We start from the raw sequence: 56,845 nt of genomic DNA on the forward strand, positions 1-56,845 counted from the left end.
CGATAGCTGTTGAAACGCCAATCCCAAATCGGGCCGCTGCTGAGCGCGCCGACATGCCATCCCGTGACGCAGCCAGAACGCTACGAAGATCATCACTGAAAGCTCGCGTCATATTGCCTCCGACCAAATCACCAGTCGGGGCAATGGAACCAGAGTTCGGCCAACAAGGGAATCCTTAACGCGATTCCGCGTTCAGCGGACGTGCTCTAAATCGCTCATGAGAGGGTGTCATTTCGCCCCCAACCGGAAGCGCCCCTAACATGGCCTCGGCGAGCAGTTTCTTCAGCTTTGCGTTCTCATCCTCGAGCGCCTTCAGCTTGCGGGCATCGGATACGTCCATGCCGCCATACTTCGCCTTGTATTTGTAGGAGGTTGCATCCGAGATGCCGTGCTTGCGGCAGACATCCACTGTCTTCGCGTCAGCCTCCTGCTCCTTCAATATCCCGATGATCTGTTCTTCCGTGAACCGTGACCGCTTCATGCCGTCCGTCTCCTCAGTGTGACGGACTCTACCAAAATTGGGAGGAAGTTCAGAGTCTCAGGTCATTATTGGCGATCTTAACGCCCCGATCACACCTCGATATCGGCGGTTCTCTGTGATCCTCAAAATCGCAGTATGGCGGATATTCTTCCTGAGAAGTCATGTCCGGAGCGCGAAAGCGTGCCGCCGAGGCTGGCTCCCAAGGTGGTTCTGGTGCTGATGTCATAGTTCAAGCCGGCCTGAACCTTGAAGGCGTCGCGCTGGCCGATCCGGTTGCGAGTCTCGAAAACTGCATCGGGATAGCCGGCAAAGCTGGCGTCCTGTAGCAGTTCACCATTCAACAACGCATGATCCCAGCTTAGTTGCGCGGTGGCTTTTACTGCCGAACCCAACGGCAACGGTACAGTGAAAGTGCCGGTAATGCCGAGGCTGGAGCGAAGTGCATTGAAGTCGGCGCTGCCTAGACTCAGGCGGCCGGCGTTGCCCTGTTCGGTCAGGTCTGGACGGGTCAATCGCATGAAGTTCAGCGAGACGACCGGCCCGACGCTCGCCGTATCGCTGAGCGCAAAGCGGTAGCCGCCGCCAGCCGCCACCGTGGCGATCCATCCAGTCCAGTTGGCCTCGCCCCGGCCGCTGTAATCATTAAAATGCAAGCGGCGCGTCATGCTGGCATCCTCTATTCCCAGCCGGGCTTGGCCGAACAGCCAAACACCCGCCAGCGGATCCTCCGCATAGCGCGCATGCAAGCCGAGACCGAAGGCGTTGATCTCACCGTCGCCAGCGTTAGGTGCTTTGACATTCACGCTCTGATTGGTGAATGCGGCGTGCAAGCCCACCACGAGATCCGGATAGCCGGTCCTCCCCCGTTCCACGCCGAACACTAGCCCATAGCTCGATCCGTCATAGGCGCTGATGCCATTCTCGCGCTTTTGATTGGATCCGCTGCCAAACGGCATGGCAAAGGCGCGCCATCCGTCGTTGCCTTTCTGCAGGTCTGTGGCGGTGGGGATGCCCGTGGTGACAATTTCGGAAATCTGCTGTTCGCGATTGAGGGAACCGGCAATCATTGCGCTGTACCCGGCCGGCGACAACGGGCTCAAAGCTCGCGCAACCGTGCCGCCGTCGGCAGCCGAGAAATCGAGTGCGCTATATAAGGGCTGAATATCCGGTCTCGCTTGCGCCACGATCTTATCCAGAGCCCAGCCAACGGCTCGTGTATTGCCGTCACTACCATACTGGTTGTAGGCATCCGCCTTGCGCGCGACTGTCAGTTCATAACTATCATCCCCCTCTCGGGTCGCCAGCACTGTCAATGTCGGTGATGCGAGCTCGCCTGCCACCGTGCTGAAAGCGCCGCTGATCGAACCAGCTTGCAATGGGCGGATATTGCCGGTCTTCCAGCCATGGGCATACCAGCCTCGTACCGGCGTCAGCCCCAGCCGTCCGTCAAGCGCCGCATTGCCGCTGACGGTGAGGATGCCGGATACACCCTTGCTGTCTACGCCGATTAGCAACTGGCCGGTGCTGCCCTGAACATAATCACCCATAATATCGATGCGTCCGATGGAACCAGTGGAATTGCCCGGCGCGACGGTGCCGTTGTTGGCAAAGCCACCGCCGGCTTCGTGCAGCTTATAACTGCTATCACCGGCCAGTGTCGCCGCCTGCTCGACATTCGCGCCGTAGAGCTGGTGGCTGCCATTGAGGGTCGTCCAGCCGCCGCTGATAACGAGCGCCAGATTGGTGATGCCCTGGATGTCGTTATTGTAGACAAAGTTGAACCGGGGATCTGGCCCTCCGATCGCGACGCCGTTTTCGTCGGCCAGAAGCCCGAAGCTGAGCTTTGTCAGGCGCTTATTGCCATTGGCGTCCTTCTCATCATAGAGCGAGATGATTTCGCCCTCCAATTGCGCGCCGCGCAGGATATTGATGCGATTGACTAGCGCATTCGACGAGATGTAGATCGCCGCATGGCTGCCGGCCAACCGGCCGCTGATATCGACCTGATCCACCAGTGCGCCATTTAGCTCGTCTAAAATTTCGGCCGGCTGCCCCTCCAAAGTATGGATATAGGAGCCGCGATAATCAACGTCGTTTCCGACAATATTGTTACCAAAGTCAAAGCTGGCCGCGATGCCGCCTTCGCCCAGCGCCTGGGTGTTGCCGCGCTGGATGAAATCATGATCCTTGCCATAGGTGAACATCACGCCGCGGCCATTGAGCCCGTCGGCATGGATGCGCGTGTCCGGCAAGACGGTGAAGCTGTTGCCTTCACCATCAACGCGAACCCCGGCACCGCCGCCCCCTCTGGTCAAGAGATCGGCCCGCTGTACCACCATGTTGCGGCTGCCATACACATGCAGCCCGAGGCCAAGCATGGCGATGTTGTACTGGCCGGGGATATAAGTGGTCCCTTCCGCATTGCGCTGGAAGAAGCCATTGTCGTTGACCAGCGTCTTGCCGTCGCCGTAGATCGAATAACCATAGAAATTGCGCCGGTCAATCGTGTAGCCCATGTCCTGCATCGCGGCGAGCTCCGCTTCCATGAAAGTCGTATAGTTGCGATAGTCCTGATGGCTCATCAGGCTGTTTTTCAGCTCGCTATGGCTCATATAATTGTTATCAAGCCTTCCATCTTTGTACAGAGTTTTGACCGGAATGCCGGGCATTTCATCGGCGAGCACTTCGTTGACCTGATTGCCGGTGAAATAGCCCCGATCGTTACGAACATCGAAAGCGTTAGGATCATACGGATTACTACATTTTGAACACAAAACGGCTTGGCCGGGATTTCCAGGATTGCCATTGTCATCACGCAGATGCTCGGCCCAACTGCCGATTCTTCCGAAAAAATAAGGTGTGGCAACACCATAGCGATTGCCGATCGCACTCTGAATCCCGAGACCATGGGCCAACTCATGAAAGGCGACGGCGGCGAGATCTATCCCTCCGGAACGTGGGAGCTGTGACGGAACATAGGGTACTGTACCGTAGGGGAACTTTCCCAATATGAATTGAGCGTGAGCCCCCAAGACGAGCGGCCCGGGGTTTTTCCCTTCCAGCACTGCCTGAAGTTTAGTCGGACTGAATGCGGCGGAATAAGCAAATTCACTGATGCCTATTGCATTATCCGGTGCATCGAAAGTGGTGACATTGACGATTGCCGGCAGGTACCCCGGATGGGCTTTTATGATTTCAGCCCAATTCCCCATAGCAGCATGGATTTCCCGCTTTTGCAGTGCATCCAGGTTCCAGGTGGAATTCAGGATCCCCTCTGGATCGTCGGGAAGGCGGTCTTCCTTATCAAAAATGCGCACTTCAAAACCGGCGATACCATACGTATTGTAGACAATCTGGCTATCCAGTGCATATGCTGGAAATGCAGAAAAAGTAAACAATAAGCCAAGAATCCGTTTCATTCCATTTCTTTATTAAAGTTACCTATTTTCGCACAATAGGTTGCATCTCGAATCCAGCAGGGATTAATGATGTTCTGCAGCCAGACAACTAATACCAATTGTAGTAACGCCGATAACCATCATCCCTATGATAGTAATCCTCATGCCAAGGCCGGCGATAGCCTCTGTAGTTGCCGCCATAAGATTCCCGATGCCGTTCGGCTTTCCAGCGATCATACCGATCATGGGCCTTTCGCCTCTTTTTCTTCTCATGATCCGCAGCCACTGCGGCACCACCGATTGCCGCTGCTGCCACGCCAAGAGTGAGAAGTGCAGCAGTATTGTCGGATTTGCGGCGGCTGTTCTCGAAAACTTCACGGCGACAGCGATCATATTTGTACGTGCCGGGATACAAGCCTGAACGGAAGCAGGTGTTGTCTGCTTCATACACGGATTGTTCCGTAGTCTGGCAGCCGGAAAGGACGACAGCAAAAACGGTCGCGATAATGATCGTGCGCACAGGGTTTGTCAGGATCAGTCGCTTCGAGTCCTGATTTTCGACAATGAATGCCCGATCCATGAAAAATCCTCCTTGTTATCTCCGGCCTAAAATACCTAGGTTAAAAAGAATAAAAAGTGGCGCCAGCCCCCCTCGTATGTATCTGAAAAAAAGGCCGCATATGGGCGTCATACTTCAGGAAACGATGCTGTTTAACCGGACGATCCATGACAATATCGCCCTTGCCACGCCGGCGATGTCGAGGGAAGCGGTCATCGCCGTGGCGCGGCTTGCAGGAGCGGACGAGTTCATCGACAAACTGCCCCGCGGGTATGACACCTTGATCGAGGAGCGTGGTGCAAATCTCTCCCGCGGCCAGCGGCAACGGCTGGCAATCGCCCGAGCCCTGGCGGCCAATCCGCCGATCCTCATTCTCGACGAGGCGACCAGTGCCCTCGACTACGAGAGCGAACGGATCATCCTTGCCAGCATGCGTGAAATCGTTCGCGGACGCACGATGATCATCATCGCCCACAGGCTTGCCACAGACCGCCACTGCAATCGCATGCGTATCGCACATGGAAGAGCAACTGGCGCAAGGAGAATCCAGGCGCGTCGTTGTGGTGACTGCCCCCCGCGACGGAACGATTGCGGCGGTTTTCGCCCGAGCAGGGCAAATGGTGCCTGCGGGTAGTGAACTCGCTTCCATCCTGCCTACAGCCTGAGGGGCTCGCCCCGGTCGGCACGATGGATCAAAAGATCGACCGCGGCCGAGAGATAATCGGCAACATACTGGCCGATGGCGTGTGCCAAGTTGCGACACTCTGTGAGACCAAGAAATCCACGTTGGAACTCATAGCAAGCGTTTCGACAGAATGCAGCAAACGCCCCGCAATACCGGCATGGCGATGATCACGTTTAATGCAAAGGTCTATAATTCCAAAAATCCGCAGGGCTTTGCCTCCAACTTTCACGACACGGTGGTCAATGCCCATATGACCAATCAGAGTTTCATGTTGGAATACGAGATATCGGAAATGCGGCAACTGCTTGAAGTATGGTCTCCCGTTGAAGGTATCAGGAAAGCACTCATCCAAAAGCTGAACAATCTGGCCGAACTTTAGCTGATCGATCTGATGTTCGTTGATCGAAAGTATATTGTAGCCATTTGGCATTTTGTATTACTCACTCATAATGGACTGGATTTTTCCAGGGATTGAATCAGGGCGCGCTGTCGGTCCGACGTCAACAAATGAGACGCTGTCTATGGTTTCGTTGTGTAGAATTTGACTTATGGTTATTATCAACTGCTCCACTGACTATCCCCCTTTGATGGCTGCTGACCTCGTGTATGCGGGGTAACTTAAACACGCCCGAAAACCTAAATCGCTCATGAGAGCGCAGGATTTTGCTCTTGTCCTGACCCCACTATGGGACGTTCATGCACCGTGAAAGAGGACATGAACTCTATAAGTAGTTGAGCGGAGTTTCGTTTCCAGCCCTTGGTCCTCTGGCAAGACGCCGGCAGACTCAGACGCCTCGCCTGTTGCCCCAGAGCAGGACGTGTAGCTGCGGCAGCACGCGTGCCTCGAACCATTGATTGTCCGTCACTTTGCCGACCAGCCAGAGCATCTGGTCCATGATGCCGTCGATATCCACCTTTGCTGATTCGTCATCGGGCGGCGGCGGCGTGTGGTTACCGGGCTGGAGATAAACCGGAAAAGTTGGGTAGCGGGCGGCGGCGGCGCGGGCATAGGCGTAATCGCCGTCGTCAAAAACAACGATTTTCAGCGCGATCTGCGGCGCTTCCGCGGCCATGCGCAGACAAGCGTCAAACGCGTCCCAATCCGTTTCCATGCCGCTTGACGGGGGCTTTGGGCTCAGCACCAGAACGTCGAGATTGGCGAACCAGTCCCTTGCAACGCTGCCTTGGGTCTCCAGAGCGAAACGATAGCCCTCACGATGACCGCGCTCGATGAGCGCGCCTAGCGGCTGGATCGCTGGATTGCCGCCGGAGAGCGAAACCATCAGCGGCCTGGAACCGGAGAGCCGGGTCACCTCCCGCCAGATCTCGTCCACCGACATCGGGAGCCATTGATCTCGATATTCGCTCGCAACCGCATGGAGCGTATCGCACCATGAACAGCGATAGTCGCAGCCGCCGGTCCGGACGAAGACGGTGGGAAGGCCGATCAGTATGCCCTCCCCCTGGATCGTCGGTCCGAAGATCTCGCTGATGCGGATCTGTGTCTCGCCGGCGCTCATGGCCGGTATTCCGCCCAGGTCTTCGGCGTTTCGCTGACGCGCACGGCTGACGTTTCCGGCAGTCTCTCCTTGCACCAGTCGTAAAAATGTTTTGCCAGATATTCCGCCGTGACCCCATCATGCCCAAGAACATCGTTCAGGTGACGATGATCGAAGGCCTCATCGATATAGTGCTTGAGCGGCGCAAGCTCGTGGTAGTCGCGGACGAAGCCGTCGCTGTTAAGCGTGGCGGCCGAAAGCTCGACCTCGACGACGTAGTTGTGCCCGTGCAGGCGAGCGCATTGGTGTTCGGCCGGCAGATGCGCCAGCTGATGCGAAGCTGAGAAGTGAAATTCCTTGGTGATGCGGAACATTACTTCACCTCCTCAGCGGAAAAGCCGGCGGTGGCTACCACCCAGAAGTCCGGATCCTCGTAATCGGTCGGATCGTCGATCCCGGCAAGGTGAAACGCCTCGCGTCGCTCCACGCACGTTCCGCAACGACCGCAATGGCGCACGCCGCCCTTGTAGCACGACCAGGTCTCCCGCAAAGGGAGTACCGTTTTGCGCACCGTCGGCCACGATACCAGCCTTCAATATTTGAACGTAGGGCGCATAAAGCGAAACGCTGGCAAAGCCGTCGAGCGCCTGGTCCTGCATTGCCTGAAATGCATCGATGAAGCCGGGGCGACAATCGGGATAGATGAAATGATCGCCGCCATGCACGGCAACTCCAACGGCCTCGGCTTGCTGCGCGGCAAGCCCGAAGGCGATGGCCAGCATGATCGCGTTGCGGTTGGGGACGATGGTGGTTTTCATCGTCTCCTCGGCATAGTGCCCGTCCGGAACGGCGATATCGTCGGTCAGGGGCGAGCCGGTGAGATGGGCGCCGATATTCCTGATGTCGATGATCTGGTGGACAACGCCGAGCCGCCTGGCGCAGGCTGCGGCGAAATCCAGCTCCTTGCGATGCCACCGTCCGTAATTGAAGGAAAGAAGGCCGACGAGTTGATGTTCCACTGCCACCTTATGGGCGAGCGAAACGGAGTCCAATCCGCCGGAGCAGATGACGATGGCTTTCATACTGTGAGATCCCTTGTTTTGACCGGGTGGGCTGCGACCGGATTGCGGGATACCTTCTAAGACAAAGGTATCCCTTTGTGAAGAGAAGGCATGACGTGGCGGTTAGCTTGCAATAATTTGCGCGTCGTGTTTTCCAAAAGCCCTTCCTCCTCGATGATCCGCATGTTCTCGATTGCCGCAACGGGCCCGCTGGTACAGCCCCAAAGGTCGAAATATCGCGGAAATAGCTCATCGGATCATTCGCATCATCCTTGAACATCTCGAAGACCCGCTCGGTGGTAACGGTGCAGGAGATAGCCGCGTAGCCGGATGCCAGGCCTTTGCCATTGTCAGCGCCGTAATTTACACAACGCGTTACTACAAATAGAGCTTCTTGATGAAGACCGCGCACGGCTCGACAAGCGAAATGCCTATCTGGAAGGCGAACTGAAGCAGCTGGAGCAACTGCACACCATCTCCCTAAAAGAAATTGTCTTGCTCAAGCAATCGCTCGCCGCCAAAAGATAGTCGGGATTGCAGGCTCGGCCCTGGCGCCGATCGCAGGCGTAGTCGGCACCGGATCAAACCTCCTGTCCAAACTCTGTTTGCCCCTCACAAAGGCAAGCGGCTGTAAGCGGGCGAAAAGTCCCCTCCCCTGTCCCTTTTGAACCGAGAATCGCGCTTTTCTGGCTGGCCCTCAGCTCAAGCGTCCGGCGTAATCAGCTTCAGCGAAGGAAAATATGTGCGATACCGGCCGACGTCACGGGTGAGCAGTGGCAGTTCATTGACGGCCGCATGGGCGCCGATGAAGAAGTCGGGCAGCACGCCTGTCCGCGATCCACCTAACCTGCGATACTGCTTGAACACTTTTCCAGCCAGGAACAATGCCGCTCGTGGCATCGGAGCTATTGCGAGGCCAGCCTCATCGACAAACGCCTCGAGACTCTCGACGCGATCGTACCGAACCGCAAGCTCGGCGTAGACAACATCGTTGATCAACAACGGTCCTTTGAGGCTTGCCGCCTCAAGTTGCGCAATCGACCAATCCGCCCAGTTCGGATCGTCAGTGACAAGGTCGAGCAGAACGTTGGTGTCGACGAGGGTCACGCTTCGCCACGCGTCAGCGCCATGATCGCGTCGGTGTTGAGGCCCTTGCCGGCATGGCCGCGCAACTTCGCGAAGCGGCTCGCTGGCTGATTCTTATCAGTACGTGTAAGCACCACGCTGCCATCGGCGGCGCGGCGGAAATCAACCTTGCTCCCCGGAACAATCCCCAGCAGATCGCGGACCGGTTTTGGGATGGTCACTTGTCCCTTTGCTGTGACGGTGGTGGTCATGTTCGCTCCTTGGTAATACCCATTTTCCAGAAGGTATTACCTAACCGGACGGATTTCAATCCCTCGACTGTCAAGCTCGCCAAACCAACAGTGAGATGCCGAGGAACGATCGCCCGTATCTCTGTGTTTTCAAACTAGCCTCGCAATTTGCACTCTCTAAGTGCGCTCGAAATGGGCCGCTGACACAACAATCGAACCTCCCTTTGTCCACAGGGCCCGCTGTCCCTTGGCACTTCTGTGGTTGCCGCCCGTTTGGCAAGAAGTTTCTGACTTTTTTGACGTGTGATCGAGTGCGGTCTCCTGTCAGGCCTTTCGTTGCGGCGCTTGTAAAGGCCGCCGGCCGGTATCGTGATCTGCGGAGCGGGTCCAAATCTTAATCCCGAGCTTCCAGGCTCAAAGTACCAACTGGTTTTCCGTTCCCGATCGGTTCAATCATGCGCCCATTCAGGTCGTCGACTTCTCACACCTCTTTGCCAGTCCTGGTTATCCGCGGCAGTTTCCTTTCACGCCGCCATTGCCAGAGCTGGGTCTCGATAGTCTTCCTGCTTCGTCAGCATGGCCCATATTGTCCGAGCCATCTTGTTCGCCAGTGCGATCGCCACCAGCATGCGCGGCTTCTTCGCGAGCATCCGCGAAAGCCACGGTCCTTGTATTGGCGGTTTGCGACCCGCCCAGCTCAAGGCCTGCGCCCGATCCATGAAACTCTACGTTTCGTGAGCCTAAGCCTATCGGGGCTGTGGAGAATAAAAAGGGACACCATCACCCCTATTTCTTGCTACCAGCGCTTCTTTTTTGGAGGTGCATCGGGCCGTGAGGGTGACCGGCCATACACCTGGATCGATGCCACCTATCTGAAGGTCTACCGCGGCGGGCGTATCGTTTCCGTCATCGCTGTCGGCGTCAACAGCGACGGCCGGCGTGAGGTTCTGGGCATGGAAGTAGATCTCACCAACCGCTATAAAGAACTGTGCGCTCATACCGGATGACGCCGACCCGCGACAACAAGGGTGTCGCGCACGAGAACGGCTCGATCGAAAGTTTCCACGGCCATCTCAAGAACGCGGTCCGCGACGCACTCCTGATGCGCGGCACCAGAGACTTCAACGATCTCTGCTCCTACCTGTCTGGTTGCCTACGGCATAGCAGAAAGCAGGAGAAATACGGCAAATATCGCAAGGTGAACTGCGCCTTGCAGCACTGTGGTTCTGCCGGTTCCCAGGGTTATCGTGCTGACGAAAAGCGTCAAGATGAGCATTACGAGGTGTTCTGGGGTCAGACCCAGGATGATGTCCCGCCCGGAAATGATAGATATTGCCGCGACGACGGGAATGGTCATGCCAATGCTGGCAAGGGCTGACCCGAGAACGAGATTGACGCTGTTCTGAAGTCGATTCATCATCGCAGCTTTAACAGAGGCTATGCCTTCCGGGAGCAGGACGACCGCTGCAATGACTACGCCGACAACACCTTGGGGTAGACCGATCAATTCGACGGCACTGTCGAGTGGATACGCAAGCAGTTTGGCGAGCAAGACAACCGTCGCTAGCGCTAAAAGAAGCAGCCCCCCTGAAACTGACATACCGCCGAGCGGATGATTATGCTGGATCTCATGTGCATTATCATCCTCACCGACGGCACAATCCAGGAAATAGTCGCGATGGCGAATGGTTTGCACAAACAGAAACACGCCGTAGAGGGTCAGTGAGATAAAACCTACAATAGCGAGCTGTATTGGTGCAAACTGCTGTGCATTCCCTGCAATAACGAAATTGGGTAGCACGAGGGACAATGTCGTGAGCGTGCCGAGCACCGCCAAAGCCGCTGAGGCAGCATTCAGCTGAAACAACTGCTCGTAATGCCGTCGGCCACCGAACACGAGGCAAAGACCAATGATACCATTGAGCGTGATCATCAGCGCAGCAAAGACAGTATCTTTGGCGACCTCCTCATTTCCCTTCGCCCCCGAGAGCATGATGGATAAAATGACCGCAACTTCTATAATTGTTACGCAAATGGCGAGCAGGATCGCTCCGAAAGGCTCGCCGACGCACTCGGCAAGAACTTCCGCATGATGCACGGACGCGAAAACGGCACCGCCGAGGAGGACAACCGCTATCAGCGAGGTGATTGGCGAACTGTCAGGCAAGACATGCGCCAGTGTCAGTGCCGCCATTGCACAACCAAAGACTGGAATGATCCACGACCACAAAGGTACCTGAACGGTGCCGCGCAACGTTGATTTCACTTCTCTAATCCTTAACAAGACAAAATTCACTGATCCGCCTGCTCGCATCCTCAACGCCAATGGGCAGCGCCTTGTGATACGGGAGAGCTGTGGGCCGATTTCACGTGCCGCGCCTGTCTTTACCGGCTCGCATCTATCGGCAGCGTCTCTACCGCGTTGGTGGCGCCATTTTTTTGTTTCGTCACGATGGAACATAGTCACACCTTGGGTAGGATCATAAGTATTAATTGTATAATAATCATTCTGATCTTAATCACAAGTTTCTTTTAAAGTAAATATACCAGCAATCTTAATATTAACTTACTATAATAAAATATTATTCAATATAATTCTCTATATTTCAGAGCGCTTTACATTTATACCAAATATAATTGAGAACAGTTTTACATTTCTATTTGGATATAGCAGATTTATCGGGAGATAGTCTCTGTTCTAGTTTACATCTCATCAATTTTGACATTGCGATCACTCCATGCTGGGCCCTTGTTGGTGAAGCCTCCGGTGCCCGTCAAAGGAAGTTTCCTCATGCTGTCAATTTTGAGATGACATGGAAAAGAGCACACGCTGGCGATGATGTGACAGCATATCGGCGCGCTGGCTGGCCGCCGTTTTATGGCCCAGCCATCGCGCAACCACTGACGGCTGCTTTGCCGCAAAGCATTGCACTCAGCCGGGCCGGTGTTCCTCTCTCTGCCGTTGAATGACAGGGCAAACAAACCCTACGGCGGTCCGGCAATCGCACGAACCATAGGGTTCTTGCCTCTTGGGACGCGGTAAACACGGTCTTACCAAAGGCGGCTTCATTGAATCGGCGTTCTATAATCTCCCGAAAACGGCAAGCACAATTGTCCATGTAAAATAGGGGCTATGGCGCCCCTTTTTTGTTCCCTCTGCCAACTGATATGCTGGGTGCCATTATTTGTTGATCTGGTTCGCAAAGCCTATGCTCCGGAAACCGGGCACAGGGAAAGAAATCTTGAAGCGCGGAGGCGGATGAAACGATGACGAGCCGTTCAAAAAATCCAACCAATCGGAAGTCGATGAGCACGGTGTCGAATGCCCAAACCCGCAACTGGACGGATGAAGAAGTCGCGGAAGCGGTGGAATATCTGAAAAGGCGGCGGCCTGAAGTGTGGGCCGAATTGGAACTGCTTGAAATGACCGCAGGTGATCTGTGCGGCTCTGAAGCAGGGGGATTGGAGTTCGCTACGCTCACCGTTCTTCATTCCGAGTGTAAATCTTATGAAATTGCCCAGCTTGAAAGCAAGGTTCGTGATGTCCGGCGCGCGCAGCTGGGCCTGAAGTAATTTTCCAGGAGGAGGTTGTGATGCCAAAACCTTTAATTTTTTGCCATAGTTCGCTGGTCTATGCCTGGACGGCCGGCGGGCAGGCTCTTCTGAACAAGTTCGCTGCTTATGCCAAGGCTGCTGGCTATGAGCTGGTTATTACTGATGGTATTCGCCGTGAACTAGACAGCGACCCTCAAGGGGTAGAGCTCGGCAAATGGCTCGATGCTCGTGGTATCAAATCAAGGACGACATTCGAATTTCCAAAAAGACTAAAGAAGGCTGGCCTCTCCACAAACCATTACAATACGGCCGGCGCCGGGCACCGCTCGATATCGGAATGTGCAAAGACGACGAAGGAGGCTGACGCTTATCGGGAAGAACGCGAGCTTATCCAACGCACCCCTTCAGTACGCCGCTTGCAGTAGTAACAGCCTCGGCAGATCAACATCGATGGAAGGCCGGAATGCTCTATGATCTGGCCCGCTACAACGCCTTCCTGGGTCGTATCCCCACAGGTGGTGCCGAGCGGCTGATGGAGGTGTGTGCCGCCACCGGTGCCGGCTATGGCGAGAAGAACCCGCTGCGGACGGCCCACGCAACGGCTACTGCGAGCGGGATTGGGAGACGCGCGCCGGAACCGTCGGGCTGCGCATTCCGAAGCTCAGGAAGAGCTCTTACTTTCCGGGCTTCCTGGACCGCGGCGCATGGCCGAGAACAGATCCCGAAGCGAACCGCACACGTATAGTTCCAGCTGATCGTGTTCTTTACGGCCGAGCATCGTGGAAGCTCCAGAGATCAACGACTACTCAATTGAATCAGATATCTAGAACTTCTTCAACGGCCCCCGGGTCCACTTCATGCGCAACGTTCTCGCCCACGCCGGCAAGAGCGATCGCCGTGTCGTCTCCGCCCTCATCGCCACCGCCTTCGCCAAGAGACGACGGAAGCCGCAAGCGCCCAATGGCGCGCCGTCGCCGACCAGATCCGGCCGAAGGTGCCCAAGCTCGCCGTCATCATGGGTGATGCCGAAGAAGACGTTCTCGCCTACATGACCTTCCCGAAGGAGCACCGTGCCAAGCTGCACTCGACCAACCCGATCGAGCGCCTCAACGGCGAAATCAAGCGCAGGACCGAGGTTGTCGGCATCTTCCCCAATGATGACGCCATCGTCCGCGTCGTCGGCGCGATCCTGCTCGAGCAGAACGACGAATGGGCTGTGCAGCCAGCCTATACCACTCCCTGGGACATGATCCCTTCCTGCGGTGTCAATACACGGCTTTAGCCTCGCGACTACTGCAATCCTGGCCGTTCTGCAGGTCCAACTGAATTGGAAACGGATGACGGGTTGCCCGTCATTGAACTGACCAGTGATGGAACGGCAGGACCAACTGCAAGTGGGGAAATTTGACGTAGCCGGTACCCTTTTGGTATCCGCATTCCTTTTCCGAGGCGGTGCGGCAGCTCGAACCATCCGAGGTCGCTGATCGGGCCTATCACGTGGAAGGAAGCGTTCAGCCACTTCTACGCGGATTGCCCAGTGCTGAAGGCAGCTTATCCATCGGGACGGCTTGCCACCTGCAAGTTGGTCACCAAGGCCATCGGAGTGCCTTGAGCTTCTTGGCGTCGCGACAGCGTAGCGAATGTAAGGTTCGTTGGTTTGGCAGCGTTCGACCTCAGCCCTTGTCATCCCCGCTGGCGTTTAACGTCGCCATTGGGTGACATTACATAAAAGTTCAAACCCATCGCAACACCAAGGTTGCCAGGCACTTGCTGGTGCAGCTTCTGAAAGTGCACGCAGCACCGGTTCCAGGCTCAGCCCGAGTTCCGTGGCTGAGTAATGCACGCGGCGGAACCTGACGGAACACCTCCCGATGAACAAGGCCATGTTCCTCCATCTCACGAAGCTGCTGGACCAGAACTTTCTGACTGATCTCCGGCATCATGCGGCGCGGTTCCGAGAGACGCTTGGGGCGATCGAACAGGCATTTATGATTCCCTTGATCTGAACAACGGATTGAGGTGAACGACGTCTCGGCGGCAGATTGGTCAGGAGACTTTCGGTTTTGAAGTTGGCGGTAGCGACCGCCGCTCGTCGCTGGACGATCTTTGCGGCCTCATAGACTGGGCACCGATCGAACATTGTCTGTCGGTGATCTCCTGCGCGGCCAAGCGGGCTCGCCCTTGGCCGCCGCTGGCGCTGTTTAAGGCCATGCTGATTTCGGTCTGGTACGATCTGTCGGACGTAAACCTTGCCGAGGCGCTGGATGACCGGGCCACCTTCCGACGGTTCTGCGGGTTTTCCGCGTCGGAGCCAACACCGGAACGCAGGCCTTTGTCCGTTTTCGCAAAGCCCTTGTGACGCATGGGCTGGACCAATCCCTTTTCCAGGCGATCACCGACCAGCTCAAGACGAGAGCGATCAAGGTCAAAACCGGCACTTTTGTGGACGCGACGATCATCAGGTCGGCCAGCCAGGAAGACGGCGATGCGCATTGGCTTCAAGGCCCAATGTCGGCGCCGACGCCGACACGGCACTGGTGGAGCAGATCGCCGTGACCCCCGCCAATTTCAACGACGGCAGGGCCGGCCCCGAGGCGCTGCCGGACAATCCCGGCAAGGTCTTTGCCGACAGCGCCTATCGGGAAAGCCATTTCGGCGATGCCGTTCGCGCCAAGGGCGGCCGCCCGCGCATTGTCGCCACTGGCATGTGGGAGCGCATCAAGCCGAGACGCAGGCCCGTCTGAAGGCCTGGACCAGCCCATTCACCGATAAGAGGTCGGATCGAGAAGATCTTCGGAACCTGGAAGCGAAGCTATGGCCTTCGTCGCATGCGGTGGCGAGGATTGGCCAAGGCCGCCCTCCAGGTTCATCTCACCGCTATCGCCTACAACCTCAAACGCGGTCTGACGATCATTGCGGCAGCGTGACGATTGCCACGACCACCGGTGAAGGCCGCTACCTTTCTGGCCGTGCGCGGACCCCCAGCGTCCACTGCCTCAAACGCCGCAGCCCTGCCGAAACCTCTCAATATAAATCAGAAGCGCTACCCGCGCAGAGGTCTCATAAAGAATGATCGCCTTCCATCGACCCGATATCACTCCGCTCTGAACCCATCGGAAGCCCGCGGAAGTGGGTAGTTTAATGCATCTCGAAAACCTAAAATTGCTCATGGGAGACTTACATATCGCCCCCTACCGGACCTCTTGTTTCACGCCGGTTGGAAGTCCCAGTCCACCGGCATATCCGAAGATTCTATATGATGCGATCGTGCTTCACGCGAATTGGGTCATCATTAGGTCGAGGAATGCGAGCATCACCTGCCAACTCGCGACCCATACCCACGCCTTTCTTTAGTGAACCAAGTTCATTTGGCGTGCCTTTTAAGCTGCTACAAGGCAGTTTAGTCGCGTGCCAGCGCCACGACAGGATCGAGTTTCGATGCATTGCGGGCGGGGATGAAGCCGAAGCCGATGCCAATTAGGCTCGAACACATCAGTGCCACGACAATGGAAAACGGCGAGTAGATGAGCTGGAACCTAGTGCTGAATTCGGCAAACAACACGCCGAACCCGGCGGCAATCAGCACGCCGAGCACACCACCGATTAGGCAGACCAGCGCCGCCTCGATGAGGAATTGTTGCAGGATATCGCTCTGACGCGCGCCGATGGCCATGCGCACGCCGATCTCGTTAATCCGCTCGGAGACTGCAACAAGCATGATATTCATCACGCCGATACCGCCAACGAACAACGATATGCCGGCAATGGAAGCGACAAGCAGGGCAAGGGTTGCCGTTGTCGCCTGAACGGTTTTCTGAAAAGTACCGGAATTGAAGATGAAGAAATCCTGCTCACCATGACGCTTCGTCAGAAATGCCGTTACCATCGTCTCGGCCTCAGCGGAATCCACCGTATCCTTGACACGCACCATGATGGATTCCAGCAAGCGCGATCCGGTCATCCGTGTCTGTACGGTCGTATATGGCAGAAACACTTTGAGCTCCGGCGCCCCTCCCATGCCCTGTTCCTCGGCCTTGACGACACCGACGATACGCATGGGAACGTCTTTCAAAAGGACAATCTTGCCGATGACGGACCCATGCTCGTGCGGGAAGAGGCTCTTTTTCGCGTTCTCGTCAATGACTGCATCCTGCGCCATATCATTAACGCCCTGCTTGTCGAAAAAGCGACCTTCCAGAAGCTTGCTGTTGCGAGTGGCAAAATACTGATAGCCAACGCCGCTTACCGTCACGCTGACTTCCTTGTCGTCCACCCGCACCGTCGATGTGGTTGAATTTGCAGGCGTGGCGGTCATCACATAAGGCAGCTTCGCAAGCTCGTTTGCGTCGCCGACCGTCAGCGTGGTGATCTGTGCCGCGTTGAGATCACCGTATCCTCGGCCTGGCCGGACATAGAGGGTGTTGGTGCCGAGGTTGCTTATCTGGTCGAGAATTCGTTTCTGGGAGCCCTGCCCCAGCGCCACCACGCAAACCACCGACGCCGTACCGATGATGATGCCCAACATCGTCAGAAATGTCCGCATGCGATGGGCATTCATGGAACGCAGGGCCATAGCAAACGCTTCATTAAAACGATCGCGGATCCCGCTGAACAGTTTCGGCCTTTGCGGCCTGCTACCCACAACACCATCATTTACCGAAGGATCATCGCCGCCAGCGTGATTTCGCGCGTCGGCAATGATCTCGCCGTCTCTGATCTCGATGATGCGCTGGGCACGCGCCGCAACATTGCGATCATGGGTGACGATGATGATCGTATGGCCTTCGCGGTTCAACTCCTGAAGAATGTCGAGGACTTCTTCGCCGCTATGGCTGTCGAGCGCTCCGGTGGGCTCATCGGCGAGAATGACATCGGCATCGTTGATCAGTGCACGCGCAATTGAAACACGCTGCTGCTGACCGCCCGAAAGCTGGCCCGGCCGGTGGTGCATCCGCTCGCCCATGCCGAGACGCTGCAAAATGGCTTCGGCCTTTTCGCGTCGCTCGTCGCGGTGCTGCCCGGCATAAATGGCAGGAATTTCGACATTACCCACCGCGTCCAGTTCGTTCAGCAGATGGTAGCGCTGGAAAATAAAGCCAAAATGCTCGCGCCGCAGTTCCGCCAGTTCGTCGGCCTCGAGCTCGGAGGTCGAGCGTCCCGAGATCCGATATTCCCCTTGGGAAGGCCGGTCGAGACATCCGAGAATGTTCATCAGCGTGGATTTGCCGGAGCCGGAAGCACCGATGATGGCCACCATCTCCCCGCGATGAATGGTGAGATCGATATCGTGAAGAACCGTCGTAAAATCATCACCCGACTGGTACCGCCGGATGATGCCTTTGAGAACAATCAGGGGAGCTTCGCTCATGTCACACATCAGTGGCGGCCGGAGCGGGCGTTTGATTGTCGGTTACAATCTTGTCGCCCTCCTTCAAGCCCGAACGGATTTCGATATTGATCTTATCGGTGATGCCGGTCTCGACCGTCCTTTCCTCTATGGTGCCGTTACCTGTGACGATGCGAACGGTGGCCTTGTCGGGCGCATCCGATGCTTTCAGCGCGGATACCGGAGCCAGAAGCAGGTTCGTGGCCTTGGCGAGAATGATATGAACTTCGGTCGTCATATAGGTTCTGAGCAACCCGTCGGGGTTCGGAACACTGAATATCCCCTTGTAGTAGACAGCCGAGGCCGAAGGCGTCCTCCCGTTCGCTTGAGAAGCACCACTGCCGGAACTGAAGCTCTTGTCATTGACGATGGAATCCGGCGCAGGCTGGATTTTTTCAAGCCTCGCTTCGTAGGGCTTGGAGGTCTGGCCCGAGATAATGAAGTAGAGCGGTAAACCTTCATGCACCTGCGTGATATCCGCCTCGGAAATGTCCGCCTCCACGGTCATTTCATCCAGTTGCCCCAGGATTGCGATCGTGGGCGCGCTTTGTTGTGCGTTGACCGTCTGACCTTCCTGAACCACCGTGGCAAGGACGGTTCCATCAATGGGAGCCGTAATGCGCGTATAGGTGAGGTTGGTTTCGGCAATCTGCACATCGACCTTTGAGGCGGCGATCAGTGCCTCGCTGTTGGCAAGCTGTGCCCGCCTTACCTTCAGCGTGGCGGCCGTTTTTTCATATTCGGATCTGGCGACGGCGTTGTTGCCGATCATCATCTGATTGCGGGCAAGGTCCTGCTTTGCAAGTTCCAGATTCGCTATGTTCTCATCGCGACTGGCCTCGTTTTGCCGCAAGGTCGCTTGCATCTTGTTAAGCTCGTTTTGCTGATTGACCGAGTCGATGAGGGCCACGACGTCACCCGCCTTGATCTTCTGTCCGGGCTTCACCTTGAGGGATAGGATTCGGCCCGTCGCCTGCGCGCCGATGGCGACAAGCCTTTTCGGCCTCAGGGTCCCTGTCGCGAGCACCGAGCTTTCTATGTCGCCACGCCGTATGGTCGTCGTGCTCGGAAGCGGCGCCTCCTGTGCCCAGTGGCGAACAATCAAAAGGGCTCCGATCAGCAGCACCGTCAGAACGATGAGCCAAAGACGCCAGCGGTAACGCTTCAACCTGGATTTCATGACGGCCTCGTATCTGCCACCGGCGGGGCCGGTATAGCTCGTTTTACGAAATGCGGCCCGGTGTAGCCGTCGGCAACTTCCGGTTTGCCGACTTCGATGCGACCATTCCAACCGCCGCCGAGAGCTTTCTGCAAATCAATGTAACTGAGGACGAGGTCCGTCCTGGTCTGGGCAAGGCTAGTTTCCGCGCTGAGGAGGTCTCTTTGCGCGGTCAGCACATCGATAAAACTCTTCGTGCCAGCCCTGTACTGATCGAGAGTCAGTTCATTGATATTGCGGCTGTTGCTCACGATCCGCTGCTGTTGCGTGACGCGCAAGCGGTTCTGATTGAGCGATACGCTGGCACTTTCGACCTCGCTCAGCGCCGTCAGAACGGCCTTGCGATAGGCGATGAATGACTGATCGCGGGCCGCCCTGGCTGCTTCAACCTCGGCATTCAGCTTGCCGTTGTTGAAAACTGGCACGCTGAGGCTTGGACCGAAACTCCATCCGATCGTCGACAGCCTTGCCAGATCCCCGATCTTCGCGCCGCCCGTATTGATGTCGCCGCTCAGCGAAATCCTGGGATAAAGGTCTGCCTGTTTCTGTCCAATGCTGGCCGTCGAGCTCGCAGATTCACGTTCGGCTGCGCGAATATCCGGCCTGCACAAGAGCAGATCGGCAGGCACGCCCGACGAGACCTTGCGCGGGACGGAGGGGATGGGGCGGGTTTTGTCGAGCGTCGCCGCAAGCGTAGACGAAGAGCGGCCCGTCAGAACGGAAAGCTTATTGAGGTAAGTCGCATAGTTGATCCGCAGACCGGGTATCTGAGCTTCCGTGGATGCCGCCTGCGTTTCAGCACCGAGAAGATTCACCTCCGATATATGACCGGCCTGAAGCTGGCTGCGCGTCAGCGCGACTGTCTGGCGCTGCGATGCCGCGTTACGCTGCGCAATGGCGATATTTGCTTGCACACCACGCAACTGCACATAATTCGTCGCGATGTCGCCGATCAGTATGACGAGCGCCCCGCGAAGATGTTCATTCGCCGCCTCCATATTGTAATAGGCGGTTTCAACACCCCGATAATTGGCGCCGAACAGATCGAACTCCCACTGGGTCTTAAAGCCCAAGCTCGACTGGCTGGATGCATTCGTGGAACCACTATCGGAACGCGTATAGCTTCCACTGCCGTCCAGCGACGGATAGAGGGCGCCCCCTGCGGAAGCATAATTGGCCCTCGCTTGCCGTACCTTTGCCTTCGCCGTTGCGACATCGGGACTCGCACCAATGCCATCGGCGATCAATTGATCCAGTACAGGATCGTGGAGATTCTTCCACCAGCCGCCAAGACGCGGAGCCTCGGTACTAGTTTTACTATTCCATTTGGGCGGCGTCAGCACCACAGGTTTCTGATAATCGGGACCAACGACCATGCATGCCGTCGTCAAGAACAGAACGGCCGTGAGGACTGCCAGGCGGGACAGAAATTTTGTCAAAGATAGGTTCTGAAATACCGGTGAAGCATCACGCGTTAAGAGACAGGCGAGCGAAGGCAACGATGAACCGGCGCGGGGGGGCGCTTCGCTCCTCATCGGCTCGTGAAGGTGACATGACGAGTTGGGCGCAACCCAGGGCCAGGCCGCGTGCTACCTGATATTAGTACTATTCGCGGGCGGTTCAGGGGGGTTACAGACATTCTAGAACTAGCAAGGCTCATCATAAAAGCAACCGATGTTGCGCCGCCCCGCCCAAATAGAGTTCTTCCATTACTTACTCCGGTATTACAAATTGGGAGCTGACGCCGTTAACGGATGCGATTGCTGCATCATCTGATATTGGCCAGAGATCTAAGATCTCTTAATATACCTATTACAATGGCAACGCTTTTATAAGCGAAGCCGCTCGCATAGACCGTCACCAGATGCTGATGATACAGCCGCCAACAGCTCCTGTTGGCTTCATATGATAATTAAGGAAATGTGAGCTGAAAAACAGGGATGATGTCCCCCCTATTTTTCACTGCAAACAATCGCCAGCCTGCGAAAGACATTTTCACGCTCTGCGCTGCGCCGGCTGTGACAAGCCAGACTCAAAAAAGGCGAAGCGGCCCTCAAATTCAATCGCGCCGTATAGCACGACGATCAGGATGAGACGGCGTATTGCCTCGCCCAAGAGTGTTCCCAAAGAACAATGCCGTTGCCTCACTCGGATGTTCTCGATTGCCTCACTGATTGTTCCCGAGATTTAGCCTCTGCCGATCCTGGTTCGGGGATGATCTCACTGCACGACCTCTACAATTTCCGTCCGCGCGGCATCGGCGAATGGCCCGAACCCCAACGCATTAGCTTGCGTACTGTGCCAGATCTTCATTCGACGCTGCACGGTTCGAATGAGGCCGTCAGGATACACGCCGGGATATTTGACCTGCAAGCGTTCAAGCAACTCTCGTGACTTCGCCAAGGCTCTGCCTCGAACCATTCCTCAAGCTCGGCAGTGACAGCAAGGAGAGGATCGGGTCTGCGCCGCTCTCGCTTGACCGCCGGCTTGGGGGCGGGCGGTCGGGTTCACTTCCCACCTCGCCACGCAATCCGCAACCCGGACAGAAAGTCTTCGAGCGGCAATGCCTCGCCGTCGGCGGCAGCCGAACCGGATCGAGCGTCAGGTACATCGCCTTGGGGCGAAGGCGCGTATCCTCCGGCGTGCGTGCATCGTCAAGCAGCCGCTGATAGGGCGTGGCGGGACGATGATGATACCGCTTGACCACCCTGGCGTCCAGGCCATCGAGCATCATCACAAGCGCGTCCGGTTCTTCTCGACTGTCGAGCTGGTCAATGCGCTGGAGCAGGAGAAGGCACAGGAAGGTCCGGGCAGATCGCCAACCGGCTCGTTCATTCAGATCTCGTCATCCTCGACGAGCTAGGCTACGTGCCGTTCAGTGCATCAGGCGGCGCGTTGCTCTTCCATCTGCTAAGCAAGCTCTAAGAGCGCACAAGTGTCGTCATCACCACCAACCTGAGCTTCAGCGAATGGGCGAGCGTCTTTGGCGATGCCAAGATGCCCACGGCGCTGCTCGACCGGCTTACCCACCATTGCCACATCCTCGAAACCGGAAACGACAGCTTCCGCTTCAAGAATAGCTCAGCTCACGAACCGAAAACGCGAAGGAGAAAAACAGGAACTTGACCTCTACACCAGACCCGAAACATATCTAAAAGTGGAGTGCCCCCCTCGGGCTGGACCAGCGAGACGCTTCAAACTAAGCCGCCTGCTGGGCGAGTTGGGTTTCAAATTCTGTTGGCGATCTGTAGCCAAGGGCTGAGTGCAGCCGCCTGGCATTGTAGATCTCCTCGATGAACCTGGGCAAGCGTTCGGCCACGTCTGCGAAGGTCTCGTAACCGGCAGTATAGATGTCCTCCACTCAAGGGTCCTCATGAAGCTCTCCGCCTGCGCCTTGGTGTAAAGAAAAAGCCCCGGAGCAGGTGATGCTGTCGGGGCCAAGATTTAGGTTTGGAGTGCTGTCGCGGAGGATTAGATCCCCATGTGGAATGCGACATGAGCCTTCTTGAATGCGATTGGTAGATCAGCGATCAAGAGCGCATCGACGTTCCAGGTTCCCGGCATAACCGCTGTTTCAGGTGTGCTCCACGTGCCATTAGGGGAGATAGCTACGTTCCATTTTTCTTTGATTGTGCCATATTCTTTCAACGTTACGTGGACTGGCTTCCCCGCTGGCCCTGTACCGGTAATGACAAGGCCACCTTCCTGGATGACCAAGTCTTGCGTTAGGTATGTTATCGAAATATCAGACATTTTTCCCCTTTGGAAGCAATTTATTTGTCTATGGAAAACGTATCACAAAACTCTGATGAGGAAATATTGAAGTAAAAAAAGAGTAACTCGAAAATTACTTAGATATCATCTGCATGATATCTTTATTGGGCGACGGCTGCGTCACCTATTTTCAAGGATCATCGCCATCATGAGCGATCTCGAGCTATCGCACCGTTCTTGCTGGTCAAGATCGAGCCGATAGCTCTTTCGAGGTAAACCATGATGGGAAGAAAATCAGCCGTTGCCAACGGATATGGTTTTCAGCGAAGCTGTGTCAGACGACTGATTTCACCCGCTCCCAGCCATTTTCAAGATGGGTATCCAACTCGCGAGCCAGTGTTTCGGCATCACGAGCTTCGAGAGCCGCGATGATCCGTTCATGCTCGGCGACGGCGTCCGCCCACCGCTCCGGTCCCTCATGGCCGATGAACCGGATACGTTTAACACGTGATTGCAAAAGGCCGTGCACTTCAGCCAGAGGTGCGTTGTCGGCAAGAGCTACGATACCGGTGTGGATCTGCTGGTTGAGCTTATAATATTCAAGCCGTTCGCCTGCCTTGTAATGGCGCACCATGGAATCGTGCAGCACGCGCAACCGCGCTATGTCCTCGTCGCTCGCCTTGGTGCAGGCGAGACGCGCTGCCAGCATCTCCATCGAGCGGATCACGATCAGCATGTCCTCGACATCCTTTGGCGAAAAGCGCTTGACCACGGCGCCGCGGCTCGGCACCAGTTCGACAAGCCCTTCGCTGGCGAGGAACTTCAAAGCCTCACGCAGCGGCGTCCGCGAAACGCCCAGTTCTTCACCCACCTGGTTTTCATAGATACGCTGACCAGGCTGCAGGTCGCCCTCAATGATCATGTCGCGCAGGCGGTTGACGATTTCGCCATGCAGCGACTGACGCGAAATCGCTGTGACCGTACGCCGCCCAGCCTGTTCGATCACTTCCGAAGCCATCTTTTTCTCCCGCTCGCCTCACCAGCCCTGATCAGCCTGCCGGCCAATCATAATCATTTTCGCATCCGGAACGGCAAAATGATATGGCCTCCATGTATTATTTTTTATACTGTATACAAAATGCTTGCATGTAAGAAATTAGGGCTATAGGTTTCAAATGGTAGAGGAGGAGCTTTCATGGCCACAAGCGAAACGGGTGTCGAGGCACGGGTAAGCCGTCCGGTCCTGGCTCTTGCCATGGGCGATCCCGCTGGCATCAGCCCAGAACTGACCGCACGCATACTCGCCTTGCCCGAGCTTCGCAGCGCCGCGCATTTCGTCGTCATCGGCGACCGCCGGGTTCTAGATGAGGGCGCGGCAATCGCGGGAATATCGCTTGATCTCGATTACCGCGCGCCGGAGGATTTCTCCACCGAGGCGGCCGATCGCCCCATCTTCATCGATCTCTGTCATCTCGATCCCGCAGACGTCACGCGTGGCGAGGCAACGCTGGCCGGCGGCAAGTTCGCGACCGAGAATTTCCGCTTCGCCCTACATCTTGCCGACAAAGGCCGCGTCGATGGCGTCTGCTTCACGCCTTTCAACAAGAAGGCGATGCGCTACGCCTATCCAGGCTATGACGACGAGATCCGTTTTGTTTCCGATGTGCTCTCCTTCAAGGGCAGGATGCGCGAGTTCAACGTGCTCGAGCAGGTCTGGAATGCGCGGGTGACTTCGCATATCCCGCTGTCGGCGGTTTCGGCCCATATCAGCGAGCAAGCCATCTTGGCGGAGGTCGAACTGACCGCCGCATGCCTGCGACTTGCGGGCATCGACCATCCGAGGATTGCGGTCGCGGGGCTCAACCCGCATGCCGGCGATGGCGGCAGCTTTGGCATGGAGGAGATCGAAGTCATCGAGCCTGCTGTGGAGCGGGCTAAAGCGGCGGGATATGCCATCGATGGACCGTTTCCGGCCGACACCGTATTCCTGCGCGCGCTGAAGGAAGGTTTTCACGCTGTGTTGACGATGTATCACGATCAAGGTCAGATCGCGATGAAGATGATGGGCTTCGACAAGGGCGTGACGATGATGGGGGGCTTGCCCTTCCCGCTCTGCACCCCCGCCCATGGCACGGCTTATGACATCGCCGGTTGTGGCATCGCTGATGTGGGCGCATCGCGCGAAGCCGTCCTCCTGGCTGCCAAGATGGCCAGACGCCAGGCCGCATTAAGAGAGGCGGCCGAATAACCGATTGACGAAGCAGGACAGTACCGCCGGGTAGGAGCTTGTGGCGGGCGGTCCGATAAATGGGAGGAACGATATGCTAAAACAGATTACCCTGGCGCTGCTTGCCATAACAACCGTCCCGGCATTTGCCTTCGAGCCGACGCGACCCGTCGAGTTCGTCGTGACATCAGGTCCGGGCGGCGGTACCGATAATTTTGCACGCACCGTGCAGTCGATCATCGCCAAGCACAAGCTGATCGATGCGCCCGTGGTCGTCACCAACAAGGGCGGCGGCAGCGGAGCGGAGGGCTTCGTTTACGCCGCTGGCTACAAGGGCGATCCCTACAAGCTGACATTCGGCACGAACAATGAATATCTCCTGCCGAGCGTCGCGGCTGTTCCCTACGCGCCGGAAGATCTCACACCCGTCGCCACGCTTGCCCTCGACGAATTCCTGATCTGGGTGAACGGTCAATCCAAGTTCGGCGACGTCAAATCTTTTGTGGAGGCGGCGAAGGCCAAGCCGAAGGCGATCCAGTTCGGCGGCAGTCAGTCGAAGGATACGGACCAGATCCTCGTCTCGACCATCGCCGAGGTAACGGGAGCTGAGTTCCGCTATATCCCGTTCAAGGGCGGCGGTGAGGCGGGCGTGCAACTCGCCGGCGGCCATATCGACGCCAATGTAAACAATCCGAACGAAAACCGCGGTCAGTGGCAGGCCGGCATGGTGAAGCCGCTCTGCGTTTTCCGGCCGGACCGCTTTCCGCAGAGCGCGCCTGTGCATGACGGCAAAGGATGGCACGATATTCCGACCTGTGCCGAAGCGGGTCTGGCGATCGACAGCTATCGCATGCCGCGCACGGTCTGGCTGCCGGCCGGCGTCGAGGAGGACGTCGTCGTCTTCTATCGTGACGTGCTGAAGAAGGTTTCCGAAACGCCGGAATGGGCGGATTATGTTGCGAAGACGTCGCAGACCTCGCAATTCATGACGGGCGACGAATTCACGGCCTATCAGGCCAAAGACCGGGAAACCGTTCTCAAGGTGCTTAAACGCGAAGGCTGGCTGGTCAAGTAAGCCCATCCAGGGAACGCCCCACGGGGCGCTCCCCATCCTTGCAGGCGTGGGAGGCGAGCATGGCTGAACTCGAGAAACAATTCCTGTCGCGTAAGACAATGGAAATGGTCACGGCGCTTTTGACCGCCGGCGCCGGTCTCGCCATCTGCTATGGTTCGTGGCGAAGCGGCATCGGTTGGAGCGAGATGGGGCCGGAGGCGGGTTATTTTCCTTTTTACGTCGGCGTTCTGATCATCCTCGGCAGTCTGGTGACGCTGCTGCGCAGCCTGTTCTTTTATCGGCATGAGGGTGAGGTCTTTCTCACAATGGAGAAGGCCCGGTCGGTTCTGGGGTTCTTTCTGCCGCTCGTCGCCTTCATGGTCATCTCGCTGCTGCTTGGCCTCTATGTGGGCACGGCTCTCTACATCTGCGGCGCCATGATGTGGCAGGGGGGCTACCGCTGGTGGATCGCCGCCCTGGCGGCACTGGCGGTCACCGGCCTCTTCTACCTCGTGTTCGAGATCGGCTTTCAGGTTCCGCTGCTGAAAGGACCGATCGAGGGTTGGCTCGGCATCTATTGATCAGACGTCGGCGCTTGGGAGGAACATGCAATGGGCAATTTCGGCTATCTGATGGACGGTTTCGCCACCGTCCTCACCGCGCATCACCTCATGATCATGATGATCGGGGTCATGCTGGGCATCCTGGTCGGCGTGCTGCCTGGTCTCGGGGCACCGAACGGTGTTTCGCTTCTCCTGCCGCTCACCTTCACGATGGAACCTATCTCCGCCATCATTCTTCTGTCCTGCATGTATTGGGGGGCGCTCTTCGGCGGATCGACCACCTCGATCCTCTTCAACATTCCCGGTGAGCCTTCTTCGGTCGCGACGACATTCGACGGCTATCCGATGGCCAAGAACGGCCAGGCCACGCGGGCGCTGACGCTTGCCTTCATGTCAGCCGGCATCGGGGCGCTCGCAGGCGTCGTCATGATCACGCTGCTTTCAGGTTGGGTGGCGCGGTTTGCGCTGCAGTTCTCCTCGCCTGAATTCTTCGCGGTCTATTTCCTCGCCTTCGGCAGTTTCATCGGCATGAGCGACAACGCGCCTGCCAAGACGCTGGTTACGATGATGCTGGGCTTCGCCTTCGCCACGGTCGGCATGGACACGATCTCGGGGAGCTTGCGTCTTACATTCGGCATTCCCGATCTGATCAAGGGCATTTCCTTCCTCGTTGCCGTCATGGGCCTCTTCGGAATTGGCGAATTGCTGCTGACGACGGAGGAGGGACTGCGCTTTGACGGCATCAAGGCGCGCGTCAGACCCATCGACGTGCTGAAGACATTGAAGGAGATGCCGCGCTATGGCTGGGCGATCCTCCGATCGACGCTTATCGGCATCTGGATGGGCATCACGCCCGCCGGCCCGACCGCCGCATCCTTCATGAGCTATGGCCTCGCCCGACGGTTTGCCAAGGATAAATCGAAGTTCGGCAAGGGCGATCCGCGCGGCATCGTCTCGCCCGAGACGGCAGACCATTCAGCCGGCACATCGGCGCTGTTGCCGATGCTGGCCCTCGGCGTTCCCGGTTCGGCGACCGCCGCAGTGATGATGGGCGGGCTGATGATCTGGGGACTGACGCCGGGGCCCATGCTTTTCATCGACAGGCCGGACTTCGTCTGGGGGCTCATCGCGTCGATGTATCTTGGCAATGTCGTCGCGGTGCTTCTGGTGCTCGCCACCGTTCCGCTCTACGCCTCGATCCTGCGGGTGCCATTTTCGATCGTCGGACCGGTGATCGTCGCAATCATCTTTTCCGGTGCCTATCAGGTGGCCAATTCGACGTTCGACATGTGGTTGGTGCTCGGCTTCGGCATACTCGGTTATCTCTTCAAGACGCTGGATTATCCGATCGCTCCGCTGGTCCTCGCCATGGTTCTCGGCGACAAGGCCGAAGATGCGTTTCGCCAGTCGATGCTGATGTCGAATGGATCGCTGACCATTTTCTGGTCGAACCCGCTCGTCTCAGGAATCATGGCGCTTGGGGTCTTGATGCTTATCTGGCCGCTGATCGCCAAGGCTGCCGGCCTGCGTGGTTTGCGCCGCCATACGGCCGGGCATCAGGCCAAGGTCTGACGTCTGCACTGTCTTCCGTCTTTATTCGAAGGGACCGATTCCATGAACTTCCACGACTATTATGCCGGCGCGAGCCGGCCTATCGAGGCGTGCATTGTCGGCACCGGCGGATTCGGCCGCAGCTTCCTGGCGCAAGGATTGCGCGTTCCCCTGATGAATGTACGCATCGCGGTCGACATTGACAGTGCTACGGCGGCGGCGGCCCTGAAAACCTTGGGGGCCGAGACCATTGTCGAGTGCCAAAGTCAGGAGGAGGCGGAGCGTGCCTGGGCCGAAGGCGCCATCATTGCCGCCGGTTCTCTCGCCCATGTCGTCGACCTGCCGTTCGATGTGCTGGTTGAGGCGACGGGCCATCCGGAAGCCGGCGCCCGCCATGCCGAACTCGCAATAGAGGCAGGCAAGCATGTCGCCCTTGTTTCCAAAGAAGTGGACAGCGTCGTCGGACCGGGGCTCGCCATGCTGGCCGCCAAGAAGGGAAAGGTGGTCACGCCTGTCGATGGAGATCAGCCGAGCCTGTTGATCGGCCTCGTTACCTGGGCTGAAGTTCTCGGTTTCGAGATCATTTGCGCCGGCAAGTCGAGCGAATATGATTTCGTCTTTGATCCGGCGAGCGGAACACTGACGAGCAATGGCGTCGTCATCGACGCCGCCGGTTTCGCTTCCCATCTCGATCTTGGCGAGCGTGACGTTGGGGAGCTCGTCGCGGCTCGGGCGACAGTGGCTATGAAGCTGCCGCAACGCGCGGTGCCTGATCTCTGCGAACTCGCCGTCGCGGCCCATTCTCTCGATCTTGCCCCTGACCGACCGGAGCTTCATTGTCCCATCGCAAGGATAGCGGAGGTGCCGACCTTGTTTTCGACGCGGGAGGATGGCGGGCTGCTTCAAGGCGAGCGGCGGATGGATGTCTTCCATTGCCTGCGTCTTCCCGGCGAGGTCAGCTTTGCAGGGGGTGTCTTCGTCGTTATTCGCTGCCGCGATGCGGCAAGCTGGGCGTTGCTCGCTGACAAAGGGCACATCGTCAGCCGCAGCGGCACGACGGCCATGGTCTATCTGCCACGTCATCTCCTGGGTCTGGAAGCGGCTACAAGTGTGCTCGAAGCGGGGCTCAAGGGTATCTCAAGCGGATCATCGCGTCCCCGTCCGCGCTTCGATCTCGTTGCCATTGCCGATGCCGATCTTGCTGCCGGGACATGGTTGACGGCCATCGGCCATCATCATGCTATCGAGAATGTCTCGTCGGCGCTCATTCCAGGAGCGCCGCTGGATGCGGAGCGGCCGGCGCCATTTTATCTCGTCGCCAACCGGCGGCTGATCCGCACCGTGAAAGCCGGCAGCGCGATCCGTTTGGGCGATATTGCGACAGAGGCTTCGCGCCTCCTCGATTTGCGTCGGCGCCAGGATACGCTCTTCTTCGGGCCCGCGCATGAAACCCCGCAGAGTTCGCTCCAAAGAGATGAAGCCCGTATCCAACTTTCCGCATTAAAATCATGGTAACAACTTTGTCGGAGATTGCTGCGGTGTCTTCATGAGCCTAGCGGTATCTTGAAGATGAACCTTGTTTCGTCCTGGTCGGACCCCACTTCGATGTGCCCCTCATGGCTGCGGGCAATTTCCGACGCGATGTATAGTCCAAGCCCAAGCGGTTTCCTGAGGAAACTCCAGCACGAAAGAAAGGCTGAAACAGACGATCGTGCACATCCTTGGGTATGGGCTGTCCGTGATTTCCGACCGAAATGGTCAGTTCGCCGCGGGAGATCGTCTGAGCGCTGCTGCTGAAGCAAGAGGATTATAGAGTTCCGGTCGCAGCTGCGGCGTAAGCCAAGGCGGGCTAGAGGCCGTCGGAGACGGAGTCGGTCGAGGGAAGGTATGGCGCAACAGTCGGTGAGACGGGGCCGGAAAACCATGGCTTCCCACTGTGCCAAGAGCACGCTGTGGGTGATGTGGATCCGGCCCGCGAACTCCCATACGGGCCCGCAGCCTCTGGCTGCATCAGAGGCCGGACAGATGGCAGCATCCGACCACGTGCTAAACTTCAAAAAACCGCTTGCGTCTCACGGGGCGTCCACAGATGGGAAGCGGAATGCCAGCTTTTGGTTTGATGGAAGCATACGCTCATCCAAGGTAATGGCCTTCAGCTTTGCGCGCCTATAAGTCATTCCGGTGATCCCGTTCATCCATAGAAAACGGACATCGGTGGCTTACCGCTGGTCTCGGATGCTATTTTTGGTGCAGCCCACAGCACTGAACTTTGCCTGCACATCGTCAGCCTCCCATGTCTTGATCTCGGACCATAGGGTCGCATTCAGACCGTTAGTCTTGTCGCTTTTGCGTCACCTTTCACTGGAGGGTGGAGGTTTTTTGCAGCAATTCAAGTGTTGAGGGCTGGCACAGAGGGAGGGAACTATGTCTGACATTCAAGGAGAACTCGTCCAAGGAGAACTCGCCGCAACTGGTTTGACGGATCATGGGCTTGAAGCTGGGCAGGATAACGTCCGCATATTTGGACTCGACGTTCACAATCCGGTCTTCTTCGTTTCAGCCGTGACGATCGTGGCCTTTGTCATGGTCACCTTGATCTTTAGGGAATCGGTGGGTCCAGCGCTGGAAAGCCTGCGAATATGGCTGACCTCCACCTTCGATTGGCTATTCATGATAGCGGCCAATATGTTCGTGCTATTCTGCCTCGTGGTCGTCGTCTCGCCGCTTGGAAAAGTGCGCATTGGCGGATTGGAGGCAACCCCTGACTACTCCTATACTGGTTGGTTTTCTATGCTTTTTGCCGCAGGTATGGGCATTGGGTTGATGTTTTTCGGCGTGCTCGAGCCAATGTACCACTTCAACAATCCACCGCTTGGCATCGCACCCCCGATCGTTAACGGCGTATTGGTCGCAGGCGCTGCCGATCAAGCCCGCGAGATCGGAATGGCGGCGACCATTTTTCATTGGGGTCTGCACCCTTGGGCCATATACGCAGTGGTCGCTCTTTCGCTGGCGCTGGCCACCTATAACAGGGGCATGCCCTTCTCTATCCGCTCCGCGTTTTATCCAATCTTTGGCGAGCGCATCCGCGGCTGGACCGGCCATGTGATCGACATCATGGCAGTCTTTGCGACGCTGTTCGGTCTAGCCACGTCGCTTGGCTTCGGCGCTTCGCAAGCACTAGCCGGGCTGAATGAGTTGTACGGCGTACCCAACACCGACACGATGAAGGTGCTCCTGATCATGGGCATCACGGCCATCGCCCTTGGCTCGGTCGTCGCAGGTCTGGATACCGGCGTGAAACGACTGTCGGAACTTAACATGGTTCTGGCGGTGCTGTTGCTGCTGTTCGTCATCGTGCTAGGGCCTACGCTCGCCATCGTCACCGGCTTCTTCACCAACACTGTCGACTACGTCAAGAACCTCCCAGCACTCTCCAATTGGATCGGTCGCAGTGACGGTGCGTTCGTCCACGGCTGGACGACCTTCTACTGGGCGTGGTGGATTTCCTGGTCGCCGTTCGTCGGTATGTTCATCGCGCGTGTGTCACGCGGGCGTACGGTGCGGGAGTTCCTCGTCTGCGTGCTGATCATCCCGACGCTGATGTCGATTCTGTGGATGACGACGTTCGGTGGCACCGCCATGAATCAGTTCTTGGCCGAAGGCTATACGGGAGTGCAACAGACCGTGGTCGACTATGTGCCGGAGCTGTCCCTGTTTGCTATGCTGGCCGACCTGCCGCTCGCACCTGTGACGTCATTCATCGGAATCGTGCTGGTGATCGTATTCTTCGTCACGTCGTCAGACTCCGGTTCGCTGGTTATCGACTCGATTACAGCTGGCGGCAAGGTTGACGCTCCGGTTGCGCAGCGCATTTTCTGGGCAGTCTTCGAAGGCCTCGTCGCGATCGTGCTGTTGCTCGGTGGCGGTCTTGCGGCACTTCAGGCCGGCGCAATCGCGACCGGCTTTCCGTTCGCGATCCTGCTTTTGCTGATGATGTACGCCACTTGGAAAGTACTGTGCACGGAGCCTCGTTGAGCGCGAAGCAACACTGGTGAGCCATCTTCAAGATGGCTCACTTTCACCCTGCATTGGAGGCTCGAACAAAGATACACGGGAAATGTCCGACTGAGGATGGATGGCATTCCGGCTGCTTTCGGGCGGCGATCCGACGATTCCGGCGCCAGCGTTGCGGCCGCTGCGTCTTGGCTTGTTCATTCAGCTGGAGCGCAACGGCAGCTACGCGCGCCCATGTCAGCCGTTCAGACCAATGTTAGCAGCCTGAAAGCCGACCTTCCCGAGTTCCACTGATCGACATTGTTGCGCCTAGTGCAGGAGTTAGGCCTCACCTGCTGGAAAAATGGAATAAACACTCGTCATCTCCGTCTTTCCGCAGCATCCAGCGCAAGATCAACGACGCGCCTGAATACATTGTCCTCGGCCAGGACCGGATTGTAACGGCGGGCGGCGAAGACTCCAAGCAGCGCCAGGTAGACGCCCTTGGAGAGCAGTTCGGCATCTGCTGCATCGGCGCCCATAAGCGAAAGCTCGCTCACCAGATAACCGATACGCTGTGCCTCGACGGCACGCACCCTGGCTGCGGCGACAGGGTCGAGCACCGCCCAGGCACTAAACGCGCCCTCGGCGTGCGCCACGTCGACACCGTCATTGTTCGCGCTCAGCACCTCGTCGGCTAGGGCGAGCAAACGTGCTCGCGGTGTCGGCAAGGGCGCTACGGTGATGATCAGTTGGGCCGTAAAGTCCTTCTCCCAAAGGTCCAGCAGGGCGGAAAGCAGGTCTGAGCGATCCGAGAAATGCCAGTAGAAGGAGCCCTTGCTGACATTCAGTCTTTTGGCGAGACGCTCCACCCGAACCGCATCTATGCCGCCTTCGGCGAGCGCTGCAAGGCTAGCCAAAACCCAATCGTCGCGGGTCAGTTCTGGCGTTTTTCTATTCAAATGCCTTCTCCATGAGCCGCGTACTGCGACATCTCGTCAGTCCATACGCCGGCGTCTGGACTTTGGAAAGTCTTCAAGCTACATACGGTGCCGTATGGTTGGCGCGACGATGATCGCCGACGCGGCCTCAAACATCGAGGATCGGAAAGTATGCTCAGGTGGAGCGGAATTGCGATGGTGGCAATCGGCATTTTGCACATGATCGTGCTGGGCATCGACGCCGTACCGGAAATCCCGGGTTGGCTAGGGCTTGGGCTTTGGACTACGGAGCATTGGCAACCGCTCCGTGCTCAGCGCCTGGAGCTCCTGGCGAGCAACGCCGCCTTCTGGTCGACGATCGGCAGTTTTGCGCTACCGCTGATCATGCTTGGCGCCGTGGTGATCTGGCTGGATAAGAGGAAGCTGCCTGTCCCGGCCTTCCTGGGCTGGTCGCTGCTGGGCTGGATTGTTGTCGCCTCGCTGATTATCGAGGTGAGCGGGTTCCCACTCGGCATCCCCATTGCAATCTGTCTCATTCTCGGTGCCAGACAGCAAAAAGGTCTTACCTCGATTGCATGACGTCACGCATGAAACACGGTTCGCCCTGACGGACGTATTGAGCATGGCTCGGCAAGCCGCCGCCATAGGACTGGCTGGGTTTATCGGCAGTGGTGTTGCGGTCATTCATGGCGTTCTGATCCAACGGCTCATGATCACGCCGTACGCGATCGCGCTGGTCCTGATAAGCTTTGGTGTTAGCGCCTGATGCAGCACACGGTCCTTCCCCATTCACGCGGCTGGCGACAAGCGTCCCCGCCCAGGCTGGAAAAATCATGACAAAACCTATTTCAAAGCCCTTTCCGCATCCCGACAGGCTTCTCCCTGGCGCAAATTTCGGGGACGCTTTCTCCTTGACGGTGAAAGGCCTGGAATTGGACGCTCTCGGGGCTGCGCAGCAAGTGTTCGGGCGGGCGCCGGGTTGGATCAAACAGCTGCTGACATTGCGAGATCTGATCGTGAGGCCCTTCGGTTTGACGTCCGGAGGGGAACCGACGGTGAAACCCGATTCGCGCATCGGCATCTTGCCAATCATCGGACAGTCGACCGACCGTGTCGTTCTCGGTCTTGACGACCGGCACCTTGATTTCCGTGTGTTGATCGAGATCACGGAACGCGGTGCTGCCTGGCAGGAGATCTCCGTCTCGACAGCCGTCAAGACCCACAACCCGCTCGGCCGCGTCTATCTCGCGATCGTGAAACCATTTCACCGGATCATCGTCCCGGCAATGCTGATGCAAGTGGTACCGATCAAAGTCCGGCGCACACGGATCGGGTTCGGCCAACTTGAAACCGTGGCGAGCACGACGCCCCATCCCGCGACCGACCGGCGCCTGGCCTTCAAGACGGCTGTACAACAAAGCGAGGAGACACTTCGTGAGGTCATTCGCGAGAACTTGCGTGGCGGCGCCGCCGAGGCCGATCTCTTGGCAGACTTGGAGACGATCCGGAACGAGTTGAGCGAAGAGGTCGAGGATCGAGTGCTCAATGTGATGGATTTGCTGATTGGTTGGTGCGGGCCCCACGCCCGCTTATCGCGCGACGATCCTGAGCGGCCCGACGGTATATCTGGTGGTCGCCGGCATCATCAGTACTGACACCTATGCGGCGCATATCCATTTCCCGTTCTTTCGGGCCGGCTCCTACGGCGTGCACATCATCCAGACGGCGTACCGCTGGTGCAGATTTTCCCGTTTCGCCGCGCTGACGCAGCGGTTGAGCGGGCGGAGACGGAAGAAGAGGCAAGCGAGCGAGAAAAGGGCTACCGGAATACGATCGCTGCCGCCGTCTGGTATCGCAAGTTCGCGCGCGGAGCGCTGAGTACCGACATTCGTGGACGGAAGGACGGTTCTTCCCCGATCCTAACTGGGCGCTTGCTAAAATCTAATCTGCGGCTCCCCAAAATCTCGCCAGGCTCCCACGAGATTCTAGCCGGCTACGGCCACACTGGCGTCGCAAACTGTAACTTCGAGCCCAATTCCCGGATCGGAACAGGGAGTATCTGCCATGAGACAGCTCGGAAGCCCGTCTCCATCCTGGCGCTACCGTCCCTGCCCTGCAAAATACTGCGCCAAGCGAGGATGTTCACAATGATCACGACCGATATTCTTGACCAGCTCCAGCATCGTGCCGCGAAATGGGCCTTCACGACGCGCCGGGTCAACCATGCCGATGTCACCGGCCTCTCGACGGCCTTTGCGGATGCCGTCGCTGGCGACCTGCTGGTGGGCCGCATTGCCGGCATCGGTCAGCACAAGAACATCCAGCTCGCGAGCGGTAGGGGGTCGGAGAACTATATCGATGATCTGGTGGTGATGTGCGTCGGCGACCGCTATGCCTCGGACCAGTTCGAGGGCCATGCGATCATCGACGCCGACGGCTGCGACATGATCGCGGGTGGCGGCATCGTCGGTCGCATGGTGCGCGCCCATGAAACGATGAACAAGCCGACGCGCATCTCCCCGATCGGCCTTTTGACAAACGCTGCGGACGAGGTCATCAACATCGCCGCCTATGGCCTTCCCTGCCGCGCCATGCCCCGGAACATAGACATTCTGGCCGTCTTTGGCACGTCGATGAACGCGGGCAAGACGACCGCGGCGGCGAGCCTGGCGCACGGCCTGCGGCGCGCCGGCTATGCCGTCGCGGGCATCAAGACCACTGGCACGGGCGCCTTTGGCGATTTCAATGCTTTTGGCGACGCCGGCGTCCCCGTCACCGATTTTGTCGATGCGGGTATGCCAACCACCTATCGAATGCCGCTGAACCGCATCACGCGCGGCTTTCACACCCTTGTCGCCCACGCAGCGGAGGCGGGTGCAAAGATCATGGTGGTCGAGTTCGCGGATGGGGTCTTTCAATCCGAGGTCCGGGCTCTATTGGCCGATCCCGACGTGCACAATCACTTTGCCGGCATTTTGTTTGCAGCCGGAGATTCCGCCGGCGCGGTGGGGGGCGTGTCGGTCCTACGGGCCATGGGGTTCGAGCCCTTCGCCCTATCCGGCCTCATCACCCGCGCGCCGCTGGCGGCAGCCGAGGCCTCAGAGGCCCTCAGCGTGCCGGTGCTCGCGCGTAATCAATTGCGCGATCCGCAGCAGATCATCCCGCTTCTCAGGCCCATGCTGGGCTTGCCGAGCCGGAGCGGACATACAGTTCCGATCGCGGCAGAATGACCGCTATCCCGCCTATCCTGTCAAGATCGCGCGGCGCACTGTTCACGACCGTTTGCGGGGCCGGGTTGGCCGAGGCGGCGGCGATGGGCCTTGCCGCCTTCGCCACGCGGGAACTGTTTGCTGCGCTGCATGACGGGCGCACGCTGCCCCTGCATGCGCTGATGATGCTGGGCGGCGCGGGAGCCGGCGTCGCGTTGGCGCGGTTCACCAATCGAATTGCGGCCGAGAGCCTCGGGCAGCGGTTCGCCACAGCGGTTCGCCACACTCTCTATGCCAAGATTGCTGCCCTGCCACAGGCTGACCTTGCGCGGCGTCGGCGCGGGGCCTGGGCGCTGCGATTTGTCGGCGATCTGACGATCTTGCGCAACTGGGCAGGTAACGGATTACCGCAGGCGGCGACCGCCGCCATCGTCCTGCCCTGCGCCGCACTGGCACTGTGGCTGTTAAACCCCCGGCTTGCTCTGGCGGGTATGGCTCCGATACTCGCTGCGTTGCTATCAATGGCCGCACTGACGGTGATCTTCGACCCTATCCAGCGTGGCCTCCGGTCTGGCCGCGCCGCCATTGCGACACGCATGATCGAACGTCTCGCCTACGCGCCGCAACTCGACCTGATGGGCCGCACCCAGCAGGAACTGCGTCGGCTGGACGAAAGGGGGCAGCGCCTGCGCAAATCAGCCGTGCGCCGCACAGCTGCCTACGCCGGACTGCGCATGATTCCCGATCTCGGCGCAGTCGCAGGAGGCGTCCTCGTTCTGTGGATCGCCGCACGAAGCGGCGCCTCGGGTGCCGAAGCGGCGGCGGCGTTGGCCGTCCTTGGCATGATCGCCTCGCCCTTGCGGGCGCTGGCCTTTACCTGGGACCGTTACAGCGGCTGGCGGGTCGCGCGAGAGAAGCTGCAGGCGGTTTTTGACTTGCCCGATGCCGGTAGGACCGTTGAGCGCTTCACCCGCGATGCGGCAAGTCTGACCGTGCCGGACGGGCGGCCGGTGCCGGCGGGCGCAGTGCTAGGGCTGACGGGGGCTGACGCGCGAGCCAAGACCGAATGGCTCACGCGACTGGCGGGGCTGGAGAACCGGCGACCGCCTGTGTCGCCCGGCGTCCGTTTCCGGACCGCCCTCATCGAACCAGGCGCACCAATCCTTCAAGGCTCGCTGCGGCGGAACCTGACGCTGGGGGTTCGGCCGAGACCTTCCGATGAGGCGATCACAAACGTCGCCCGCCGCCTCGGTCTGGCCCCCCTGATGCAACGTCTAACGCTTGACGGGCGGGTCGCAGAAGGTGGGCGCGGTCTCGGACGGGACGAGCTCGCGCGTCTGCTGATGGCGCGCGCGGCGCTGACACGTCCCGCGCTACTGCTGATCGACATGCCGGAGATCTTTGCCGATGCGGGCCTGATGGCGGCCATGCGTAACCTGATCGCCAATCTCCACGCCACGACGGTCGTGTCCATCCCCGCGGGCGCCCCGCGGTGCATCGCCGATCTGACAGTGGATGCAGCAGCCCTCCTCGACGATGCGGGCTGTGAAGCGGATATTTCGTAAGCGCTTAGCTGATGGCGTCAGGCCTGAAATCCAGGCCATGAGCGCCTCCAGCTGAAATCCGCAAAGAGACCTGGGTGTTCAGTCCCGAAGAGAGATGGTCGGGTGGCCGGAACCGGGCCGAGGCCCGAAGATCTTCATATCGCGGAGTTAAAAGCCATGCCCTTTTTCGATCGTAATGAAAAGTCCCTTCTTGCGAGGTTCAACGACTATCCTGCTCATGATCTCTTCGCGTAAGTGACCTGGCAAATGAGCTGACTGCCAAGACAGCTCATCGTGAACCAGTTGTTCGGCAACGTCTGGACGGTCCGCGATAATTGCTTTTAGCGCGTAGCATGCCGCACCATATGCATGCTGCGCGACATGCGCAGTTGCTACTGCCTGTCCCGCAGCGTGTACTGCCTCACATGCTGCCTTATCAGCCTTTACCGCCTTTGCTGCGGCGTGAGCACAGAGAGAGGCGCCCCGGATTACTGGCATCCTGAAGACCCGAGTATCTACCCACTGCCGGCCCAGCCTTAGCGCGTTTCCAGGGCGCTCATCTTTAGGCATGCTGCGTTCAAACATGGGAAGAACTCTTTCGGCGCAATCAAGTGCCCATACAGATAATGCCACCTGATCGTCTTTGGAGTACTTCTTAATAACGGTTGCCCATCTTCGGTGATCAACGGTTGTTCTTTGGAACGAAGCAACGCGTCTCACCGCGTGATCAACTGCCAGTGCCGAGATGCATCGCCCGCAACGCTACCATCTGCGCTTCCACGGCGTCGGGCCCGGCACGGTCGCGCGCCTCACCTGTTATGGCCAGTGTTGGATCGACCGGCATATGGCTGCGGCTCCAGCGGCTGATCTGTGCGATCACTGGTAGCAGCTGAATACCTTTTTCGGTTAGCGAATAGATTGCTTTGAGACGGTGACTGGGGTCGCCTGCTCGAGTGACGATGCCGACTCGCGTCAGCATGGCCAGGCGATCCGCCAAAATGTTGGTAGAAATGCCCTCGTCCGAGGTCAGGAACTCGCGGAAGTGTCTTTTGCCGGCGAACATCATGTCGCGAATGATCAGTAGTGTCCATTTATCGCCGAACACTTCAAGGCCGAGATTGATCGGGCAACTGGAGCGAAAAGGTGATGAGGTCATGGATTGACTCTATCTCATATGCTTGTATAAAGCAATCGATTGCATTTTGCAATCATTTGGAGGAGAACCCGATGGCGACTTTCGTTATAGTGCATGGTGCCTGGACCGGTGCCTGGGGCTGGGATCGCGTGGCCGAACAACTTCGTGCATCAGGACATGTCGTGCACGTGCCGACGCTGAGCGGACTGGGGGAACGCTCGCATTTAGCCCTGCTGCCGATCACACTGAGCACCCACATAGAGGACATCGTTAACGAGATGGTCTGGCATGACCTCAACGATGTGGTGCTGGTCGCTCATTCCTATGGCGGGTTCGTTGCGACGGGGGTGGTTGAACGCGCCGCCGAGCGCATTGCCTCCATTGTGTATCTCGATGCCTTTATTCCCAGCAACGGCCAGTCCTTCGAGGACATCATGGGCAACAAACTGACTGGTCCGGTGGTGCCAGTCCCTGAAATCGGTGACAACGAATACGCCACAGGAGCCGAACGCGACCGGGTTGCTGCCCTTGCCACGCCGCAGCCCACCGGCACCTTCACTGAGCGCCTCAAAGTCACCGGCGCTTATCTCAAAATTGCTCGCAAAGCTTACATCCTCGCCACCGGCTGGGACGGCTTCGGCTCCATCGCTGCACCACTCCGTAAAGACCCCGCATGGAAAGTATACGAACTGCCATGTGGGCACGACGTCCCGCTGCTAATGCCGAAGGAACTGGCGGAGTTGCTGGAAAAGGTCTGACTGGCTTGTTGACCTGCCGGTCTTGGCTGCCGCCTGCGCAACCTAGGCGTAGGCGCTCCCCAACATCCGGCGCTGCTCGCAAACGATGATAGCGTGCTCAGAATCATGGCCAGCGAAGGTGCGGTCATACCGGAACACCTACCGGCGCGATTGTCTTTAATCTTGCTGAGCAGCATGCAGGCCTGCTGCCGAAGGATCACGATGCCCGCGCGCGTGCGATCACGTGGATGTTTGCCGCACTTAACACCGTCGAGCCGCCGATCCTCGAATTAACGACGGCAAAACTACTCGAAGGTGACAAACCTTGGAGCCAGGAGCGCTTGCCGCTGGTTCTTCCCTTTAGACCTTTGGCATGCCCATGGGCCGCATGAAACGCTTCTGCGCGGCAATGCGAAACTGCGCATTTGGCGCGCCGTAACCCTTATAGCCGCCACGACGTTCGATGATCTCGAAGAAGAAGCCTTCCCCATAGCTAGGACTATAGAGTTGAAAATACTCACCATCTTCATCGCGATCATAAAGGATATGCCCGGTGCGCAGGCGTTCCAGCATGTCATCGTCGAGACCGAAGCGCGCATCCAGATCGTCATAATAGTTTGGCGATATGATCAGGGGCTTAAAACCGTTCTGGATTAAAGCCGAAGCGGTTGCAAAAATGTCATTGGTTGCGAATGCCATATGCTGGACAGCGGAGCCGAAATTCTCTGCAATGAAATGGCCTGCAAACGTACGGCGGTTCTCGGCGCCGTTCAAGGTGATGCGCAGCGTGCCGCTGTCATTCTCGATCGCCTGGCTTCGGACGAGGCCGGCCGGATCGACCACATCGACCATCGGTGTCTTGTGGGTCGCGAAGATCGAATTATAGAACAACAACCAGGTCAGCATCTCCTCATGACGCATGGTCTGCCCCATGTGATCGATGGCCGTCAATCCGCAATCGGCGGGTCCCTGCATATCCGCCATCGACAAAAACTCGATGTCCCAGACGTTGGCCAATTCGGTCTTTGCATCGATGAAATGCATGATGCCGCCGCCTACGCCGCGAATTGCGGGGATCTTCAGTTCGCCGGGACCGACTGGCTGTTCGAAAGGCTCGGCGCCCAGCGCCCGGGCGCGCGTCACGGTTGCCGCGGCATCTTCGACCTTGAGGCCGATGTCGCAGACGCTGGTGCCATGGACAAGATAGGAGGAATGAGCAAACCCCTCCCGCTCGGTGTTGATGACAAGCTTGATGTCACCCTGCTGCCAGAGCGCCAGGTCCTTGGAAATGTGCCGGCCGGTTCGCTTGAACCCCAAGGTGTGCAGCATTGCGCCGAGGTCCTCGGCCTCTCTTTCATCAGCTGCGAATTCGACGAATTCGATACCTGATACGGCCACGCGATCCGGCATTTCTGGCACGTGGAAGCTCGACGCCGGTTCGGCGCGGCGCACCTGGTCGGCCAGATAAAGAAGCGAGCGGTGGCCGTCGATGGAAATTGCCTTCGGCGAACCACCCCTGAACTGGTCGTTGAAGATTTCAAGCGAGAGCGGCCCATCATAGCCGGTTGCGGACACGGCACGCATAAAATCGGCAACTGGTAAATCGCCTTCACCCGGCATGTTGCGGAAATGCCTGCTCCAGTAAAGCAGGTCCATGTCGATCATCGGTGCATCGGCGAGTTGCACGAAGAAAATGCGGTTGCCGGGAATTGCCCGGATGGAATTGACGTCTATCTTTCGCGCCAGCGTATGAAAGGAATCCAGGATCAGCCCGACATTGGGGTGATCCGCCCGCCGAACGATCTCCCAGGCGTCACGATGGTCGCTGATGTGGCGCCCCCAAGCGAGCGCCTCATAGCCGACACGCAGACCGCGCTTGGCAGCGCGCTCTCCCAATGCGTGGAAATCTGCGGCCGCGCGGTCTATGCCTCCCAGTGAAAAGGGCGAGACATTGGAGCAGACCAGCATCAGATCCGTGCCCAGTTCCTCCATCAGGTCGAACTTGCGTTCCGCCCTGTCGAAGGTCCGCGACCGCTGCGGTTCGGGCATGCCTTCGAAATCTCGAAAGGGCTGGAACAGAGATATTTCGAGCCCATGGTCCTGCACCATCCGGCCGACTTCTGCCGGCGTGCCGTCGAAGGCGAGAAAATCGTTCTCAAAGATTTCGATGCCATCAAACCCAGCGGACGCTATTGCAGCAAGCTTTTCGGCCAGGTCGCCGCTGATGGAAACAGTCGCGATCGCAGTTTTCATCCAAGCACCCCTGTTTCGGCGGCCGCCGCGATCAGCTCCGCACGCAGGGCGGCGGGGTCAACCGCGGCCCCGGTGAAGAAATGGAAGGCATCGACGCCTTGATGAAAGAACAGTTCATAACCACTGATGACCGCCAGGCCAGCGGCACGAGCATCGTTCATGAATACGGTATCGACGGGGGTATATACGGCATCGAAAGCCCACCGCTGGCGGCCGAGCACCGCCTTTGGAATGGCGGTGCCGGGATAACCGACCATACCAAGCGGTGTGCAGTTGATCAGACCGTCAGCATCCGCCGCCGCGTCCTCGATCGCGGGGACGACCTCGACCGCCATTGCCGATCCGGATCGTTCGAGCGCGAGGCGTAGCGACCAGGCCCTCTGCGAATCGCGGTCGAAGATGGCAAGATGCGTGCAGCCGAGGCCCGCGAGCCCGAAGGCCACAGCCTTGCCGACGCCACCGGCCCCTGCCATCGCCACCTTTCCGGGAAAGGCCGCACCGAAGGTCTTGCGGAAGGCGCTCATGAATCCGGTGTAATCAGTGTTATGGCCCGAAGGCAGCGTGCGGTCGAAGACCACTGTGTTACAGGCACCGATTGCGGCAATCGCCGGATCGGCGATGCCGACAAGCGCTGTCACCTGTTCCTTATAGGGATACGTGATGTTGATCCCGCGAAATCCTTCACATTTGCAGAGACCGAACACCGCCCCGAAATCCCGTCCAAGATCGGCCGGGATCAGCCTGTCATAGGTGACAGTGAGCCCACAGAGCCGCCCAGCCAGCACATGAAGCAGCGGAGACTGAGATCGGGCTATATTGTCACCGATCAATCCCAGGCGGACGGTGGTATCAGGCATTCGTCGTCTCTTTCGTATTGTGCGGTCAGCTTTTTTCCGGTACGGCCAAACCCCGCGCCTTGAACCTTTTCCACAGCGGCGTCTGGCCAAGCAAAATGAGGACAATGGCCACAAACAGCGTGGCTGAAAGGGGACTGGACAGCATTCCGGTAAAGAACGCCGGCAGGCTTTCCCGTTCGGAAATGATGGCCCGGCGCCAATTGTCGTCCATCAGGCGGCTCAAGATGATGCCGAGCACGATCGGGCCGACCTGATACCCGTAAAGCTTCATGAAATAGCCGAGAACGCCGAAACCGAGCATCCACCAGACATCGGATACCGAATTGTTGATCGAATAGGCGCCAACGACGCTCAGGAGCAAGATCAGTGGGAAAAGCACGCTCTTCGGGCATTCGATGATCCTGGTGAATATCTTGATGCCGGTCAGCCCGAAAATCAGCATGAAGAAATTAGCGAGAGTCAGGTTCCCGACCGTGAACCAGAACATATCGGGCTTTTCTATCAGCAGCAGCGGCCCGGGATTAAGACCATGAATGAACAGCGCGCCGATGATGACCGCGGTGACGGCATCGCCTGGAATGCCCAGGGTCAGCATCGGAATATAGGCGCCGCCGACCGCCGCATTGTTGGCCGATTCCGGACCGACCAGGCCCTCTTTTGCCCCTTGCCCGAAAGGAACCTCAGGGTTCTTTGTAACCCTTTTGGCATGATCATAAGCCATGAGTGCCGCGATATCGCCGCCGGTTCCCGGAAGCGCGCCGATGATGACGCCGATGGCCGAGGTCTGCAGGCTGAGCGGCAGGTATTTCTTCAGATCGGCAAGGGATGGGATGATCTTGTCCACCCGTTGCTTGATCGCCGGTATGTGCAGCGTGTGCAATTGCAGCAGCGCCTCGGATACGCCGAAAAGACCGATCATGAGCGCTATGGAAGAGATGCCGTTCATCAGCTCGACGGAACCAAAGGTGAAGCGCTGCTCCGCCGTCATGGGATCGAGTCCGACCGTCCCGAGCAACATGCCAAACGCGCCGGCGAAGATGCCCTTGGCGAGGCTTTCTCCAGAAAGAGCGCCAACAAGCAGGATGCCCATCATTGCAAGCAGCATGTAATCACGCGGCTGGAACTTGATCGCGAATTCACTCACAGCCGGGGCAGCAACCGCCAGCACCGCGATGCCGATAAAGCCGCCGAAAAAGGACATTACCGTCGATAGTCCGATGGCGTTTCCGGCCTCACCCTTTTTGGCCATGGGATAGCCGTCGATGGCTGTGGCGATCGCGGCCGGAGCGCCTGGAATATTGAGCAGGATGGCCGTGCGCGAGCCGCCATAAACGCCACCCATGAAAATTCCGTTCATCAACGCCAGCGCGTGGTTGACCTCCCAACTGAAGGTGAAGGAGATCAGGATCGATACCGCCATGGTGACGGACAGACCGGGAATGGCGCCGATATAGATGCCGGCGAATGTGCCAAGAGCGGTTAATGCGAGCAACTCTGGCTGCAGCCAGGATGCGAAGAGATAAGAGAATGCGTCCATGGCTCAGTGCCTCCCGCTGAAATAGTCACCGATAGTGGAGATGATCGCCCGTTCGGGGATAATTCCCTCCGGCAGCACCACCTGAAAGATCAAGCGGAAGATGACGTAAACGCCAATGATCGACACCACCGATAACAGGAGCGCGCGCCCAAAGCGCCCGCGCTCCAAAAGCCAGATGGAGGAAAGAAGAAACAGGAAGGAAGCGAGCAGAAATCCCAGCGGCTTCAAAACCAATGAAAAGGCCAGAATAATGAGGCTGAACAGGAGAACGATCGGCGGCAGGATCTCTTTGCGAAAGCCGGTAAAGCCGCCGCCAGGTGAGGAAAGGCCGAGCGATTTGATCAATATGCCGGCCGAGGTAAGCACCATGATGGCGCTCATCGCCATCGGGAAGGTTCCGGGTGAACTGAGTGCGGAAAAACCCGAAATCAGATAGGCCTGCCAGAACATGAACAGGCTGAAGCCGAGTATGACGGCGTTGAATGCGATCGCGCCTGGGCGTCTTGTTTGCTGCTTTGACATGATATGCCTCCTCCCATCGCGGCGGAGCAAAACCCGCTCCGCCGACGCGCTACCCCAAGGTGGAGCGGCCGGGATTTATTCTTTCCGATAACCGCTCTTTTGGTCGACCCGTTTCAGGGCTTCGCGATGCCGAACTCCTCCGGCGAGTTCTTTGCAATACCGGCATCGTAGACGACCCACGCGGTGGTCGATTGCCATTTCTTGAGGAAATTGTCCGCCTCATCGCCCGAAATATTGAGCGAAACATAACCGCGATCGCTCAGAAGCTTCTGGAATTCAGCGTTTTGCGCACCAGTCTTGAAGGCCTCGACGAGCTTGGCCTTGACATCATCAGGCGTGTCGCGCTTGACGAAGACGCCGAAGAACGGACCCCAGGGCAGATATTTCTTGAATTCCGGATAATCGGCGGTGATCGGCTTGGCATCGGGCAGAACCGGGCTTGCCTGCCCGTCGATAATACCCAGCACCTTGATACGACCAGCCTTGACGTGTTCGGCGGCGACACCGAGGACCGCCGGCATGAAATCCACCGCGCCGCCCTGCATGGCGGTCAGCGCTGGCCCGTCGCCATCGAAGGGGACAGCGGTCACCTTGAAGCCAAGCTCAGCCGACAACATGCCGCCGACGACCGAGGGCAAACCACCGGGACCGGTGGAACCCATTTTGACCTGACCCGGATTGGCCTGAACATATTCGACGAGTTCCTTGATCGTGTTGAATGGCGCATCGTTGTTGGCCACGAGAACAGGTACGCCGCGTGCCAGAACATTGACCGGATAGAAGTCGTTATAGTCGAGTTTCGAAATACCCATGACTTTGTAAAGCTGCGGGTTTTCGGCACTCATCAAAAGCGTGTATCCGTCGGCGGGCTGGCTTGCGACAAACTGCGTTGCAATGGCGCCCACGCCGCCCGTCTTGTTGGTCATGACAATGCTGCGGCCGAGTACCTTCTCCGCATGAGGGGAAACCGCGCGCATCACGAGGTCGGTACTTCCGCCCGCGCCCCACTGGATGATACCCTGGAGATCCTGCTCAGGGAAATCCGCTGCGGTAGCGGTTCCGACAAACAATGCGAGGGCGGCAATCGCCCCTGTAAACTTACCAATCATTTCGAATCCTCCCAATAATCCAGAACGCAGATTGATCTTGAACCGCACGCTCAATTCCTCTGATGAGCATGTGCCGCTTATCCCACTATCAGCAGCAAGGTCTTCACACGAATGTCAAGAATCCCGCCATAACGCAAATACCAATTTTTCCACTCAATATATCATCTTGTTATGAATGGCCCGCCGCGACGCCATTGCGGATATACTCCTCCATGGCGTCGCGCAGCATCATCACAAACGCTTCCGCATAGCTGGAAAGCGCAGCATCCGCACGGTAGGCGACATATGTCTGAAAGCTCGTCTCGTCACTGATCGGGATAATCGCAAGCCCCCGATCGGTCATATCGGCGACGGTGAAGGCGTCAATCACGGCAATACCGAGGTTCTGCTTGACGAGCGCGCAGACCGTCGTGCCGAAACGCGCCCGGATGGAAATGTTGTAATCGAGGTTTTCCCGCTCGAAGATACCCGCCATGATCGCTCCGTAAGGATCCCGCGGATCGATGCCGATGAGGGGGTATTTAACGATTTCGCGCGCCGATATGATCGATTTTTCTGCCACCGGATGGTCCCTGGCGGCGATGCATACGAGTTTCCCCTTTGCCAAGGGTTCAAAAGTGATCGAGGGATGCTCGAACAAGTAGCTCATCACCACCACTTCGCCCTTGTTCAGCATCAGATAATCGATTGCCTCCTCGATTTTCAGGATCTCGAAATTCACGAGGATATCAGGGTAGCGCCGCCGGATTGCTGCCACCGCGTGCGGGACCATGACATTGGCAATGCTGGGCACCGAGCCCAGAGCCAACTCAACATCGCGGCCCCGTTCCAACTGGCCGATCGAAAACTGCAGGTCCTCGACCTTCCTGTGTACCTCCTGCAACTGCGCAAAAATGTCCTGAGCCTCGCGCGTTGGAACATAACGTCCCGCCTTGCGGATAAACAGCTTGATACCGAGCGAACTCTCGATGTGCTTCATCGTGCGACTGATGCCCGGTTGCGCGATATTCATTAGCCGCGCTGCGCCGGCAATCGTTCCGGCAACCATGATCGACCGAATCACCTCGATCTGTCGCAATGTCAGCATCACACCCTCCTCCCCCGGCTTTCCATATACCGCGCCTTACCGTCCCAGCGCGTCAGGCGGACAACCTGATTGCAACAAGCCCTTCTAATTGCTTATGCAAAATATAAAACTCGGTGATCGATATTCGAACGGCGATGTTTTCGAATGTTCAATGCCTGCCGATGCGAACGATATTGTCGGTAAGAGCCAATGCCAGATTGAGCGCGCCGCCTGATGTGGCAGCCATCTGCGGCAAGATCATCCATTCGAGCATCCAGGCCGCGCCTGACCGTTCCTGCTCGTGCACCATCGCCTGGTGCAAACCCGAAATCTGCACGGCGTTGAACCGAGCCAGACTGACCAGCACTTCCGCCGTGACCGGATTCTGCTTGTGCGACATGGCCGATGAACTGCCGCCGCCCGCAAGAGAAAGCTCATGTCCCAATTGGGCCATGAGCGCGATATCCAGACCGAATTTGCCGAGGCTACCCGATATGAGTGACAGGAGATTGCCGAAATCCGCAATGAAAGCGCGTTGATTATGCCATTGCGGCCTGTCGGCAATATCAAGTCGCTTCGCCAGTTCTTTGCGAAGTTCGACGCCTTGGGTACCGAATTTCTCCAGCGTTCCCGCCGCGCCGCCGAATTGAACCGGGAACTGAACGGTTGCAAGCCGTTCCTGACAATTCGCCAGTGGCGCAAGCCAGCTCGCAATGCGATCAGCCGCCATTATCGGAATGGCAGGTTGCATGCGCGTATGGGCGGTCAGCCCGTTGTTTCCGAATGTCGCCTCGAGCCTGCCCAACTTGCCGGAGAGTTGCTGTATCCGGCCAAACAGGATTTGGCTGACGCGTTTCAGCCTTAAAATGAGGCTCGTATCGATGACATCCTGGCTGGTGGCGCCGAAGTGCACGTGGCTTGCGAACTCCACTCCAACAGCGTTGCGAAGCTGGCCGACCAGTTCGGGAATGATGGTGCCGTCGCGTGCTGCCGCACGCTCCAGGGCAGCAATGTCAGGCTCGAATGTGCCTGCAGCCTCGCTGATCCTGCTCGCGGCCGCAGCGGGTATGAGCCTGAGCGATGCCTGGGCTTGCGCCAATGCAGCCTCAAATCGAACCATGGCGGCGATATCGGCGGAAGAGACGAAAAGCCCCGTGATCTCTTCGTCTCTACCGAAAAGACCTGTCAGGAACGGATGTTCGAAAACCGAAATACTCATCGTTCAGATATCAAAAAATACGGTTTCCTTCTCGCCCTGCAGGTGAATGTCGAAATGGTAGACATCGCCTTCGCGTAGTCCGATGAGCGTTTGCATGCGCATCCGGTGCTCGATCCGCGCGAGAACCGGATCTTCTGTATTGGCTGCTTCTTCGTCCGAAAAATACATCCGCGTTTGCAGGCCGAGATTAATGCCACGTGCCACGATCCACAAGGTGACATGCGGCGCCATAAGCCGTCCGTCCCTGAACGGAACGCGACCCGGCTTGATCGTCTCGAAGACGAATTCACCTGTTTCCATATTGCTTGGGCAGCGGCCCCAGCCGGGGAAATTCGGATCAGCCCGGCCGCCCGTTTCAGACGGGCTGTTATAGAGTCCTTTGGCATCGGCCTGCCAGATTTCGACGAGCGCGTCGCGCAGCGGCGCACCGATCCCGTCTATGACGCGGCCTTTGATGGTGATGCGTTCGCCGATGGTTTTGTCATTGCACAGCGAACCGGAACCCAGATCCTCTGCGGAGATCCCGTTGATGCCGACGAAGTTTGGCGTCAATCCGATATGGACATACGGGCCGGCGGTCTGGGAAGTGGTTTCCTTGAGATAGCCGAGCGGTTGCGCCATGTCAGTTACCCTCCGGACGGTTTTCAAACAATGAGGAACGGCGGCCGCGCAGGACGATATCGAACTTGTAGGCGCGCATGTCCATCGGCATGCTCGCATTCATGTCCAGCGGAGCAATGAGGCGCTCGATTGCCGATTTATCAGGGATGGCTTTCACGATGGGGCAACGCAAGATGAGCGGATCGCCCTCGAAATACATTTGGGTAATGAGGCGCTGCGCAAAACCATGTCCGAAGATGGAGAAATGGATGTGCGCCGGTCGCCAGTCATTGACGCCGTTCGGCCACGGATAGGGGCCGGGCTGGATCGTCTTGAACCAGTAACAGCCGTTCTCGTCAGTGATCGTGCGACCTACGCCGCCGAAATTCGGATCAATGGCCGAAAGATAGGTTTCCTTCTTGTGGCGGTATCTGCCGCCGGCATTGGCCTGCCAGAACTCAAGAAGTGCGCCGGGCACAGGGCTGTTTCTTTCGTCGAGTACGCGGCCATGGACCAGAATGCGCGGGCCGATAGGCATTTCGCCGGGCCTGGCATAATTGAGGATCAGGTCGTTATCGAGCTCGTGCAGCATGTTATGGCCGAAGACCGGGCCTGTGATTTCGCTTTTCGTGCCTTCGAGTGAAAGCAGCGCGCGCGTAGGAGAGCGAAGCACCGAGGTCTTGTAGCACGGCGTACAGGCTGGAGGATGAATTGAAAGGTCACGAGCGAAAAAGGGGCTCGTTTCCGACAGGCTGTTCTTCATTTTTCAGCTTTCTTCCGTTCCATCTCCGCATAGGTCTGCTTGGCAATCTTGAAAGCGTGGTTCGACGCCGGAATCCCCGCATAGATCGCAACATGCATCAATGCTTCGCAGATGTCCTCCCTGGTTGCGCCCGTATTCTCCGTAGCGCGAATATGCATGGCGACTTCCTCGTCCTGGCCCAGTGCCGCCAGAAGTGCAATTGTCACAATCGAACGCTCGCGCCTGGTCAAGCCGGGGCGGGCCCAGACCGTGCCCCACGCAGCCTCGGTTATCAGCTGCTGAAAGGGCGCATCAAAATCGGTCGCGGCGTTTGATGCCCGATCCACATGCGCATCGCCCAGAACGGAACGGCGTACGCTCATGCCCAGTTGGTAATGTTCGGACGGCACGGCATTGTCAGCCATGAATTATTCTCCGTGCAACAGATCGTGTGAGAGGAAGTCGCGCAAAAGCGCAGTGTAGCCGTCCGGCTGTTCGACGCAGGGGATGTGCCCGCAGCCTGGAATTTCGGCAAAGCGTGCGCCGGGGATACGGTCAGCCAACTCTCGCACGAGAGCGGGTGGCGTCGCGCCGTCTTGATCGCTTGCGATACAAAGAACAGGTACGGCTATCCGTTTTGTCGCGCCGGTAAAATCAGCGTCGCGCAGGGCAGCGCAGGTAGCGGCATAGCCGTGGAGCGGCTGGCGGACAAACATGTTGCAATAGGCACGATAGGCGGCATTGTCCGGCTTGCGATAACCGGCCGTGAACCAGCGCGGCATGGTGGCATCGAGAATACTGGCAAGACCGTCTCTCATGATCGTGTCGATGCGGCCGTTCCACATCTCCGCCGTACCGATCTTGTGTGCGGTATTGGAAAGAATGAGGCCGGCCACCAGATCGGGCCGCGCGGCATAGACGCCCTGTGCAATCAGCCCGCCGACCGACAGGCCGCACAAAACGGTGCGACCAATGGACAGCTTTTCAAGCAACGCGATCAGATCCTGTGCCAGAAGCTCTATCGTATAGGGCGTTTCACCGATATCGGAGAGGCCATGTCCACGCAGGTCAAAAGCCAGTGTAGTGACTTCATTGCCGAGCCGGTCCCTAACGTCATTCCAGATGCGGTGATCGGTTCCAAGCGAACTGATGAAAACGAGCACGGGGTCTGCTTTCCCGCTCGTCCGCAAATCATAATGAAAAACGGTGTCGTTTATCTCGGCAAACAGCAAGGCTTTCTCCTCTTGGGATGACACTCTCGCGCTTCCATCCGGTTAAGTAAAATGATAATCTTGACCAGAATCATAACTTATAGGTTATAAATAGCGTGATCGGAAACAGGATAAAGTTTCGCCATCTGCACACATTCGTTGAAGTGGCGCGGCAGAAGAGCGTGATGAAAGCCTCGGAAATTCTCAATGTAAGCCAACCGGCGGTCACCAAAACGATACGTGAACTGGAAGAAATCCTGGGTGTTTCCGTTCTGGAGCGCGACGGCCGCGGCATCAGGGTTACACGCTACGGCGAGGTGTTCCTGCGCCATGCGGGGAGCGCGCTGACAGCCCTACGTCAAGGATTGGACTCTGTCTCAAAGGAACTGGACGGCTCCGGTCCGCCGGTCAGCGTTGGAGCGCTGCCTACAGTTTCGACCCGTATCATGCCGAAGGCGATAAGCCTGTTCCTGGAAGAGAGAACCGGCAGCAGCGTAAAAATAGTAACCGGCGAAAATGCTGTCCTTTTGGAGCAGTTGCGGGTCGGAGATCTCGATCTTGTGGTTGGCCGTCTGGCCGCACCGGAGAAAATGACGGGCTTCTCATTCGAGCATCTTTACTCGGAGCGGGTGCGGTTCCTGGTAAGAGCGGGTCATCCGCTGACCGATGGCCGCGCTGTTTTCGATCGTCTGGCTGGCTACCCTGTTCTCATGCCGACCCGCAATTCGGTCATTCGACCGTTTGTCGAGCAATTGCTGATCACCAATGGCATCGGTTCCCTGCCAACGCAGATCGAAACCGTTTCCGACGCCTTTGGCCGGGCTTTTGTTCGCGACAGCGATGCGGTTTGGATCATTTCTGAAGGCGTTGCCGCTCGAGACGTTGCCGAAGGCAAGCTTGTTGTCCTTCCTATTGATACGAGCGAAACGACCGGGCCGGTCGGGCTTACCATGCGAACGGATGTGATCCAGACGGCTGCCATGCAAATTCTCGTGCAAACGATACGCCAGGCGGCCGGCATGTCGGCCGGGATAAAAAAGACAATGCGGTCAGGCGCCTGAACGGCGACTGACTTTTCTATCGCGCGAAACTCTCGTCGAAAATGCATGCCGCTGGCCGACCCGGTTCTTAAAAGGGCAAGCCAACATAATTTTCGGCCAAGGCGAGCGAAGCTGCTTTCGAGCGCCTGATATAGTCGAGTTCGGCCTCCTGAAGCCTCTGGTCAAAAGGGTCCATTTCCGGAAAGCGATGCAGCATTTTCGTCATGGAGGAGAAGCGCTCAGCTTTCCAGACGCGGGTCAGAGCGCGCCCTGAATATGCGGCGAGACGGCAGTTGATTTGTCGAGATAGTATTCTTTCAATCCTTCGAACAGGTAGTACACATTGCTGGCCGCGAGATTGAGGCCCTTGGCGCCGGTGGGAGGCACAATATGTGCGGCATCGCCGACCAGGAACAGGCGTCCAAAACGCATAGGCTCGGCTAAGAAGGAACGCAGCGGCGCTATCGACTTTTCAAACGAAGGGCCTGTCACCATTGTTTGCGCGTGGTGATCCGGCAAGCGGCGGCGCAGTTCATCATAAAAGCGCTCGTCGCTCCAGTCTTCGAGTTTTCGTCGAACGCACATTGGATGTAATAGCGGCTGCGTGTCGGCGAGCGCATGGAGCATAGGGCAAAGCCACGCTCATGGTTGGCGTAGATCAACTCGTGATCGACCGGCGGAATGTCGGCGAGAACCCCAAGCCAGCTAGCGGGCCCTGAGCCGATGATCGCGACTTTGGTGCGCATGATTTCCTCTCAACGCGGTTCTGCCTTTATTCTTTAGGGGCGTTGCAGGCTGAGCAATGGACGTTTGAGGCATAAAATTGCACAAATAGAACATGAATCGGGCGGCTATCGGCTAAAAGGCTTACCTCTATTGGATGAATCAAGCATTTCAAACACATGCTGCAAGGTGCTGCCTCATTGCAGTACGGCGCGCAAATCCGATTGGACTTTCAGCATCGCAGGCAGCATGCTCTCCAGGAGATCGCTGATCTCCACATGGGCTGCAGGCGCGCCAATATTCAGCGCCGCAACCACCGCCCCACGGTGATTGAAGACTGGCACGGCGATGGAGCGCAGCCCAAGTTCCAGCTCCTGATCGTTGATCGCGTAGCCTTGCGCGCGGATGCGTCCTAATTCTTCGATCAGCCGATCGGGCTCGGTCCTGGTGAAGGGGGTACGCGATTTCAGCTCAGTGCGCTCCAGCACGCTACGAGCTTCTGCTTCACCGAGCCACGCGAGAAGAACACGCCCCATCGAGGCGCAATAAGCGGGCAGTCGGCTTCCGGCCATCAGATTAATCGACATGACGCGTATCTGCGCGGCGCGAGCGATATAAACAATCTCCGTTCCGTCGAGCACCGAAGCAGAGGCGCTTTCGCCGACCACATCGGAAAGGCGATCAAGATGCGGCTGGATGATCGTAGGCAAAGGTGTGGCTGAAAGATAAGCATGGCCCAGCCGCAGGATCTTCGGCAACAGCATAAAGAACTTGCCGTCATATTCGGCATAGCCGAGTTGCGCGAGCGTGAGCAGGCACCGGCGCGCCGTCGCCCGGTCCAGACCGGTGATCCTCGATACTTCGGCAATGGAAAGGCGCGACTTGTCCTCGCCAAAGGCTTCGATTACCCGCAATCCCTTGGCAAACCCGCCGACAAAATCCGTCTCGCGCATATGACACTCTCCATTTCCTTCGGTCTATTTTGTGCGATAATTGAACAAAAATCAAATACCGCACAAATGAATTGACCATTTCGGAGCTGATTGGCTAACTCCTGCGGGAATGACGCTGGAGTTCGGATTTAAGCCGTTGCTCTCGGCACGGAGGTCTTCATGGATAAAACAATCGGAAGTCTGCCGGAGGCAATCGCCGAAATAGGCGATGGCGCTACCCTCATGATCGGGGGCTTTGGCGGATCCGGTGCGCCGATCGAGCTTATTCATGCTTTGATCGACAAAGGACCGAAAAACCTGACGGTTATCAACAACAATGCGGGCAATGGACGTATCGGCATTGCCGCCATGATCGATGCAGGCATGGTCAGGAAGATGATCTGCTCGTTTCCGCGTTCCTCCGATCCGCGCGCCTTCACAGACAAATATCTTGCTGGAGAGATCGAGCTTGAGCTGGTTGCGCAAGGAACACTCGCCGAACGCATCCGCGCAGGCGGTGCAGGTATTCCTGCGTTCTATACGCCGACGGCTTATGGCACCGAACTGGCTGAGGGCAAAGTCATCGCTGAGTTCGACGGTCGCCCCTATGTGCAGGAGCGCTGGCTGAAGGCGGACTTCGCGCTGATCAAAGCCCATATCGGCGATATTCACGGCAATCTCACCTATCGAATGGCAGCGCGCAATTTCAACCCGCTGATGTGCATGGCGGCGACCAGGACCATCGTGCAGGCGTCGCAGATCGTGCCGCTCGGTGGTATCAAACCTGAGAACGTCATCACCCCCGGCATCTTCGTTGATCGCGTCGTTGAAGTCGCAACCCCGCGACAGGAAGAAGAACTCACACGGGCAGGAGTGGCTTACGCATGACCATTGACACCCATGAGGACATCAAGCTTTCCAATGCCCAAATCGCCTGGCGCGCCGCGCAGGATATTGCTGATGGCGCCTATGTGAATCTCGGCATCGGCTTTCCGGAGATGGTTGCCCGCTACCAGCCAGCGGGTCGAGAGGCGATTTTCCATACCGAGAACGGTATTCTGGATTTCGGTGAGGCGCCACCCGAAGGCGAAGAGGACTGGGACCTGATCAATGCCGGCAAAAAGGCGGTAACGCTGAAGCCAGGCGCGTCCTTCTTTCACCATGCCGACAGCTTCGCCATGGTACGCGGCGGTCATCTCGATGTGGCGATCCTCGGAGCCTATCAAGTGGCCGAGAATGGTGATCTTGCCAACTGGCGCGTGGGTGCAAGAGGTGTTCCGGCGGTTGGCGGCGCAATGGACCTCGTGCACGGCGCCAAGCAGGTCGTCGTTATCACCGAACACGTGACCAGGAATGGAGAGCCGAAGCTGGTGGAACGATGCACCTTCCCGTTGACGGGGCTGGGCTGCATCACGCGCGTTTACACCAGCCATGCCGTCATTGACATCGACAAAGGCCGTTTTGTCCTGCGCGAAAAACTGGCCGCCATGCCACTGGATGTGCTCCAGGCCATGACAGGCGCAAAGCTCCATATCGCGGGGCCTGTCGCTGATCTTGTCGTTCCCGAATTGTGAGGCTGACCATGGCTGAAGCTTATATATGCGACTATGTCCGCACACCAATAGGCCGCTATGGTGGCGTGCTTTCCTCTGTTCGTGCGGACGATCTCGGCGCGATCCCTTTGAAGGCTTTGATGGAACGCAACCGCTCGGTCGACTGGCAAGCGGTTAACGATGTGATCTTCGGTTGCGCCAATCAGGCAGGCGAGGACAATCGCAATGTCGCGCGCATGTCGCTGCTGCTTGCAGGGTTCCCGGTTCGCGTGTCCGGCACGACGATCAACCGCCTCTGCGGATCGGGCATGGATGCCGTCATCACCGCGGCGCGCGCCATCAAGGCGGGCGAGGCGGATCTGATTATCGCCGGCGGTGTGGAAAGCATGAGCCGTGCGCCTTTAGTCATGCCTAAGGCGGATAGCGCCTTCTCGCGCAAGGCGGAGATTTTCGACACCACCATCGGCTGGCGCTTCATCAATCCGATGATGAAAAAGCAATATGGCGTCGATTCCATGCCCGAAACCGGAGAGAATGTCTCCGAAGAATATAAAATTTCGCGCCAGGATCAGGACATTTTTGCGTTGCGCAGCCAGGAGAAGGCCGCCGCGGCACAGGCCAACGGCCGTCTTGCGAAGGAAATCGCGCCGGTCACGATCCCCCAGCGCAAGGGCGATCCGCTTGTTGTTGAGAAGGATGAACATCCGCGCGCAACCAGTCTTGAAGCGCTGGCCAGATTGCCGACGCCCTTCCGAGAAGGCGGTACGGTGACAGCGGGCAATTCATCAGGCGTCAATGACGGCGCGGCAGCGCTCATCATCGCCTCGGCAGCGGCAGCGAAGCAATATGGTTTGACGCCTATTGCCCGTATTGTGGGTGGCGCGGCTGCGGGCGTTCCTCCGCGTATCATGGGTATCGGACCTGCTCCGGCGACAAGGAAACTTTGCGCGCGCATCGGCATCGCGCCGGATGCCTTTGATGTGATTGAGCTGAATGAAGCCTTCGCTTCCCAAGGGCTCGCCGTGCTGCGTGAGCTCGATATCGCCGACGACGACAAACGCGTCAATCCGAACGGCGGCGCCATCGCGCTTGGGCACCCGCTTGGGATGTCCGGTGCGCGCATTGCCGGAACCACGGCGCTGGAACTCTCGCTCAACGGTGGGAAGTATGCCCTGGCAACCATGTGTATCGGGGTTGGGCAGGGCATCGCTATTGCCCTCGAAAGGGCTTGAGGCTGCTCCCGCTTGCAACTGAACATGCGGAAACGTACCAGCGCTTCCCGTTCGGGACTCTAAATCGTGATCGGGCAGCGAATGAGCACCGCATATGGGCGCCTGGCAATGCCCGGACCGGGCGACCATTTAGATTTCGTTCGCATGCCTGCCCATAGCGGCGTGACTGGCGGAAGCTGGCACAGACGAACAGGGTCCTCGATACGACCTCATATGCGGTCAAGGCCATAGAAGCCTTCAAGGCTCTCGGCGAAACGCACATTCCGGCAATGATTGTAGCCACCCCCGAAACCGATCGCTATCTGATGAGCCTCGTCGAAAATCTGGCGCGCAGACAGCATTCCAGCCAGGATCTGCTGGCCGCCGTACAGGTACTTTCGGATCGAGGATACACACACGTCCAGATTGCTCAGAAGATC

At 57.8% G+C, this 56,845-nt stretch carries 50 protein-coding genes and 13 pseudogenes (1 of these 63 cut by a window edge); 27 read left to right on the forward strand and 36 right to left on the reverse strand.

The window, feature by feature from the left end:
* The 4 genes and pseudogenes from DUT91_RS20045 to DUT91_RS20060 form a co-directional block, all read right to left on the reverse strand.
* Positions 1-112 (reverse strand): annotated as a pseudogene (locus DUT91_RS20045) (IS630 family transposase); the annotation flags it as partial.
* Between the two features lie 144 nt (positions 113-256).
* Positions 257-481: pseudogene (locus DUT91_RS20050) on the reverse strand (transposase); the annotation flags it as partial.
* A gap of 122 nt (positions 482-603) precedes the next feature.
* The gene (locus tag DUT91_RS20055) at positions 604-3,900 is read right to left on the reverse strand and encodes an autotransporter outer membrane beta-barrel domain-containing protein (RefSeq protein ID WP_114442284.1); all 3,297 of its coding nucleotides are present in this window, start codon (positions 3,898-3,900) and stop codon (positions 604-606) included.
* 88 nt (positions 3,901-3,988) lie between these two features.
* Positions 3,989-4,459 (reverse strand): hypothetical protein, encoded by a 471-nt coding sequence (locus DUT91_RS20060; protein WP_114442285.1) that lies wholly within the window; start codon positions 4,457-4,459, stop codon positions 3,989-3,991.
* Positions 4,460-4,550: 91 nt separating this feature from the next.
* Between DUT91_RS20060 and DUT91_RS20065 the strand changes: the two are divergent.
* A pseudogene (locus tag DUT91_RS20065) lies at positions 4,551-4,946 on the forward strand (ATP-binding cassette domain-containing protein); the annotation flags it as partial.
* 289 nt (positions 4,947-5,235) lie between these two features.
* Here DUT91_RS20065 and DUT91_RS27510 read toward each other — a convergent pair.
* The 7 genes and pseudogenes from DUT91_RS27510 to DUT91_RS20105 form a co-directional block, all read right to left on the reverse strand.
* Positions 5,236-5,553 (reverse strand): annotated as a pseudogene (locus tag DUT91_RS27510) (GNAT family N-acetyltransferase); the annotation flags it as partial.
* A 355-nt stretch (positions 5,554-5,908) separates the two neighbouring features.
* The gene (queE, locus tag DUT91_RS20075) at positions 5,909-6,643 is read right to left on the reverse strand and encodes a 7-carboxy-7-deazaguanine synthase QueE (protein WP_114442287.1); all 735 of its coding nucleotides are present in this window, start codon (positions 6,641-6,643) and stop codon (positions 5,909-5,911) included.
* Positions 6,640-6,996: a 6-carboxytetrahydropterin synthase QueD gene (gene queD / locus DUT91_RS20080; protein WP_114442288.1), complete on the reverse strand. Its 357-nt coding sequence runs from the start codon at positions 6,994-6,996 to the stop codon at positions 6,640-6,642. Before queD ends, queE begins: the two co-directional genes overlap by 4 nt.
* A pseudogene (gene queC / locus DUT91_RS20085) lies at positions 6,996-7,704 on the reverse strand (7-cyano-7-deazaguanine synthase QueC). Before queC ends, queD begins: the two are co-directional and overlap by 1 nt.
* 681 nt (positions 7,705-8,385) lie before the next feature.
* On the reverse strand, positions 8,386-8,790 hold the full coding sequence (locus tag DUT91_RS20095) for a type II toxin-antitoxin system VapC family toxin (protein ID WP_114442289.1): 405 nt from the start codon (positions 8,788-8,790) through the stop codon (positions 8,386-8,388).
* A complete protein-coding gene (locus DUT91_RS20100; RefSeq protein ID WP_114442290.1) occupies positions 8,787-9,020 on the reverse strand; it encodes an AbrB/MazE/SpoVT family DNA-binding domain-containing protein in 234 nt (77 codons plus the stop codon). Before DUT91_RS20100 ends, DUT91_RS20095 begins: the two co-directional genes overlap by 4 nt.
* A gap of 503 nt (positions 9,021-9,523) precedes the next feature.
* A pseudogene (locus DUT91_RS20105) lies at positions 9,524-9,685 on the reverse strand (IS110 family RNA-guided transposase); the annotation flags it as partial.
* Between the two features lie 147 nt (positions 9,686-9,832).
* Between DUT91_RS20105 and DUT91_RS27515 the strand changes: the two are divergent.
* Positions 9,833-9,961, forward strand: a pseudogene (locus tag DUT91_RS27515) (transposase); the annotation flags it as partial.
* A 191-nt stretch (positions 9,962-10,152) separates the two neighbouring features.
* Here DUT91_RS27515 and DUT91_RS20115 read toward each other — a convergent pair.
* Positions 10,153-11,193: a calcium:cation antiporter gene (locus tag DUT91_RS20115; protein ID WP_245419846.1), complete on the reverse strand. Its 1,041-nt coding sequence runs from the start codon at positions 11,191-11,193 to the stop codon at positions 10,153-10,155.
* A gap of 1,073 nt (positions 11,194-12,266) precedes the next feature.
* Between DUT91_RS20115 and DUT91_RS20120 the strand changes: the two genes are divergently transcribed.
* The 4 genes and pseudogenes from DUT91_RS20120 to DUT91_RS20135 form a co-directional block, all read left to right on the forward strand.
* Positions 12,267-12,572 (forward strand): hypothetical protein, encoded by a 306-nt coding sequence (locus DUT91_RS20120; RefSeq protein WP_114442292.1) that lies wholly within the window; start codon positions 12,267-12,269, stop codon positions 12,570-12,572.
* Positions 12,573-12,592: 20 nt separating this feature from the next.
* Entirely contained in the window at positions 12,593-12,979 is a 387-nt protein-coding gene (locus DUT91_RS20125) for a hypothetical protein (RefSeq protein WP_114442293.1), read from the forward strand.
* Between the two features lie 95 nt (positions 12,980-13,074).
* Positions 13,075-13,244, forward strand: a pseudogene (locus DUT91_RS20130) (transposase); the annotation flags it as partial.
* Positions 13,245-13,399: 155 nt separating this feature from the next.
* Positions 13,400-13,836, forward strand: a pseudogene (locus DUT91_RS20135) (transposase); the annotation flags it as partial.
* A 498-nt stretch (positions 13,837-14,334) separates the two neighbouring features.
* Here DUT91_RS20135 and DUT91_RS20140 read toward each other — a convergent pair.
* Positions 14,335-14,536, reverse strand: a pseudogene (locus DUT91_RS20140) (winged helix-turn-helix transcriptional regulator); the annotation flags it as partial.
* A gap of 161 nt (positions 14,537-14,697) precedes the next feature.
* Here DUT91_RS20140 and DUT91_RS27520 point away from each other — a divergent pair.
* The 3 genes from DUT91_RS27520 to DUT91_RS27525 all read left to right on the forward strand — a co-directional run bounded on the left by DUT91_RS27520 (position 14,698) and on the right by DUT91_RS27525 (position 15,481).
* Positions 14,698-14,913, forward strand: coding sequence for a transposase (locus tag DUT91_RS27520; RefSeq protein WP_483466844.1), 216 nt, complete (start codon positions 14,698-14,700; stop codon positions 14,911-14,913).
* Positions 14,914-15,046: 133 nt separating this feature from the next.
* Positions 15,047-15,298, forward strand: a complete 252-nt coding sequence (locus DUT91_RS20150; protein ID WP_114442295.1) for a transposase — start codon at positions 15,047-15,049, stop codon at positions 15,296-15,298.
* 45 nt (positions 15,299-15,343) lie between these two features.
* Positions 15,344-15,481: a transposase gene (locus DUT91_RS27525; protein WP_425373824.1), complete on the forward strand. Its 138-nt coding sequence runs from the start codon at positions 15,344-15,346 to the stop codon at positions 15,479-15,481.
* A gap of 473 nt (positions 15,482-15,954) precedes the next feature.
* Here DUT91_RS27525 and DUT91_RS20160 read toward each other — a convergent pair whose 3' ends face one another.
* From DUT91_RS20160 to DUT91_RS20170, 3 genes are read right to left on the reverse strand one after another with little or no spacing between them, the layout of a single operon-like run.
* The gene (locus DUT91_RS20160) at positions 15,955-17,922 is read right to left on the reverse strand and encodes a MacB family efflux pump subunit (RefSeq protein ID WP_114442297.1); all 1,968 of its coding nucleotides are present in this window, start codon (positions 17,920-17,922) and stop codon (positions 15,955-15,957) included.
* Between the two features lies 1 nt (position 17,923).
* The gene (locus DUT91_RS20165) at positions 17,924-19,120 is read right to left on the reverse strand and encodes an efflux RND transporter periplasmic adaptor subunit (RefSeq protein ID WP_114442298.1); all 1,197 of its coding nucleotides are present in this window, start codon (positions 19,118-19,120) and stop codon (positions 17,924-17,926) included.
* Positions 19,117-20,658, reverse strand: a complete 1,542-nt coding sequence (locus DUT91_RS20170) for an efflux transporter outer membrane subunit (RefSeq protein WP_342634466.1) — start codon at positions 20,656-20,658, stop codon at positions 19,117-19,119. Before DUT91_RS20170 ends, DUT91_RS20165 begins: the two co-directional genes overlap by 4 nt.
* A gap of 1,166 nt (positions 20,659-21,824) precedes the next feature.
* Here DUT91_RS20170 and DUT91_RS20180 point away from each other — a divergent pair.
* Positions 21,825-22,285 (forward strand): annotated as a pseudogene (locus DUT91_RS20180) (ATP-binding protein); the annotation flags it as partial.
* A gap of 73 nt (positions 22,286-22,358) precedes the next feature.
* On the opposite strand, the gene DUT91_RS25570 reads toward DUT91_RS20180, so the two are convergent.
* From DUT91_RS25570 to DUT91_RS20190, 3 genes are all read right to left on the reverse strand, one after another.
* Positions 22,359-22,520 carry an IS3 family transposase gene (locus DUT91_RS25570; protein ID WP_147272220.1) on the reverse strand — a complete coding sequence of 54 codons (162 nt, stop codon included), beginning with the start codon at positions 22,518-22,520 and terminating at the stop codon, positions 22,359-22,361.
* A 110-nt stretch (positions 22,521-22,630) separates the two neighbouring features.
* Complete coding sequence (locus tag DUT91_RS20185; protein ID WP_114442300.1) at positions 22,631-22,912, reverse strand: hypothetical protein; 282 nt, start codon at positions 22,910-22,912, stop codon at positions 22,631-22,633.
* A gap of 295 nt (positions 22,913-23,207) precedes the next feature.
* Complete coding sequence (locus DUT91_RS20190) at positions 23,208-23,891, reverse strand: GntR family transcriptional regulator (RefSeq protein WP_114442301.1); 684 nt, start codon at positions 23,889-23,891, stop codon at positions 23,208-23,210.
* A gap of 177 nt (positions 23,892-24,068) precedes the next feature.
* Here DUT91_RS20190 and DUT91_RS20195 point away from each other — a divergent pair, with 177 nt between their 5' ends.
* From DUT91_RS20195 to DUT91_RS20215, 5 genes are all read left to right on the forward strand, one after another.
* Positions 24,069-25,121 (forward strand): 4-hydroxythreonine-4-phosphate dehydrogenase PdxA, encoded by a 1,053-nt coding sequence (locus tag DUT91_RS20195; protein WP_114442302.1) that lies wholly within the window; start codon positions 24,069-24,071, stop codon positions 25,119-25,121.
* Positions 25,122-25,194: 73 nt separating this feature from the next.
* Positions 25,195-26,175 (forward strand): Bug family tripartite tricarboxylate transporter substrate binding protein, encoded by a 981-nt coding sequence (locus tag DUT91_RS20200; protein WP_114442303.1) that lies wholly within the window; start codon positions 25,195-25,197, stop codon positions 26,173-26,175.
* Between the two features lie 59 nt (positions 26,176-26,234).
* Positions 26,235-26,735, forward strand: coding sequence for a tripartite tricarboxylate transporter TctB family protein (locus DUT91_RS20205; protein ID WP_114442304.1), 501 nt, complete (start codon positions 26,235-26,237; stop codon positions 26,733-26,735).
* 30 nt (positions 26,736-26,765) lie between these two features.
* Positions 26,766-28,289, forward strand: coding sequence for a tripartite tricarboxylate transporter permease (locus DUT91_RS20210; protein WP_114442305.1), 1,524 nt, complete (start codon positions 26,766-26,768; stop codon positions 28,287-28,289).
* Between the two features lie 42 nt (positions 28,290-28,331).
* The gene (locus DUT91_RS20215; protein WP_245419836.1) at positions 28,332-29,783 is read left to right on the forward strand and encodes an NAD(P)H-dependent oxidoreductase; all 1,452 of its coding nucleotides are present in this window, start codon (positions 28,332-28,334) and stop codon (positions 29,781-29,783) included.
* 37 nt (positions 29,784-29,820) lie between these two features.
* Here the strand turns inward: DUT91_RS20215 and DUT91_RS27530 are convergent, their stop codons facing one another.
* A complete protein-coding gene (locus DUT91_RS27530; RefSeq protein WP_114442306.1) occupies positions 29,821-30,045 on the reverse strand; it encodes a HAMP domain-containing histidine kinase in 225 nt (74 codons plus the stop codon).
* 647 nt (positions 30,046-30,692) lie between these two features.
* On the opposite strand from DUT91_RS27530, the gene DUT91_RS20230 reads away from it, so the two are divergent.
* Positions 30,693-32,306 (forward strand): BCCT family transporter, encoded by a 1,614-nt coding sequence (locus DUT91_RS20230; protein ID WP_114442308.1) that lies wholly within the window; start codon positions 30,693-30,695, stop codon positions 32,304-32,306.
* A gap of 338 nt (positions 32,307-32,644) precedes the next feature.
* Here the strand turns inward: DUT91_RS20230 and DUT91_RS20235 are convergent, their stop codons facing one another.
* Positions 32,645-33,226: a TetR/AcrR family transcriptional regulator gene (locus DUT91_RS20235; protein WP_114442309.1), complete on the reverse strand. Its 582-nt coding sequence runs from the start codon at positions 33,224-33,226 to the stop codon at positions 32,645-32,647.
* A 150-nt stretch (positions 33,227-33,376) separates the two neighbouring features.
* Between DUT91_RS20235 and DUT91_RS20240 the strand changes: the two genes are divergently transcribed.
* From DUT91_RS20240 to DUT91_RS20260, 4 genes are all read left to right on the forward strand, one after another.
* Positions 33,377-33,784, forward strand: a complete 408-nt coding sequence (locus DUT91_RS20240) for a DUF6463 family protein (RefSeq protein ID WP_200835029.1) — start codon at positions 33,377-33,379, stop codon at positions 33,782-33,784.
* A 254-nt stretch (positions 33,785-34,038) separates the two neighbouring features.
* The gene (locus tag DUT91_RS20250) at positions 34,039-34,860 is read left to right on the forward strand and encodes a DUF2867 domain-containing protein (protein WP_114442311.1); all 822 of its coding nucleotides are present in this window, start codon (positions 34,039-34,041) and stop codon (positions 34,858-34,860) included.
* Between the two features lie 492 nt (positions 34,861-35,352).
* Positions 35,353-36,435 carry a P-loop NTPase family protein gene (locus DUT91_RS25860; protein WP_160113681.1) on the forward strand — a complete coding sequence of 361 codons (1,083 nt, stop codon included), beginning with the start codon at positions 35,353-35,355 and terminating at the stop codon, positions 36,433-36,435.
* A complete protein-coding gene (locus DUT91_RS20260) occupies positions 36,432-37,979 on the forward strand; it encodes an ABC transporter transmembrane domain-containing protein (RefSeq protein ID WP_114442312.1) in 1,548 nt (515 codons plus the stop codon). Before DUT91_RS25860 ends, DUT91_RS20260 begins: the two co-directional genes overlap by 4 nt.
* Positions 37,980-38,126: 147 nt before the next feature.
* On the opposite strand, the gene DUT91_RS27535 is transcribed toward DUT91_RS20260, so the two are convergent.
* Both DUT91_RS27535 and DUT91_RS20270 read right to left on the reverse strand, forming a co-directional pair.
* Complete coding sequence (locus DUT91_RS27535; RefSeq protein WP_425373823.1) at positions 38,127-38,678, reverse strand: putative immunity protein; 552 nt, start codon at positions 38,676-38,678, stop codon at positions 38,127-38,129.
* A gap of 7 nt (positions 38,679-38,685) precedes the next feature.
* Entirely contained in the window at positions 38,686-39,114 is a 429-nt protein-coding gene (locus tag DUT91_RS20270; RefSeq protein WP_114442359.1) for a winged helix-turn-helix transcriptional regulator, read from the reverse strand.
* Positions 39,115-39,185: 71 nt separating this feature from the next.
* On the opposite strand from DUT91_RS20270, the gene DUT91_RS20275 reads away from it, so the two are divergent.
* Both DUT91_RS20275 and DUT91_RS26775 read left to right on the forward strand, forming a co-directional pair.
* On the forward strand, positions 39,186-39,851 hold the full coding sequence (locus DUT91_RS20275) for an alpha/beta fold hydrolase (protein WP_160113682.1): 666 nt from the start codon (positions 39,186-39,188) through the stop codon (positions 39,849-39,851).
* Between the two features lie 140 nt (positions 39,852-39,991).
* Positions 39,992-40,183: pseudogene (locus DUT91_RS26775) on the forward strand (glutathione S-transferase family protein); the annotation flags it as partial.
* Between the two features lie 7 nt (positions 40,184-40,190).
* Here the strand turns inward: DUT91_RS26775 and DUT91_RS20285 are convergent.
* The 11 genes from DUT91_RS20285 to pcaD all read right to left on the reverse strand — a co-directional run bounded on the left by DUT91_RS20285 (position 40,191) and on the right by pcaD (position 50,967).
* Positions 40,191-42,083, reverse strand: coding sequence for a bifunctional sugar phosphate isomerase/epimerase/4-hydroxyphenylpyruvate dioxygenase family protein (locus tag DUT91_RS20285; RefSeq protein WP_114442314.1), 1,893 nt, complete (start codon positions 42,081-42,083; stop codon positions 40,191-40,193).
* Entirely contained in the window at positions 42,080-42,940 is an 861-nt protein-coding gene (locus DUT91_RS20290) for a shikimate dehydrogenase family protein (RefSeq protein WP_114442315.1), read from the reverse strand. The genes DUT91_RS20285 and DUT91_RS20290 overlap by 4 nt, the downstream gene beginning before the upstream one ends.
* A 25-nt stretch (positions 42,941-42,965) precedes the next feature.
* On the reverse strand, positions 42,966-44,477 hold the full coding sequence (locus DUT91_RS20295; protein WP_114442316.1) for a tripartite tricarboxylate transporter permease: 1,512 nt from the start codon (positions 44,475-44,477) through the stop codon (positions 42,966-42,968).
* 3 nt (positions 44,478-44,480) lie between these two features.
* Positions 44,481-44,999, reverse strand: a complete 519-nt coding sequence (locus DUT91_RS20300; protein WP_114442317.1) for a tripartite tricarboxylate transporter TctB family protein — start codon at positions 44,997-44,999, stop codon at positions 44,481-44,483.
* 113 nt (positions 45,000-45,112) lie between these two features.
* Positions 45,113-46,108 carry a Bug family tripartite tricarboxylate transporter substrate binding protein gene (locus DUT91_RS20305; protein ID WP_114442318.1) on the reverse strand — a complete coding sequence of 332 codons (996 nt, stop codon included), beginning with the start codon at positions 46,106-46,108 and terminating at the stop codon, positions 45,113-45,115.
* A gap of 169 nt (positions 46,109-46,277) precedes the next feature.
* Complete coding sequence (locus DUT91_RS20310) at positions 46,278-47,198, reverse strand: LysR family transcriptional regulator (protein WP_114442319.1); 921 nt, start codon at positions 47,196-47,198, stop codon at positions 46,278-46,280.
* A gap of 145 nt (positions 47,199-47,343) precedes the next feature.
* Positions 47,344-48,393: a 3-carboxy-cis,cis-muconate cycloisomerase gene (locus tag DUT91_RS20315; RefSeq protein WP_114442320.1), complete on the reverse strand. Its 1,050-nt coding sequence runs from the start codon at positions 48,391-48,393 to the stop codon at positions 47,344-47,346.
* Positions 48,394-48,396: 3 nt separating this feature from the next.
* The gene (pcaG, locus tag DUT91_RS20320; RefSeq protein ID WP_114442321.1) at positions 48,397-49,014 is read right to left on the reverse strand and encodes a protocatechuate 3,4-dioxygenase subunit alpha; all 618 of its coding nucleotides are present in this window, start codon (positions 49,012-49,014) and stop codon (positions 48,397-48,399) included.
* A gap of 1 nt (position 49,015) precedes the next feature.
* The gene (gene pcaH, locus DUT91_RS20325; protein WP_114442322.1) at positions 49,016-49,756 is read right to left on the reverse strand and encodes a protocatechuate 3,4-dioxygenase subunit beta; all 741 of its coding nucleotides are present in this window, start codon (positions 49,754-49,756) and stop codon (positions 49,016-49,018) included.
* Positions 49,753-50,160: a 4-carboxymuconolactone decarboxylase gene (gene pcaC, locus DUT91_RS20330; RefSeq protein ID WP_114442323.1), complete on the reverse strand. Its 408-nt coding sequence runs from the start codon at positions 50,158-50,160 to the stop codon at positions 49,753-49,755. The genes pcaH and pcaC overlap by 4 nt, the downstream gene beginning before the upstream one ends.
* 3 nt (positions 50,161-50,163) lie before the next feature.
* Entirely contained in the window at positions 50,164-50,967 is an 804-nt protein-coding gene (gene pcaD / locus DUT91_RS20335) for a 3-oxoadipate enol-lactonase (RefSeq protein WP_114442324.1), read from the reverse strand.
* A 95-nt stretch (positions 50,968-51,062) separates the two neighbouring features.
* Between pcaD and pcaQ the strand changes: the two genes are divergently transcribed.
* Positions 51,063-52,007 carry a pca operon transcription factor PcaQ gene (pcaQ, locus tag DUT91_RS20340; protein WP_114442325.1) on the forward strand — a complete coding sequence of 315 codons (945 nt, stop codon included), beginning with the start codon at positions 51,063-51,065 and terminating at the stop codon, positions 52,005-52,007.
* A 237-nt stretch (positions 52,008-52,244) separates the two neighbouring features.
* Here pcaQ and DUT91_RS20345 read toward each other — a convergent pair.
* Both DUT91_RS20345 and DUT91_RS20350 read right to left on the reverse strand, forming a co-directional pair.
* A pseudogene (locus tag DUT91_RS20345) lies at positions 52,245-52,732 on the reverse strand (FAD-dependent monooxygenase).
* 174 nt (positions 52,733-52,906) lie between these two features.
* Entirely contained in the window at positions 52,907-53,662 is a 756-nt protein-coding gene (locus DUT91_RS20350) for an IclR family transcriptional regulator (protein WP_114442326.1), read from the reverse strand.
* 159 nt (positions 53,663-53,821) lie between these two features.
* Between DUT91_RS20350 and DUT91_RS20355 the strand changes: the two genes are divergently transcribed.
* The 4 genes from DUT91_RS20355 to DUT91_RS20370 all read left to right on the forward strand — a co-directional run.
* Positions 53,822-54,529: a 3-oxoacid CoA-transferase subunit A gene (locus DUT91_RS20355; protein WP_114442327.1), complete on the forward strand. Its 708-nt coding sequence runs from the start codon at positions 53,822-53,824 to the stop codon at positions 54,527-54,529.
* Positions 54,526-55,215, forward strand: coding sequence for a 3-oxoacid CoA-transferase subunit B (locus DUT91_RS20360; protein WP_114442328.1), 690 nt, complete (start codon positions 54,526-54,528; stop codon positions 55,213-55,215). Before DUT91_RS20355 ends, DUT91_RS20360 begins: the two co-directional genes overlap by 4 nt.
* 8 nt (positions 55,216-55,223) lie before the next feature.
* Positions 55,224-56,426: a 3-oxoadipyl-CoA thiolase gene (gene pcaF, locus DUT91_RS20365; RefSeq protein WP_114442329.1), complete on the forward strand. Its 1,203-nt coding sequence runs from the start codon at positions 55,224-55,226 to the stop codon at positions 56,424-56,426.
* Positions 56,427-56,695: 269 nt separating this feature from the next.
* Positions 56,696-56,845, forward strand: the start of a protein-coding gene (locus tag DUT91_RS20370; protein WP_114442330.1) for a plasmid partitioning protein RepB C-terminal domain-containing protein. It continues 468 nt past the right edge of the window; only the first 150 of its 618 coding nucleotides appear in the window; the start codon lies at positions 56,696-56,698; the stop codon falls past the right edge of the window.

Origin of the sequence: Paramesorhizobium salinisoli (assembly GCF_003335045.1) — a bacterium.
Taxonomy (GTDB): Bacteria; Pseudomonadota; Alphaproteobacteria; order Rhizobiales; family Rhizobiaceae; genus Paramesorhizobium; species Paramesorhizobium salinisoli.

What these genes read in the sequence shown, in the direction of transcription:
- DUT91_RS20055 (WP_114442284.1), bottom strand. Translation starts at nt 3,900, where the DNA reads ATGAAACGGATTCTTGGCTTATTGTTTACTTTTTCTGCATTTCCAGCA.
- DUT91_RS20060 (WP_114442285.1), bottom strand. Translation starts at nt 4,459, where the DNA reads ATGGATCGGGCATTCATTGTCGAAAATCAGGACTCGAAGCGACTGATC.
- queE (WP_114442287.1), bottom strand. Translation starts at nt 6,643, where the DNA reads ATGAGCGCCGGCGAGACACAGATCCGCATCAGCGAGATCTTCGGACCG.
- queD (WP_114442288.1), bottom strand. Translation starts at nt 6,996, where the DNA reads ATGTTCCGCATCACCAAGGAATTTCACTTCTCAGCTTCGCATCAGCTG.
- DUT91_RS20100 (WP_114442290.1), bottom strand. Translation starts at nt 9,020, where the DNA reads ATGACCACCACCGTCACAGCAAAGGGACAAGTGACCATCCCAAAACCG.
- DUT91_RS20115 (WP_245419846.1), bottom strand. Translation starts at nt 11,193, where the DNA reads ATGGCGGCACTGACACTGGCGCATGTCTTGCCTGACAGTTCGCCAATC.
- DUT91_RS20120 (WP_114442292.1), top strand. Translation starts at nt 12,267, where the DNA reads ATGACGAGCCGTTCAAAAAATCCAACCAATCGGAAGTCGATGAGCACG.
- DUT91_RS20125 (WP_114442293.1), top strand. Translation starts at nt 12,593, where the DNA reads ATGCCAAAACCTTTAATTTTTTGCCATAGTTCGCTGGTCTATGCCTGG.
- DUT91_RS20160 (WP_114442297.1), bottom strand. Translation starts at nt 17,922, where the DNA reads ATGAGCGAAGCTCCCCTGATTGTTCTCAAAGGCATCATCCGGCGGTAC.
- DUT91_RS20165 (WP_114442298.1), bottom strand. Translation starts at nt 19,120, where the DNA reads ATGAAATCCAGGTTGAAGCGTTACCGCTGGCGTCTTTGGCTCATCGTT.
- DUT91_RS20185 (WP_114442300.1), bottom strand. Translation starts at nt 22,912, where the DNA reads ATGTCTGATATTTCGATAACATACCTAACGCAAGACTTGGTCATCCAG.
- DUT91_RS20190 (WP_114442301.1), bottom strand. Translation starts at nt 23,891, where the DNA reads ATGGCTTCGGAAGTGATCGAACAGGCTGGGCGGCGTACGGTCACAGCG.
- DUT91_RS20195 (WP_114442302.1), top strand. Translation starts at nt 24,069, where the DNA reads ATGGCCACAAGCGAAACGGGTGTCGAGGCACGGGTAAGCCGTCCGGTC.
- DUT91_RS20200 (WP_114442303.1), top strand. Translation starts at nt 25,195, where the DNA reads ATGCTAAAACAGATTACCCTGGCGCTGCTTGCCATAACAACCGTCCCG.
- DUT91_RS20205 (WP_114442304.1), top strand. Translation starts at nt 26,235, where the DNA reads ATGGCTGAACTCGAGAAACAATTCCTGTCGCGTAAGACAATGGAAATG.
- DUT91_RS20210 (WP_114442305.1), top strand. Translation starts at nt 26,766, where the DNA reads ATGGGCAATTTCGGCTATCTGATGGACGGTTTCGCCACCGTCCTCACC.
- DUT91_RS20215 (WP_245419836.1), top strand. Translation starts at nt 28,332, where the DNA reads ATGAACTTCCACGACTATTATGCCGGCGCGAGCCGGCCTATCGAGGCG.
- DUT91_RS20230 (WP_114442308.1), top strand. Translation starts at nt 30,693, where the DNA reads ATGTCTGACATTCAAGGAGAACTCGTCCAAGGAGAACTCGCCGCAACT.
- DUT91_RS20240 (WP_200835029.1), top strand. Translation starts at nt 33,377, where the DNA reads ATGCTCAGGTGGAGCGGAATTGCGATGGTGGCAATCGGCATTTTGCAC.
- DUT91_RS20250 (WP_114442311.1), top strand. Translation starts at nt 34,039, where the DNA reads ATGACAAAACCTATTTCAAAGCCCTTTCCGCATCCCGACAGGCTTCTC.
- DUT91_RS25860 (WP_160113681.1), top strand. Translation starts at nt 35,353, where the DNA reads ATGATCACGACCGATATTCTTGACCAGCTCCAGCATCGTGCCGCGAAA.
- DUT91_RS20260 (WP_114442312.1), top strand. Translation starts at nt 36,432, where the DNA reads ATGACCGCTATCCCGCCTATCCTGTCAAGATCGCGCGGCGCACTGTTC.
- DUT91_RS20270 (WP_114442359.1), bottom strand. Translation starts at nt 39,114, where the DNA reads ATGACCTCATCACCTTTTCGCTCCAGTTGCCCGATCAATCTCGGCCTT.
- DUT91_RS20275 (WP_160113682.1), top strand. Translation starts at nt 39,186, where the DNA reads ATGGCGACTTTCGTTATAGTGCATGGTGCCTGGACCGGTGCCTGGGGC.
- DUT91_RS20285 (WP_114442314.1), bottom strand. Translation starts at nt 42,083, where the DNA reads ATGAAAACTGCGATCGCGACTGTTTCCATCAGCGGCGACCTGGCCGAA.
- DUT91_RS20290 (WP_114442315.1), bottom strand. Translation starts at nt 42,940, where the DNA reads ATGCCTGATACCACCGTCCGCCTGGGATTGATCGGTGACAATATAGCC.
- DUT91_RS20295 (WP_114442316.1), bottom strand. Translation starts at nt 44,477, where the DNA reads ATGGACGCATTCTCTTATCTCTTCGCATCCTGGCTGCAGCCAGAGTTG.
- DUT91_RS20300 (WP_114442317.1), bottom strand. Translation starts at nt 44,999, where the DNA reads ATGTCAAAGCAGCAAACAAGACGCCCAGGCGCGATCGCATTCAACGCC.
- DUT91_RS20305 (WP_114442318.1), bottom strand. Translation starts at nt 46,108, where the DNA reads ATGATTGGTAAGTTTACAGGGGCGATTGCCGCCCTCGCATTGTTTGTC.
- DUT91_RS20315 (WP_114442320.1), bottom strand. Translation starts at nt 48,393, where the DNA reads ATGAGTATTTCGGTTTTCGAACATCCGTTCCTGACAGGTCTTTTCGGT.
- pcaG (WP_114442321.1), bottom strand. Translation starts at nt 49,014, where the DNA reads ATGGCGCAACCGCTCGGCTATCTCAAGGAAACCACTTCCCAGACCGCC.
- pcaH (WP_114442322.1), bottom strand. Translation starts at nt 49,756, where the DNA reads ATGAAGAACAGCCTGTCGGAAACGAGCCCCTTTTTCGCTCGTGACCTT.
- pcaC (WP_114442323.1), bottom strand. Translation starts at nt 50,160, where the DNA reads ATGGCTGACAATGCCGTGCCGTCCGAACATTACCAACTGGGCATGAGC.
- DUT91_RS20350 (WP_114442326.1), bottom strand. Translation starts at nt 53,662, where the DNA reads ATGCGCGAGACGGATTTTGTCGGCGGGTTTGCCAAGGGATTGCGGGTA.
- DUT91_RS20355 (WP_114442327.1), top strand. Translation starts at nt 53,822, where the DNA reads ATGGATAAAACAATCGGAAGTCTGCCGGAGGCAATCGCCGAAATAGGC.
- DUT91_RS20360 (WP_114442328.1), top strand. Translation starts at nt 54,526, where the DNA reads ATGACCATTGACACCCATGAGGACATCAAGCTTTCCAATGCCCAAATC.
- pcaF (WP_114442329.1), top strand. Translation starts at nt 55,224, where the DNA reads ATGGCTGAAGCTTATATATGCGACTATGTCCGCACACCAATAGGCCGC.